This window comes from Daejeonella sp., assembly GCF_030684675.1.
In the GTDB taxonomy this organism is placed as follows: domain Bacteria; phylum Bacteroidota; class Bacteroidia; order Sphingobacteriales; family Sphingobacteriaceae; genus Daejeonella.
Map to the genome: position 1 here is coordinate 1 of NZ_JAUXXZ010000043.1, position 57,671 is coordinate 57,671.

52 protein-coding genes and 1 pseudogene (1 of these 53 running past the window's edge) are annotated in these 57,671 nt (G+C 39.9%); 20 read left to right on the forward strand and 33 right to left on the reverse strand.

Annotated elements, in window-relative coordinates; translation table 11 throughout:
• Positions 1-459: 459 nt before the first annotated feature.
• A complete protein-coding gene (locus Q8M41_RS08870) occupies positions 460-591 on the forward strand; it encodes a hypothetical protein (protein WP_305364902.1) in 132 nt (43 codons plus the stop codon).
• Between the two features lie 367 nt (positions 592-958).
• Here the strand turns inward: Q8M41_RS08870 and Q8M41_RS08875 are convergent, their stop codons facing one another.
• Entirely contained in the window at positions 959-1,492 is a 534-nt protein-coding gene (locus tag Q8M41_RS08875; RefSeq protein WP_305364903.1) for a 5'(3')-deoxyribonucleotidase, read from the reverse strand.
• Positions 1,493-1,597: 105 nt separating this feature from the next.
• On the opposite strand from Q8M41_RS08875, the pseudogene Q8M41_RS08880 reads away from it, so the two are divergent.
• Positions 1,598-2,140: pseudogene (locus Q8M41_RS08880) on the forward strand (30S ribosomal protein S16); the annotation flags it as partial.
• Positions 2,141-2,409: 269 nt separating this feature from the next.
• The gene (gene rimM / locus Q8M41_RS08885; RefSeq protein ID WP_305364904.1) at positions 2,410-2,937 is read left to right on the forward strand and encodes a ribosome maturation factor RimM; all 528 of its coding nucleotides are present in this window, start codon (positions 2,410-2,412) and stop codon (positions 2,935-2,937) included.
• A gap of 3 nt (positions 2,938-2,940) precedes the next feature.
• Here rimM and Q8M41_RS08890 read toward each other — a convergent pair whose 3' ends face one another.
• Genes Q8M41_RS08890 through Q8M41_RS08900 form a run of 3 tightly spaced genes read right to left on the reverse strand, consistent with a single transcriptional unit; the run spans position 2,941 to position 9,349 of the window.
• Positions 2,941-5,766, reverse strand: coding sequence for a carboxypeptidase-like regulatory domain-containing protein (locus Q8M41_RS08890; RefSeq protein ID WP_305364905.1), 2,826 nt, complete (start codon positions 5,764-5,766; stop codon positions 2,941-2,943).
• A gap of 6 nt (positions 5,767-5,772) precedes the next feature.
• A complete protein-coding gene (locus Q8M41_RS08895) occupies positions 5,773-6,552 on the reverse strand; it encodes a GLPGLI family protein (protein WP_305364906.1) in 780 nt (259 codons plus the stop codon).
• A 4-nt stretch (positions 6,553-6,556) separates the two neighbouring features.
• Positions 6,557-9,349, reverse strand: coding sequence for a TonB-dependent receptor (locus tag Q8M41_RS08900; RefSeq protein WP_305364907.1), 2,793 nt, complete (start codon positions 9,347-9,349; stop codon positions 6,557-6,559).
• Between the two features lie 408 nt (positions 9,350-9,757).
• Here Q8M41_RS08900 and Q8M41_RS08905 point away from each other — a divergent pair, with 408 nt between their 5' ends.
• From Q8M41_RS08905 to trmD, 6 genes are all read left to right on the forward strand, one after another.
• Positions 9,758-10,951, forward strand: coding sequence for an anhydro-N-acetylmuramic acid kinase (locus Q8M41_RS08905; protein ID WP_305364908.1), 1,194 nt, complete (start codon positions 9,758-9,760; stop codon positions 10,949-10,951).
• A gap of 39 nt (positions 10,952-10,990) precedes the next feature.
• Positions 10,991-13,999: a SusC/RagA family TonB-linked outer membrane protein gene (locus Q8M41_RS08910; protein WP_305364909.1), complete on the forward strand. Its 3,009-nt coding sequence runs from the start codon at positions 10,991-10,993 to the stop codon at positions 13,997-13,999.
• Between the two features lie 18 nt (positions 14,000-14,017).
• Positions 14,018-15,328 (forward strand): RagB/SusD family nutrient uptake outer membrane protein, encoded by a 1,311-nt coding sequence (locus Q8M41_RS08915; protein ID WP_305364910.1) that lies wholly within the window; start codon positions 14,018-14,020, stop codon positions 15,326-15,328.
• A gap of 48 nt (positions 15,329-15,376) precedes the next feature.
• The gene (locus tag Q8M41_RS08920; RefSeq protein WP_305364911.1) at positions 15,377-17,194 is read left to right on the forward strand and encodes a serine hydrolase; all 1,818 of its coding nucleotides are present in this window, start codon (positions 15,377-15,379) and stop codon (positions 17,192-17,194) included.
• Between the two features lie 295 nt (positions 17,195-17,489).
• A complete protein-coding gene (locus Q8M41_RS08925; protein ID WP_305364912.1) occupies positions 17,490-18,662 on the forward strand; it encodes a PepSY domain-containing protein in 1,173 nt (390 codons plus the stop codon).
• A 345-nt stretch (positions 18,663-19,007) separates the two neighbouring features.
• Positions 19,008-19,682: a tRNA (guanosine(37)-N1)-methyltransferase TrmD gene (gene trmD, locus Q8M41_RS08930; RefSeq protein ID WP_305364913.1), complete on the forward strand. Its 675-nt coding sequence runs from the start codon at positions 19,008-19,010 to the stop codon at positions 19,680-19,682.
• Between the two features lie 53 nt (positions 19,683-19,735).
• Here trmD and Q8M41_RS08935 read toward each other — a convergent pair whose 3' ends face one another.
• A complete protein-coding gene (locus tag Q8M41_RS08935) occupies positions 19,736-20,098 on the reverse strand; it encodes a hypothetical protein (RefSeq protein ID WP_305364914.1) in 363 nt (120 codons plus the stop codon).
• A gap of 124 nt (positions 20,099-20,222) precedes the next feature.
• On the opposite strand from Q8M41_RS08935, the gene Q8M41_RS08940 reads away from it, so the two are divergent.
• The 4 genes from Q8M41_RS08940 (at position 20,223) to Q8M41_RS08955 (ending at position 23,002) form a co-directional block, all read left to right on the forward strand.
• Entirely contained in the window at positions 20,223-20,489 is a 267-nt protein-coding gene (locus Q8M41_RS08940) for a hypothetical protein (protein ID WP_305364915.1), read from the forward strand.
• A 3-nt stretch (positions 20,490-20,492) separates the two neighbouring features.
• Positions 20,493-21,212, forward strand: a complete 720-nt coding sequence (locus Q8M41_RS08945; protein ID WP_305364916.1) for a sensor histidine kinase KdpD — start codon at positions 20,493-20,495, stop codon at positions 21,210-21,212.
• A gap of 108 nt (positions 21,213-21,320) precedes the next feature.
• Positions 21,321-21,668, forward strand: a complete 348-nt coding sequence (gene rplS / locus Q8M41_RS08950; protein WP_305364917.1) for a 50S ribosomal protein L19 — start codon at positions 21,321-21,323, stop codon at positions 21,666-21,668.
• A 173-nt stretch (positions 21,669-21,841) separates the two neighbouring features.
• A complete protein-coding gene (locus Q8M41_RS08955; RefSeq protein ID WP_305364918.1) occupies positions 21,842-23,002 on the forward strand; it encodes a mechanosensitive ion channel family protein in 1,161 nt (386 codons plus the stop codon).
• Between the two features lie 729 nt (positions 23,003-23,731).
• Here the strand turns inward: Q8M41_RS08955 and Q8M41_RS08960 are convergent.
• Genes Q8M41_RS08960 through Q8M41_RS08970 form a run of 3 tightly spaced genes read right to left on the reverse strand, consistent with a single transcriptional unit; the run spans position 23,732 to position 27,165 of the window.
• Positions 23,732-24,394 (reverse strand): phosphatidylserine decarboxylase family protein, encoded by a 663-nt coding sequence (locus tag Q8M41_RS08960; RefSeq protein WP_305365018.1) that lies wholly within the window; start codon positions 24,392-24,394, stop codon positions 23,732-23,734.
• 59 nt (positions 24,395-24,453) lie between these two features.
• Positions 24,454-25,005: a hypoxanthine phosphoribosyltransferase gene (gene hpt / locus Q8M41_RS08965; protein WP_305364919.1), complete on the reverse strand. Its 552-nt coding sequence runs from the start codon at positions 25,003-25,005 to the stop codon at positions 24,454-24,456.
• A gap of 27 nt (positions 25,006-25,032) precedes the next feature.
• The gene (locus tag Q8M41_RS08970) at positions 25,033-27,165 is read right to left on the reverse strand and encodes a transglycosylase domain-containing protein (protein ID WP_305364920.1); all 2,133 of its coding nucleotides are present in this window, start codon (positions 27,163-27,165) and stop codon (positions 25,033-25,035) included.
• Between the two features lie 163 nt (positions 27,166-27,328).
• On the opposite strand from Q8M41_RS08970, the gene Q8M41_RS08975 reads away from it, so the two are divergent.
• The 3 genes from Q8M41_RS08975 (at position 27,329) to Q8M41_RS08985 (ending at position 29,426) form a co-directional block, all read left to right on the forward strand.
• On the forward strand, positions 27,329-28,390 hold the full coding sequence (locus Q8M41_RS08975) for an Mrp/NBP35 family ATP-binding protein (RefSeq protein WP_305364921.1): 1,062 nt from the start codon (positions 27,329-27,331) through the stop codon (positions 28,388-28,390).
• Between the two features lie 41 nt (positions 28,391-28,431).
• Positions 28,432-28,710: a NifU family protein gene (locus Q8M41_RS08980; protein ID WP_305364922.1), complete on the forward strand. Its 279-nt coding sequence runs from the start codon at positions 28,432-28,434 to the stop codon at positions 28,708-28,710.
• An 80-nt stretch (positions 28,711-28,790) separates the two neighbouring features.
• On the forward strand, positions 28,791-29,426 hold the full coding sequence (locus Q8M41_RS08985; protein WP_305364923.1) for a hypothetical protein: 636 nt from the start codon (positions 28,791-28,793) through the stop codon (positions 29,424-29,426).
• A 239-nt stretch (positions 29,427-29,665) separates the two neighbouring features.
• On the opposite strand, the gene def is transcribed toward Q8M41_RS08985, so the two are convergent.
• The 9 genes from def to msrA form a co-directional block, all read right to left on the reverse strand.
• Positions 29,666-30,238, reverse strand: coding sequence for a peptide deformylase (def, locus tag Q8M41_RS08990; protein ID WP_305364924.1), 573 nt, complete (start codon positions 30,236-30,238; stop codon positions 29,666-29,668).
• Between the two features lie 87 nt (positions 30,239-30,325).
• Positions 30,326-30,643 carry an L-rhamnose mutarotase gene (rhaM, locus tag Q8M41_RS08995; protein WP_305364925.1) on the reverse strand — a complete coding sequence of 106 codons (318 nt, stop codon included), beginning with the start codon at positions 30,641-30,643 and terminating at the stop codon, positions 30,326-30,328.
• A 6-nt stretch (positions 30,644-30,649) separates the two neighbouring features.
• Entirely contained in the window at positions 30,650-31,978 is a 1,329-nt protein-coding gene (locus tag Q8M41_RS09000) for an FGGY-family carbohydrate kinase (RefSeq protein WP_305364926.1), read from the reverse strand.
• Positions 31,979-32,008: 30 nt separating this feature from the next.
• Positions 32,009-33,283 (reverse strand): TIM barrel protein, encoded by a 1,275-nt coding sequence (locus Q8M41_RS09005; RefSeq protein ID WP_305364927.1) that lies wholly within the window; start codon positions 33,281-33,283, stop codon positions 32,009-32,011.
• A gap of 19 nt (positions 33,284-33,302) precedes the next feature.
• A complete protein-coding gene (locus Q8M41_RS09010; RefSeq protein ID WP_305364928.1) occupies positions 33,303-35,417 on the reverse strand; it encodes a bifunctional aldolase/short-chain dehydrogenase in 2,115 nt (704 codons plus the stop codon).
• Positions 35,418-35,433: 16 nt separating this feature from the next.
• A complete protein-coding gene (gene rhaT / locus Q8M41_RS09015) occupies positions 35,434-36,510 on the reverse strand; it encodes an L-rhamnose/proton symporter RhaT (RefSeq protein WP_305364929.1) in 1,077 nt (358 codons plus the stop codon).
• Between the two features lie 116 nt (positions 36,511-36,626).
• A complete protein-coding gene (locus Q8M41_RS09020; RefSeq protein WP_305364930.1) occupies positions 36,627-37,658 on the reverse strand; it encodes a GntR family transcriptional regulator in 1,032 nt (343 codons plus the stop codon).
• Positions 37,659-37,742: 84 nt separating this feature from the next.
• A complete protein-coding gene (locus tag Q8M41_RS09025; RefSeq protein WP_305364931.1) occupies positions 37,743-38,972 on the reverse strand; it encodes a pitrilysin family protein in 1,230 nt (409 codons plus the stop codon).
• A 153-nt stretch (positions 38,973-39,125) separates the two neighbouring features.
• On the reverse strand, positions 39,126-39,773 hold the full coding sequence (msrA, locus tag Q8M41_RS09030; protein WP_305364932.1) for a peptide-methionine (S)-S-oxide reductase MsrA: 648 nt from the start codon (positions 39,771-39,773) through the stop codon (positions 39,126-39,128).
• Between the two features lie 330 nt (positions 39,774-40,103).
• Between msrA and Q8M41_RS09035 the strand changes: the two genes are divergently transcribed.
• From Q8M41_RS09035 to Q8M41_RS09050, 4 genes are read left to right on the forward strand one after another with little or no spacing between them, the layout of a single operon-like run.
• Complete coding sequence (locus Q8M41_RS09035) at positions 40,104-40,430, forward strand: helix-turn-helix domain-containing protein (protein WP_305364933.1); 327 nt, start codon at positions 40,104-40,106, stop codon at positions 40,428-40,430.
• Between the two features lie 2 nt (positions 40,431-40,432).
• Complete coding sequence (gene dcm, locus Q8M41_RS09040) at positions 40,433-41,485, forward strand: DNA (cytosine-5-)-methyltransferase (protein WP_305364934.1); 1,053 nt, start codon at positions 40,433-40,435, stop codon at positions 41,483-41,485.
• A gap of 4 nt (positions 41,486-41,489) precedes the next feature.
• Positions 41,490-42,938: a hypothetical protein gene (locus tag Q8M41_RS09045; RefSeq protein WP_305364935.1), complete on the forward strand. Its 1,449-nt coding sequence runs from the start codon at positions 41,490-41,492 to the stop codon at positions 42,936-42,938.
• Between the two features lie 7 nt (positions 42,939-42,945).
• On the forward strand, positions 42,946-43,710 hold the full coding sequence (locus Q8M41_RS09050) for a DNA methyltransferase (protein WP_305364936.1): 765 nt from the start codon (positions 42,946-42,948) through the stop codon (positions 43,708-43,710).
• Between the two features lie 225 nt (positions 43,711-43,935).
• Here Q8M41_RS09050 and Q8M41_RS09055 read toward each other — a convergent pair whose 3' ends face one another.
• The 16 genes from Q8M41_RS09055 to Q8M41_RS09130 form a co-directional block, all read right to left on the reverse strand.
• Positions 43,936-44,592, reverse strand: coding sequence for a glycerol acyltransferase (locus Q8M41_RS09055; protein WP_305364937.1), 657 nt, complete (start codon positions 44,590-44,592; stop codon positions 43,936-43,938).
• Complete coding sequence (locus Q8M41_RS09060) at positions 44,589-45,410, reverse strand: alpha/beta fold hydrolase (protein ID WP_305364938.1); 822 nt, start codon at positions 45,408-45,410, stop codon at positions 44,589-44,591. The genes Q8M41_RS09055 and Q8M41_RS09060 overlap by 4 nt, the downstream gene beginning before the upstream one ends.
• Before the next feature lie 4 nt (positions 45,411-45,414).
• Positions 45,415-45,798 carry a holo-ACP synthase gene (locus Q8M41_RS09065; RefSeq protein WP_305364939.1) on the reverse strand — a complete coding sequence of 128 codons (384 nt, stop codon included), beginning with the start codon at positions 45,796-45,798 and terminating at the stop codon, positions 45,415-45,417.
• 7 nt (positions 45,799-45,805) lie between these two features.
• Complete coding sequence (locus Q8M41_RS09070; protein WP_305364940.1) at positions 45,806-46,621, reverse strand: enoyl-ACP reductase; 816 nt, start codon at positions 46,619-46,621, stop codon at positions 45,806-45,808.
• A complete protein-coding gene (locus Q8M41_RS09075) occupies positions 46,611-47,966 on the reverse strand; it encodes a beta-ketoacyl synthase (RefSeq protein ID WP_305364941.1) in 1,356 nt (451 codons plus the stop codon). Before Q8M41_RS09075 ends, Q8M41_RS09070 begins: the two co-directional genes overlap by 11 nt.
• A complete protein-coding gene (locus Q8M41_RS09080; RefSeq protein ID WP_305364942.1) occupies positions 47,959-48,219 on the reverse strand; it encodes a phosphopantetheine-binding protein in 261 nt (86 codons plus the stop codon). The genes Q8M41_RS09075 and Q8M41_RS09080 overlap by 8 nt, the downstream gene beginning before the upstream one ends.
• A gap of 6 nt (positions 48,220-48,225) precedes the next feature.
• Positions 48,226-48,819 (reverse strand): hypothetical protein, encoded by a 594-nt coding sequence (locus tag Q8M41_RS09085; RefSeq protein WP_305364943.1) that lies wholly within the window; start codon positions 48,817-48,819, stop codon positions 48,226-48,228.
• Positions 48,803-49,525 carry an SDR family oxidoreductase gene (locus Q8M41_RS09090; protein ID WP_305364944.1) on the reverse strand — a complete coding sequence of 241 codons (723 nt, stop codon included), beginning with the start codon at positions 49,523-49,525 and terminating at the stop codon, positions 48,803-48,805. Before Q8M41_RS09090 ends, Q8M41_RS09085 begins: the two co-directional genes overlap by 17 nt.
• 132 nt (positions 49,526-49,657) lie before the next feature.
• Positions 49,658-51,139 (reverse strand): lipopolysaccharide assembly protein LapB, encoded by a 1,482-nt coding sequence (locus tag Q8M41_RS09095; protein ID WP_305364945.1) that lies wholly within the window; start codon positions 51,137-51,139, stop codon positions 49,658-49,660.
• A 276-nt stretch (positions 51,140-51,415) separates the two neighbouring features.
• On the reverse strand, positions 51,416-52,180 hold the full coding sequence (locus Q8M41_RS09100; RefSeq protein ID WP_305364946.1) for an oxygenase MpaB family protein: 765 nt from the start codon (positions 52,178-52,180) through the stop codon (positions 51,416-51,418).
• Positions 52,177-52,605 (reverse strand): DUF2809 domain-containing protein, encoded by a 429-nt coding sequence (locus tag Q8M41_RS09105; RefSeq protein ID WP_305364947.1) that lies wholly within the window; start codon positions 52,603-52,605, stop codon positions 52,177-52,179. The genes Q8M41_RS09100 and Q8M41_RS09105 overlap by 4 nt, the downstream gene beginning before the upstream one ends.
• Positions 52,606-53,037: 432 nt before the next feature.
• The gene (creD, locus tag Q8M41_RS09110; protein WP_305364948.1) at positions 53,038-54,447 is read right to left on the reverse strand and encodes a cell envelope integrity protein CreD; all 1,410 of its coding nucleotides are present in this window, start codon (positions 54,445-54,447) and stop codon (positions 53,038-53,040) included.
• Positions 54,448-54,499: 52 nt separating this feature from the next.
• Positions 54,500-54,802: a transcriptional regulator gene (locus tag Q8M41_RS09115; protein WP_305364949.1), complete on the reverse strand. Its 303-nt coding sequence runs from the start codon at positions 54,800-54,802 to the stop codon at positions 54,500-54,502.
• Positions 54,799-55,419, reverse strand: coding sequence for a hypothetical protein (locus Q8M41_RS09120; protein ID WP_305364950.1), 621 nt, complete (start codon positions 55,417-55,419; stop codon positions 54,799-54,801). The genes Q8M41_RS09115 and Q8M41_RS09120 overlap by 4 nt, the downstream gene beginning before the upstream one ends.
• 99 nt (positions 55,420-55,518) lie before the next feature.
• Positions 55,519-56,049 carry an ORF6N domain-containing protein gene (locus Q8M41_RS09125; protein ID WP_305364951.1) on the reverse strand — a complete coding sequence of 177 codons (531 nt, stop codon included), beginning with the start codon at positions 56,047-56,049 and terminating at the stop codon, positions 55,519-55,521.
• Positions 56,050-56,157: 108 nt separating this feature from the next.
• Positions 56,158-57,671, reverse strand: partial view of a YifB family Mg chelatase-like AAA ATPase gene (locus Q8M41_RS09130; protein ID WP_305364952.1) — the 3' portion only. It continues 25 nt past the right edge of the window; the window shows 1,514 of its 1,539 coding nt (coding positions 26-1,539); its start codon lies beyond the right edge, outside the window; its stop codon occupies positions 56,158-56,160.

A 57,671-nucleotide genomic window follows, 5' to 3' on the forward strand; every position in this document is an offset into this window, starting at 1 on the left:
GTAGCTTTTGCCATGAGAATTTGATAATAAAACAAATTAGAAGGGGGATATTGTTCTATCCATCGGGCTGAAGTCCAATCTATTTGTCCTTACCTATTGCTGAATGTTGGGCTGAAGCCCCAAAATTAACAATCTCACTGACCCCAGCTAAAGCTGGGGCCTAATTGAGCGACTGTCAAGGAGTCAAGATTGAATAATAAATTCCAGTTCCTATGATAGCCGTGTCGCTGAATAGCCTGGTGCTTTAGCTCCGGGTAAAGATCCGGTTTTCATTCCGGGCTTCAGCCCAAAACTTCAGCCACCAGAACGGAACAAATACCGGTGCTTTAGCGCCGAAAAGCCGACCATTTTCTAACCCGGATTTATAATAATTCATAAGTTTCAAAGATTGTATGGCCTGAAGTCCGAAACTGAACAAGCTAATTGAAATTATGAATCTGTTATTGGAGAATTCAGAGTATGAGATTAATAAAATTGTATACTAATCTTTTGGAAATCAGAGCCATTTATGATGAGTATCTGCAGCCGGGCTCTGCCCGTCCGAATGGCTTCAGCCGGGCGGGCGCTGTAGCTTTTGCCATGAGAATTTGATAATAAAACAAATTTGATTTCTGGCAAAAGGCTGCCGCTTCGATCCCGTTTAGATTGCCCGGATGCTGCTGCTATTCATGTTTGCGGTATTCCCGTACCTGCAGACCATCTTCTTTTACGCTGTGCCGCTGCCGTTTACAAAGTAATTCTGTCCTGAGTAAAATAAACGGGGGCGCAGCATAAGCTTTTGGCAGAATGAATATGATCTTATTCAAAAGCTTATTGCCAAAACTATTGCGAAGCACGCGACTGAAACAGCCCAAGAGCAACAGGCCCTGCTTTTCAAATCATTAAAATCCCCTAAACAAAACAATAAAAAAAGCCCGGTGTAATTTTATCAACAAGCGGTATTTAATAAACCCTCTACCTACAACAATTTCTCCGCGACTTCCTTCCAATTATTAACCCTTTCATAATCGGTTAACAACAAATTATGCGGAGAGGAGAACAACAGTTTTCGGCCATCAAAATCTTTAAAATTCTTGATGCGGTCGTCAATGAGGATGTCCACATTAACGATCTTGTGTCCGCAGAAGATAATATTTTGCCATCCGATAAAGGGAAAATGCTCTGCTAGCCACTCATATTTATCCTGCAGGGAATTAGGGAATTCCATGGCAGCCGAAACAATGAAAATATCATATTTTTCCTGAAGCTGTTTCAGTACCTCAACACTATCTGGCAGCACGGCAAGATCACGAAAAAAGCCCTTTTCATTGATGTATTCGTACAATTTCATTTTGGCATGTTCAGGAACATGATGATAAACTTCGTTTCCGGGGAGTATTTGAAGATCGAGGGGGACACCGTAATCACGGTTATAAAGACTTATAAATTTGGATAGGGGATCGGCAATAACTTCGTCCATATCCACTGCAATTCGGGGTTTTCTTTCAAACATGCTTCAAAAATAGGGATTTCCATTTTTTAAATGTTATTTTTTTAATATCTTTGCAACCCCGCAGAATAGACTCCGGGAATATGTTGAATACATAAATATTGAAAAATGGCAACTAAAATCAGATTGCAAAGATTCGGTAAAAAGGGAAAACCTTTTTATCACGTAGTGGTAGCAGACGCCCGTGCTCCAAGAGATGGTAAATTCATCGAAAGATTAGGTTCCTACAATCCAAACACAAACCCTGCTACTATCGAAATCAATTTCGATAAGGCATTGGATTGGGTAAACAAAGGAGCTCAGCCTACAGATACTTGTCGTGCTATCCTTTCCTACAAAGGAGTAATGTACAAGAAACATCTTGAAGGTGGTGTTAAAAAAGGCGCATTAACTGCAGAACAGGCAGAAACAAAGTTTGCTGAGTGGTTACAAGGTAAAGAAGGCAAGATCGAGGGTAAGAAAGAAAGTCTGACTAAATCGAAAGATGAAGTTAAGAAAGCAGCATTAGCAGCTGAGGCTAAGAAGAAGGAAGAAATGGCCGCTGCAATTACTGCAAAAAATACACCTGCACCTGAAGTAGTTGAAGAAGAAGTTTCGGAAGAAACTGCGGAAGCTCCGGAAGTGGAAGCAGCAGCAGAAGAAGCTGCAGAAGCACCGGTTGCAGAAGTAGCAGAAGAGGCACCGGTTGAAGAAGTAGTTGAAGAGGCTCCAGTTGCTGAAGAAGCACCTGCTGCAGAAGAAGTTGCTGAAACTCCTGCTCCTGAAGCAGCAGAAGAAGCTCCTGAATCTGAAGAAAAAGCATAATCAGCTTTTTAGGCTTTAAAATTTAATTTAACGTCATTGCAAATGTTTAATCGGCATGAACTCATTTATGAGCTTACCGAAGACATATTTGCAATGACGTTTTTGTTTTCACAGCAATGAAGATCGAAGATTGTTTTTATATAGGCTATATTACCAAAACCAAAGGATTGAAGGGTGAAGTGCAGATCTATTTTGAGTACGATGATCCTGCAGAACTACCTCTTGACTCAGTTTTTGCTGAGATTAATGGTAAATTAGTTCCCTTTTTCATTTCTTCCTTCAAGCTTCAAAACAATCAAACTGGAAATTTTTATTTCGATGATATTGATACGATCGAAAAGGCAGAAACTCTGATTCGAAAAAAACTATATCTGCCAAATAAATTAAAACCGGTGCGGGAAGATGATGAATTTCTTATTACCGATCTTAAGGGGTTTATTGTGCATGATGAAACCGCCGGAGAATTGGGTGAGATCATCGAAATTCATGAGTATCCCCAGCAATTCGTTGCCGTTGTTCCCTATAAATTTAAAGAGATCATGTTTCCTCTGAATGATGACCTGATTGTGGAGATCGATGAGGAGAATGGTATTCTTAAAGTAGACCTTCCTGAGGGGCTGATTGAGCTGTATTTGAACGCATAAATATCACTTCCTTACTTCTATCTTTTTTCTCCCCATTCCTATTCCCCCATTCATATCCGTTCCTTCCAGAACAATTGAATAATATCCGGGTAAATCCGCGGCGTAAAAGGAAATCGTTGCTTTACCTTCAGCATCTGTGATGATATTTGGTTCCCAGTGAATGGCTGAGCGAAGGTCGGCAATGCTTTCAATTTTTTTCAGCGGATATTTGGGCCGGTAAAACTCCGCAGGAAAACTGTAAGGAATAGGTTTGTATAAATAAACCCCGGGTGTTTTTTTCAAAAACGCTCCATTACCTGAACGGGTTGTGATTTCAAGAAATATTGGTGGCGGGGGACATCTCATACAGCCTCTCATTTTGCTTGCGATACTGGGATCATAAACCGATGCATATTTTGGTGTTTTTAGGATTTCTATTCCTGTTATATCTTCTGCAGTAAGATAATCCATATAAATCTCCTCAGTCGCTCCGATCGAGCTGATATTTACCCCGTCAATAACAAGGTTTACATAAGATTGCATCAGGACGTATCTCATCGTGTCTGTTGAGTTAAAATCTTTAACAGACAAACCCTTGCCACTTCTGAACCCAGGGAAACGTTCTTCAAGCATTTCATACAAGGTTTTCTTCTTCGCTTTCAGCATATCCTGCTCATCCAGAATGTAGTCGGCATTACCCGGGCCATTTCTGTTTCGTGAATCTTTGATGAACTTCTTTGCGGTAACCACTACCTCTTCGAGCACATTTACTCCGGCCGGAGCATCCCAGCGGTGTTGTTCATGAACGGTATTCCGGGTACTTTTAATAAAAAGCGTATCAGTGTTGATATACCATGGTATATATGGTTCGCTTGAAGCTGCGAAGACAGGGGGTATAAACTCGTCGACTTCAATACCTACATTGAAACTTTTGCCTCTTTTGTTTCTCGATTGGATCATGTAAACCGCAGTATCCGCCAGCGGGAAATCCCTGAATGTAAACCTCCCTTCTTTATTGCTGAGGGTGTCCATAAACAGAAAAGGCTTTTTTGAAAGCAGCAGGACTTCGCTGTTTGCAACAGGTTTGTTAAAAATATTTGTTACTGTACCACTGATACTGAATTCACTTTCAGCACGAAACAGCAATGGTTTTTGCTGGTTAAGTGTCTCGGGCCAGCTAAAGCCTGTCCAACCCTGGGTTAGAAGGAGATTATCCAGGTCAGCCCATGCTTTATCCTTCTGATCTGAAAGAAAATAATATCCGGGGGCTTCAATATTCCCTTTGAGGTCCGCATCAAGGAGAAAAGCACTCAATATATTATTTTCTCTTAAGCTATCATGTTTTACTTGGTTATCATCCGTCACCGAAAGTGAAAAGCTTCCCTGAACGGGCCTGCCTTGTTTATCCTGAACGAGTAATGCCAATGAAATACTGTCTCTTGATTTATAAAAAGTTTTATCGCTGATTAGTTTTATTCTGAGTTCCTCCTGATGATTAATAAAAACCGGGCGTTCGTTTAATGGATTGCGTTTGCCATTTAACAGAGAAATCCGGCAAATACCAGAAGGGAAATGGTTTTTATCAATCATGATTCGGTTCAAACCATTTTTCAGTATCACAGCAGCACCATAATATGGCATTCCGTTTGTCTGTGCTGTAATATAGGAATGGCCTTCGCTAAATTGCGGATCTGAGCTGTATAAGATCTGAACTTCAAGCGAATCACTCTCTCTGCGATTGATAACTTTTAATGTAGTGCCGAAATCTTTTATAAGAGGTAAAAGATAGTCTTTGGTAGTACCATCGGGAAGTTTGATTCTTGCCGTGTAGGATTCACCTTTTCGGGGCATCAGCCTGAACTTTCCCATTCCTTTGTATGAGGAACTAAAGGAAGTTAGTTGGTTTTGATTTTGGTCGAGGATCAGCCCTGAAATATCAGCTCCTTTTCCATCCTCAGATATCGCTTTGAATGCAATATTTGTCAAATGACCTGATACAAGATGTCCACCTTCGGGCATGAATTGAAGATCTGTATTTTCGGGACGCCTGATTGGAAGTGGAATAAGAAGTTTTGTACTAATTTCATTTTTATGCTGATTTTCAGCAATAAGGCGTATGCTCTCTGCGCCAGTCTTTTCAGGAAGTTCAAAACTCAGCTCCACTTCCCCATAAAGGGAACTTTCCTTTTCCTCTTTTAACATGGTTCTTTTTCCATTAGTTAATCTGAATTGCATGTTGCGCAAGCCCATTGCAGTACCTTTCAGATCCCGGAATTGCATAAATAAATTTATGTTGTCTTTTCCGTTCACTTTAGAAATTTTCATGTTCGAATTAACCAGCCAGCTTTGGTTTGTGGCTGAACTTATCCTGAAGTGCTGGATGAATACATGTTCTTCTCCAAAATTTCTCATCCAGTTTGTATAAGCTCTCAGGGTATAGGATCCTTCCGGAAATTCCTTACTTCCCAATGCAATATTGCCCCAGCTAATACCATTCAAAAGTGGAACCATGATGCGGCTGACTACTTTATTGCTGTCGGAAGCAATCTCAATGTACATTAAACCACTTTTTTGAGTATTTTTATGTAGTATGGCATCAAGAAGATAAGCTTTGAACCAGATCGTATCACCACTAAGATATTCGGGTTTGTTAAGTTGCAGGTAGAGTTTTTCAATGGCATGGCTTTCGTAAAAGGTTTTTACTGAATCAACCAGCTGGCTTAATTCAGTATGAGAGGGATTTTGAGCCTGACTTAGTCCGCTAAAAAAAAGCAGGCTTAGTATGATCAATAGTCCGACTTTTTTGCTCCGGCTTGAGTATTGATCTTTATATCGATTGATTCTTTGCATGAATGCTTACATCATGAAGGATTTTAAAGAGTGCTGGGCGTAAGTTCCCCAATTTTTCATAACCTTCATCAGAGTGTCCAGCAAACCTTTGTTGTCTGTGGCTTTTCCTTTTTTGGGTGCGATCAACGAGCCGGATGGCAAGGACTTATCTGTTACCAGCTTCGCAAACCAGCTCATGTTCTCATGAGGCAGGGCAACGCCAAGGATCATTCCCGGTAAGCCTGTAAAAGATTCAGGACCTCCTGATACAGGAATTTCATCGGTATAAAATGCGACTACATAGATCGAGTCCATGATGATGGCGTTCGCCCTCCGGCATGAGTAACCGGCAATATCGCGTGTTTCTGAAGTAATCTTCCAGTTGATCTTGCGGGTACTGTCTCTGACAAGGAAAGTTTCTTCAAAGACAGTCTTCTGGACTATACTGGTATTTGTTGAAAGATCTGTATAAATAATATTGTTCTGGGTTGTTGCAGGAATATCACTGAACCAGCCGCGGTCTGATTCATCGGCAGGAGCCGGGCTGAATAAGGTTTTATCTTTGCTGAATGTCAATGTACTTTTTAACACCCTGAATTGGGGTTTTGTCTTTTTGTATTGCTCAAATGCAGGTATATAGTAGGCCTCATTATCCTTATTGATATACTTTTTGATCTGGGCATGCATATTCACACTTTTTTCAAACTCAATGATTCCTTCTGTCGCAAAGCGGGCATGCTGGGCAAAAATGGGGTTAAATAATAAAATGAGCTGTAAAAGGGTGAAAAACAAGATTGTACGTTTCATAAGCTTATTTTTTTGGCTGTGCTCCACCCATATGATTCAGGTCGTATGAAAGAGAAAGCATAAAATATCTTTTAATGGTTGTAAAGCTATTCTGGCTAATCATATTACTTGTTGCCATCCTGTTAAAACCGGTATTTTGATTCAAAAGATCATTGGCTGTAAGCGATAGTTTGAGGCTCTCTTCTTTCATGAAGCTTCTGGTTAGCGTTGTATTCCAGATCAGGCGGTTAAAGTCTTCAGCAAAGGTCTGAGTCTTTTCCTGATACTTGTAATTTGCATGGGATTGAATTTTAAACTTATTAGGCAGATAAAGCGATAATTCGAACCAGGAATTTGCCCCCCAGCCGTTATTGTTGATCTGCTTTTGCAAGGAAGATTCATTGGTTATATATTCAGGACCAAAAGACCAGTAAAGCTCAATTTTCTTCTGTTTATATCTTGAAACTGATATTCGGGTGCTGTAGCTGTTTGATCGTGTTTCATTTAGCACACTATTAATCATGTTGAAATAGGTATTGAAATAGGTATTGAAATTAAGTCCAATTCTAAGCTCTGTCCCCGGGATTTTCTGACCATAATCACCATAAAAGGAGAAATTAGCCGGATTTTTATCTGTCAGGTTAATTGATTGGAAGGTGCTCTTTCCGGCAGCATCAGTAAGGGTATTGTTGACAATGGCATTATGTGTGGTAGAGTAATATCCTCTGAAATAGATTGATTTATCAGTGAGGACTTTGTAAGAATAATACGATAGGTTCAAACTGCTTCTGAAAGAGGGCTTCAGTTCAGGGTTGCCTAAAATGATATTTAATGGGTCATTATTGACTTTGATTGGTTGAATCTGGTTTAAATTTGGCTGGGTTGTGTTTCCATCATACCTGATCTCAAAAGACTTCTGTTTTGAAAAATTATGCCTGAAAGATGCCTGAGGCAACCAGTTAAGAAAATCTCTTTTATAAATTTTACCGGTATATCTGTCGGTTTGTTTAAAATCAACCGCATTTAAACGTGTTCCGAAATTGATCACGTTCTTATCTTTCCTGTAGTTGAAAATTGCACCCGTCTGATTAGAGGTCTGATCGAGCTCGAAGTCATTACTGAATTCATTATCTAAAACATCATATTTTCCGGTTACTGATTTATTAAAGGATTCCCGTTCTGCGATACTGTTACCCAGATTTAAACCATAATTGAGAATGACTGAAAAGGTCTTGGAGAGAGGCTCAGTATAAGCCAGATTCGAATTAAAGCCTGAGTTTCTGGTCTTGTTGGTCTTATACTGGTCAATAAAGCGGATGCTGTCAATTAATCCAAGTGTATTATAGAAACTGTTTTCAGAATTCAGAAAGCCATTTGCATTATCTTCATCAAATTTTTGGCCAAGAGTCAGGGAGATAGTCCGTCCCTTCTTCTTTAGTTTTTTGGTCCATAAAGCACTTGCATTAAAAATCCTCTGATCCCCATTATTGCTAAGACTTCGTTTGCTACCATTAAGTGAAACACCATTGCCTCTTAAACTCGAAGTAAAATAATTGCTATTGCTTTCACTGTTTTTCAATGTGCCGTCTACTATAATTTTCAGATCTGAGGTGGTGTCCAGCTTAACCAGGAATGTTCCATCGAGTTTTTGCCTGAACATAAAATTATCAATGGTCTGATCAGTATTGGTGTTGATAATGCCTGTAGGTAAGTTGTTCTGATTTAATGAGTTTTTATCTCCAGTTACGCCTATTGAACCTGCTTTATAGTTCATGTTTATAGAATATTTATCCTCTTTCCATTTGGCGTCATAGTGCATACCTCCGTTTCGTGTAAGCGGAATTCCTTCTCCATTATATTGTCCATTAAATGATTCAAGCCCCGAATCATCCCCACTGGTAAACATAATTCCGCCATCAGTTACCTGAACATTCGATGAAGCGCTGTATTTAGAATTATCCTCCCAGCCTAAACCAGTTTTAGCCGTATTCGAGAGGGTGCCATAGGCAGAAAACTTCTTCTTGCTTTTAAAGTAGTTGAACATCCCCTGACCCTGGTAAAATTCATCATTGCCTGCTCCGGCATCTATTTTTCCAAAATAACCTTGCTTTTTATCTTCCTTTAATTTGATATTGATTGTTTTAGTGCGTTCTCCATCATCAATACCGGTAAAAGTAGCCTGATCACTTTTTTTGTCGTAGAGCTGCACTTTATCCACCATATCACCCCGTATATTCTTGGTAACCAGGGTTGGGTCATCCCCAAAGAATTCCTCACCATCTACCAGAACTTTGTTTACCGCCTGTCCATGAGCGGTTATTTTCCCGTCTTTATCTACCTGTATGCCGGGCAGTTGTTTGAGCAGATCTTCAACTTTTGAATTAGCTTCTATATTAAAGGCAGCGGCATTAAATTCAGTTGTATCGCCTTTTATTGTCATTTGCGCTGCTGTGCCTTTTACGATTACCTCTTCCAGCAGCCTTGCTTTCAGTATCATTTTTAATTTCCCAAAATCTTTTAAGGGCTTGTCTGAACTCAGCGAAAAGGTTTCCACATAATCGGCAAAATCAGGATAGGTCAGCAGCAAAATGAAGTTTCCTTCCCTCAGATTATTCATTGAAAAACCCCCGTTTGCATCGGCCCTGGTAAATCTGACCAGGGTAGAATCTTTAGAATTTAACACTATGATGCTTGCATTTTGAAGGCCAGTACCTGATGCGGTATCCAGGGCGCTACCTTTTATTGAATAATTATTTTGAGCAAACAAGGTGATTGAACTAAGGAGTAGTATGAGTGAGGCAAGAACCACTAGCTTCATATTGGATCTGGATTAATTTTAAAAGTTTACAATTAAGGACCCATGAAAGCCTTCGGGAGCACTTATTTGCTTCTTATCCCATAATATTAGTACCGCAAGTTAATTGCTTGATAAGCAAATAACTATACCCGAAAATGGATATTTTTTATTATAAATGTTCAGGGTAAAATGTTAAATGATGTTAATATTATACCAACAGCGTTATTAAATAGATAAACGGGGTTTTGGCCAAAGTAAATTTTTTTCTCATTCGTTTCGCAGAACAAATTCCTAATACAGTATTTTTTAAAAAATGCAGATATAGTTATTTTTTGTTTATTAAATTTAAGTGAGTTACTTTTGAACTCATATTGACAGGGTTTGTATTGTCATTTTCTATTTTAGATAGGTAAAAGACAGTTTTTTGACATGAACGATAATATTGAGGCACTATATAAGATCGCCAATAAACCTGTAAGGAATATTATTGGATTAATGTCGGGGACCTCCTTTGATGGATTGGATATCGCTTGGTGTGAATTCCACGGAAGCGGCCTGAATACCCTTGTAAGGGTTAGGAAATTTACTACTAAAGAATATACGCCCGACTTCAAAGAAGACCTCAAAGCTGTATTCGCTAAGAAAATAGCAAACCTCGAACAGATAACCCTACTAAATGATTTTATTGGCAGCTATTATGCTGAACTGGTTCTGGAATGCTTAAAGGATTGGGGTATTTCCGCTTCAGAGATCGACCTTATTGCCAGCCACGGACAAACCATTTATCATGCTCCCAGGCATCAGCATGGGATCGCCAGATATTCAAATGCTACCCTTCAGATCGGAGACGGCGATCACCTTGCTGTGAAAACCGGAATAATTACAATTAGTGATTTCAGGCAGAAGCATGTGGCAGTTGGTGCTGAAGGTGCTCCATTGGCAGTGTATGGTGATTATCTTTTATTCTCCAGCCCTGATGAAAACAGGATTATGTTAAACATTGGTGGCATAGCAAATTTTACTTTTCTACCCTCAGGACATTCAACCGGCTTTTTTTCTTCTGATGTTGGTCCGGGGAATACCCTGATGGATCAGTTTATTCAGTTGAAATACACCGGTAAATATTACGATAAAAACGCGGAAATAGCTTCTGCAGGAAAGGTAAATGAAAGCCTGTTGAAAGCCCTTCTTGATCATCCCTTTTATAAAGCGGGATACCCTAAAACCACTGGACCGGAGCTTTTTAGTTTAAGCTACCTGAACAAGGCACTTTTGAAATGCGGCCTGGAAAACAGTTCAAACGAAGATATTATGGCCACACTGGCGGCTTTTTCTGCCAGGGGGATCATTCTGGCAATTTCTGAATGTGTTTCAGGAAATGGCTCCTTTGAGATCTATTTAAGTGGAGGTGGGATGTATAATCCTCTTCTCGTTAAGTACGTGGAAGAATATTTTGGCCGAAAGCTGAAACTGACCTCAGATTTGGGTATTGATCCTGACGCAAAAGAAGCGGTGCTGTTCGCCGTCCTGGCTAATGAAGCTGTGGCCGGAGGAAAAACCTCCTATGGTGATCATCCTGGAGTGCCATCCATATCGATGGGCAAGATCAGTTTCCCTGAATAATGAAAGAGAATTTTACTAACCAATTAAATAATAATCAATATGAAAAAAGTGTTACAAACGTTTGTAGACCGCCGGTATCTTTTTGCTGTGCTGGCAATGATGTGTTATGGCCAGATAGCCGTGGCACAAAATTCGAGGTATACCCTCAAGGGTGTAATCACCGATGCCCGAAATAAGGAACCCCTTCCGGGAGCTGTAGTAAAATTAACAGGAACTAATCAGGGAACGTCAACCGATATTAACGGGGCCTACAACCTGGTCCTGGATGTGAACGAAGGCAGTTACCCTATTCTTATCAGTTATACGGGTTATAAATCCATTACAAGAACCGTCCTATTAAATCAGAGCAGCACCACATTAAATGTTGAGCTTTCTGAAGACGCGCTTAGCCTGGATGAAGTAGTTGTTACAGGTACTTCGGTTGCAACGAGCAAAAAGCAATTGGGAAATGCCATTTCGACAGTATCTGCAAAGGAACTTGAAGGTGGAGCTGCTACCTCGATCGACCAGGCTTTAGCCGGAAAAGTATCGGGTGCTCAGATCTCCCAGAATTCAGGTAACCCTGCGGGCGGTATCAGTGTGCGCCTCCGTGGTAACAGTACGATATCCGGATCGAGTGATCCGCTGTATATTGTGGATGGTGTTATTGTGAATAATAGTTCATCAGAGCTTCTTGACCTTGGAGGGTACACTCAAAACCGGCTTGTAGATATTAATCCTGCAGATATCGATCGTATTGAGATCATCAAGGGAGCAGCAGGAGCTGCAATTTACGGATCCCGGGCAAGTAATGGGGTTGTACAGATCTTTACCAAAAAAGGCAAATCCGGAAAACCTGTGGTTAGTTTCTCTACTCAGTTTCGTGTTAATGAGTTGAGGAAAAAACTTGAAACGAATGAATATCCATTCCGTTTTACAAACACAACCGCTTCAGATTTAAGCCAGGTGCCTGTAACCCGTTATGACCTTCAGGATCTTGTTTTCAAGACAGCCTATGGTTCTGAGAGCAATATATCTGTTTCGGGCGGTACCGATAAAACGCAATACTATGTTAGTGGCGGTTTTTTAGGTAATCAGGGAATTATTAAGAATACTGATTTCAAAAGGGCTACAACCCGCTTAAGACTGGATCAGAGGTTTAATGATAAGATCAAGTTGAGCATGGGTGCCAGTTATTCCTTCAGTGGAAGCGCCGAAATACCGAATGGGGGTATCAGCTCAGCTTACGGTGCTTTAACCGGATTTATTTTCGGTAATAACTTCATAAACCCGTACCCTAATGCGGCAAGCGGTGTTTACCCTTCTCTTGCCCCAACCGGTTTGTTAAGGACCAATCCGCTGGAAGCAGTTAACCGTTTTGATTTCAATCAGCAAACAAGTCGTTTTATTGGTGATATTCAATTAAATATTGAACCAATCAGCAACCTGTCAATCAATTATACATTAGGATTTGATAATTCTACCCAGCTTGCAACAGCGTATATTCCAATAGGTAACACCACACCTACGAATAATTCCGGTTTCGCCAGAAAGGGTGACAGGCTAAACCTGCTGCTTAATAATGATGTAAATGTGGCTTATCGTGCTAAACTTGGATCTCAAATTGAATCAACTACATCAGTTGGAGCAACAGCACAGACAGAGCGTGTTAACTTAAACACAATCACGGGCACCCAGCTTAGTCCTGTTAGTCAGGCGGCATCCAGCGGTGCATCAATCACAACGAGTGATATAAAATCCACAATCAATATTTTAGGATTTTATGCTCAGCAAACTTTTGGGTTCAGAAGTAAGATCTACTTAACAGGAGCGATCAGGAATGACGTTTCTTCTTCATTTGGTGAAGCTAACAGATGGCAACTTTATCCTAAAGTAAGTGGTACCTATATTTTATCTGAAGAAGGCTTCTGGAAAAATTCTTCCTTAGCTTCCGCGATCCCAAGCTTAAAATTAAGGGCTTCCTATGGCCAGTCTGGTAACTTAACGGCTATTGGCGCTTACGATCGTTTCAGTAATTACGGATCAGTATCTTTGGGTGGCCTTCCCGGTGTTGTTTCACCAACCCAATATGGAAACCCCGACATTAAGCCGGAACGTCAGACTGAGAAAGAGATCGGCCTGGATGCAAGTTTCCTTAAAAACCGCTTAGGACTTGAAATTTCCTTTTATGATAAAGCAGTAGAAGACTTGCTTCTGCCTGTAACTTTAAGGCCGTCTTCAGGTTATTCAACCCAGTTTCAGAACATCGGAAACATGACAAATAAAGGATTTGAGATTTTGCTGAGGGGTGTTCCTGTTCAAAGCAGCAATTTCAAATGGAACTCAACGCTCATATTCTCCAAGGTAAAGAACAGAGTTACTGATATTCCGGGTGGTGTAGTAACCTTTCCGGGTGGATTTGGACAGGTTGCCGCTGTAAACGGGTATGCATTAGGTGCATTTTATGCTACTGCTTTTGCCCGTGACGCTTCAGGGAATCTCATTCTTACTGCCACAGGTTTCCCGCAGACAGAAAAAGTAGGCCGTACTACTGCCGGACAACCTACCGGATCAAATAAGCCGCAGGTTATCGGAGATCCAAATCCGGAATGGACCGGATCATTCACGAATGAGTTCTCGATTGGCAAGAACTTTTCATTAAGGATGCAATGGGATGCTTCCTATGGTAATGATGTGTTCAACTTCACAAGACGTGTGGGTGACAGGGATATTTATGGGGGCCTTAAGGGCTATGAAAAAGAGCTGAGAGGAGAAGTTCCAAAAGGAACATCCGCAGCTGTATTTAGTATTATGGAAAACTGGATTGAAGACGGATCTTATCTTAAATTCCGTGAGCTGGCAGCTACCTATAATCTAAAATTGAAATTTCTTAATAACAATCCTTTACGTGTAACTGTTTCAGGCAGAAACCTGGCATCGATTGATAAATATAAAGGCTGGGATCCGGAAACCAACGCAGCCGGGCAGAGTACTGCAGTGCGTGGCTTCGACTTTGTTGAGGTGCCAATCCCCAGAACTATTGCTTTGGGTTTAAATTACACTTTTTAATTATTCAAAATTAGCATTATGAAAACAAATATCATATATAAATGTCTCCTGCCTGTCTTTCTGTTGCTCGTTTCATCCTGTGAACTGGATCAGACAAACCCCAACTCAGCGACTGATGAACAGGTATTGAATACCAGAGAAGGGATCATTGCTTTAAGTATCGGGTTAAGGCAAAATTACTCCACAAATGGCTTAAGCAGCGTTATGCTTGCGCCCACAGTTACAGCCCGTGAAATGAAAGGCATTGCTACTTTCACAAATACACTGGAGCTGGAAGCAGGCGGTACTACTTTACCAACGGCAAATGGTATCATATTAGGTTACTGGTCTGCCATGCAGCGCCAGATGAGTATGTGTGAAAGTATTATCAGTAAGGCCCCCAATGTTGGTGGAATTGAACCTGGTTTGCTTAGCGGTATCATGGCTCAGGCTTACCTGTTCAAAGCAATGGCTTTAACGTCTCTTGCTACAACTTTTGAACACGCTAATCTCAATAGCAGTACAACAGAACCTGTTCAGTTTGTTCCGAGAGCTCAGGTATTTGCGGAAGCTTTAAGACTTCTTGACCTTGGTGTGGCAGGCATTAATACTACTGCGCCGTCTGCATCATTCACAAGTTTAGTCAGCGGTACAGATTTCGACCTGAGAAATACGCTTTATGCTTATCAGGCCCGTATAAATCTGATGGCGGGGAATAATGCAAAAGCGCTTGCAAGCGCTAATCTTGTAGACCTGAGCAAGAAATCAAGCTATACCTACACGACTTTGAGCCCTAATCCATTGTACACAATTTATAATGTGACCAAATCTTATCGTCCAAGAGAGAACTTCGGACTTCCGGCTGGTTTATTTGAAGCTGCTGACAAACGTTTGGCCTTTTATTTTACAACACCAAGAGATGTTATTAATACAGATCCGGTGGTAACCCTGACAGGTTTTGCTGCAGCACAAACCACTTCGATCCCTGTTTATCTTACAGATGAGATCAAACTGATCAAAGCGGAGGCAACTTTAAGAACCGATGGCCCACTTGCTACGGCATTAGCCTTGATTAACGAGGTAAGGACTCAGGTTTCTGGTGACCCATTTGGGGTAAATGCAGGCCTTCCTGCTTATTCGGGAGCAGTAACAAAGGATGCACTTCTGCTGGAAGTTTACAAACAACGTTGCGCGGAACTTTATCTGAGCGGTTTGAAATGGGATGATACCAGGCGCTTCGTACGCCCGGTGCCGCCTGCTGATAATTCAGAGCGGAACAGAATCTTTTATCCCTACCCTGATCAGGAAAGGATCAATAACAAGAATACGCCAGCCGATCCGGCAATATAATTTGAAGGAAATAGGGGAGCAATTGTTCCCCTATTTTAATTTTAAACGATGAGAAAAATAGTAGGCCTGCTTTTCATATTTATTCAGTGCGCTGCTTTTTCGCAGAATATTAAGGAACTAAACCGCTTTGCTGAGAACAGGGAGGCGGAACAGCATGCTGTTGTTCTGCGGAATAGCTCAGGAATAATTCCATTGAAGAGTCTGGAAGGTCTTAAAATCGCATTCCTGCATTTTGGCAATCAACATGCGGCAGTTTCTGACAGTATTGCCAATAAGTACTGGACCGTTGAGGGGATTTATGCGGATAGTATCCACACAGACGAAGGTTTTAACCGCTTACATGACCGGTTAAAACTTCATAATCTCATAATTTTTGACCTTTCGGCAGAAACTAACTTTAGTAAGGAGCTTCTGTCATTTATTACAGATGTGGAGAGCCAGACAAAAAGTATCATCATTTTGAGCGGAAACGGGAAGAACCTGGATCGCCTGGCTAAGTTCAGATCAGCCATTATATGGAACAGGCTTGAAAGTGCCACTGCGGCTTCACTATCAGCCCAGTTGTTGTTCGGAGGAGTGTCTGCAAAAAAGAAGCTTGATAAGGGCTATGGTCATCATTTTAAGAAAGACTTTGGGTACACCACGCACAAGATCCGCCTGGGATATTCAGTACCTGAAGCAGTTTCATTGAACAGCAATTTTGCAAGGGGGATTGATTCGATTGTATATGCCGGTATCTTGGCCCATTCAGCCCCCGCAGTAGTCATACTGGTAGCGAAAGACGGGAAAGTGATCTTTAATAAAGCCTATGGCTCGCATACTTACAATGGAACTTCTTCAACCAAAGCAGATGATATTTTTGATATGGCATCGGTTACCAAGGTGAGTGCCACAACACCCGCTATTATGCGTCTGTACGATAAAAAGATGATCAGCCTGGAAGATCCGATCAGCAGATATGTTGCTTTGACACGTACGATTCCGGATAAGAGCGATATCAAAATTAAGGAAGCTCTTCTTCACGAAGCAGGATACACACCCTATATTAAGTTCTTCGAGTTATTAAAGCCGGGTGAGATGAGCAGGGATTCATCATTCGCCCATCCTATCAAAGTAGCCGATAATTATTTCCTGAGAGCCAATTATTTCAATGAAGTAATGTGGCCGGTTACCTTAAGATCATCGGGCGCAACGAGGGGTAAATTTGTTTACAGTGATGTGAGCATGTATATGCTGAAAGAAGTTGCTGAGCAGGTCACTCATACCAGGCTCAACGATTATGTATCGAAGGAGTTCTACACTCCACTGGGTATGCGATCAACAGGCTATCTTCCGAGGAACCGTTTCGACAGGTCGAGGATTGTGCCAACCACAGAAAATGATAACTGGTTCAGGAATATGCTGGTACAGGGATATGTCAATGATCCCGGTGCGGCTATGGCAGGCGGAGTGGAAGGCCATGCCGGATTATTTTCAAACGCCAATGACCTTGCCATCTACTTTCAGATGCTGCTGAATAAAGGAACGTATGGGGGAAAGAAATACTTTGAGACCAATACGGTCGATCTGTTTACCTCCCGGCAGTCAAAGGTCAGCGAGCGGGGATATGGCTTTGCGCGGGTAACAGAAAAGGAGCTGAATGCCAATAAAGGCTATCCTTCTGAGAAGGCATTTGGGCACAGCGGTTATACGGGGACTTATGTATGGGTCGATCCGGTTTATAAGCTGGTGTATATCTGCCTAACAAACCGGGTATATCCGGATGACGGAAAGACTTACGGGGTTTCGAAAGTGAATATCAGGGCGCAGGTGCTGGACAGGGTGTATCAGGAGATTCTGAAGAGCGGAATGCAGGCAGCTAAGTAAATTTTCGGTCTAGTCTTTACTTCGCCCCGAATTCAATGTCAACTCGTTTTTTATTGTATTTTATTGTTTTTTCTTTATCCTTCAGACTGCAAATAGGCCCAATCTTCCAGCCAGGTGGCATATTCATTAACAAGCTCTTAAAAATATTTGTTAATAAATCTGATCAAGAGGATTTCTTACAGTTCCTGACTAATTCATAAAGGGTTTTGCAGCATTATATAATTCTATTTGGTCTTCTGCATTGACTTAATTAGAATTGTTCTAAATAAATTTTGAAATCCACTTTCTTATCTACGTGTTTAACACAGAAATCAGAGAGTTATCCAGTCCCGAACTTTATAAGGTCAGCCATGCTGCAGATGCCGAAAGGCTATCAGCAGAAGAACTGATCGCGGCTGTAGGTCGTGAAACCGGTGTTAAGGTAATTAGTATTAAGATTCCGGCTGATCCTGAAAGAAGTTATGTGCTGACTGTCAGAAAAGAGGAAGAATCTAAGGCGGGAGAGAAAAAGGGTGAAAAGGGAGATGAAGCAGTTAAGGGCTCAGTCCCCGAAAGAGCTAAGGGAAAAGCCGGAGCTGGAGCTGCTGAAAAACCAGGACCTCCTTCCCGGGGAGTTCAGTATATGGTAGACCCCCATTCAGGAAAGATACTGGGGAGTAGCGCTGATAAAAACGCTGTTTCTGAATTTATGCAAGTAATGTTCAGTTTATATCGCTGGTTATTACTTGACAGGATAGAAGAACCGCTTTTAGGAGAATTGCCGAACCGGAAGTTGGGCAGCTATATCAGTGGAACCGCAACACTATTATTTACCCTGGGAGTTATAACAGGTTTCATAATCTGGTTTCCTCAAAAAATCAGAAACTGGAAACAGGGTCTGAAAATAAAATGGAATGCAAACTGGAAACGGGTGAATCATGATATTCATAACAGCCTTGGTTTTTACAGCTGCATATTTTTGTTCCTGATGGGTATCTCAGGCCCTCAATGGTCTTTTGAATGGTATAGAACCGGCCTGAGGAAGTCGCTGGGAACCTACCAGTCTGAAGATGCTCCGAAACCTGAAAGCCCGAAATCAAATATTACAGCCAAGAATGGAGCAAAATCTGTGTTGCTTACAGATTATATCAAATCAGCTAATAATGTTCTTGATTATCAGGGTGATCTGACTATCAGCATTCCAGCCGACCCGGCAGATGCTGTGCTGGTAAATAAAACAAAAACAGGATTTTTTGCTCCTGTAGCAGCAGATAAGGTCTATCTTGACCAATATTCTTCAGCACTGATTAAATCAGAGATATTTTCAGAAAAACCATTTAATGAGCGGGTTTCAAGTTCCATAAAGGCCTTACATGTGGGTGATGTTTATGGGAAGTTCTCGAAGATTATTTATTTTCTGGCATGTTTAATTGCTACAAGTCTGCCGGTAACGGGCACGCTGATCTGGATAAATAAGATGAAGAAATGAACTTAGAGCCAAAGATTTTTGATCAAAAGCTCTATGTAATTCATTTCGGAGAAAGCTCACCAACTGGGCAGACAGGCTTGCCGGAATGACATCCGGAATCAAAATACCATTTAATTACTATTGTCCGGGTAGTCCGTACAGCGTTTTGTCATTGCGAAGGTAGTGAAGCAATCTCCTTACTAATACTCTAAATTTGGTAGGATTGCTTCGTCGTGCCTCCTCGCAATGACAGCTGTCGTGCCATTGCAGCAATGACACAGGCTCAATTTGATACGGTTTAATATTTGTATCCAACCCCATCCAGTCCACATCTCATATCTCAGATCTCCTTCCTATCTTTGCATCATGCGTTTCGATATCATTACCGTATTGCCCAACCTGCTTGAAAGTCCTTTTGCCCATTCTATTTTACAGAGGGCTCAAAAAAAGGGACTTGCCGAGATTCATGTACATAATCTTCGTGATTATTCAAACAACAAGCAAAAGTCGGTTGACGATTACCAGTATGGTGGTGGCAGCGGAATGGTGATGAGTATTGAGCCCTTTGCAAACTGCATTGAGAAGCTGAGATCAGAACGTGATTATGATGAGATCATTTTTATGACACCTGATGGTGAGACGCTCAATCAAAGTATGGCCAATGAACTTTCAGATAAAAAAAATGTGATTATTCTGGCAGGTCATTATAAGGGCATCGACCAGAGGATCAGGGATATTTTTGTGACCAGGGAAATCTCGATCGGAGATTATGTTCTTTCGGGAGGTGAATTGCCTGCTGCGGTTTTAGTGGACAGCATTGTAAGGTTATTGCCAGGTGTATTGAACGACGAAACATCGGCTTTATCCGATTCTTTTCAGGGAGAGTTGCTTGACGCACCGGTCTATACCCGTCCGTCCGACTGGCAGGGGTATAAGGTGCCCGATATTCTGTTAAGCGGACATGAGGCAGCTATAAATGAGTGGAGGCATGAGCAGGCTCTGGAGCGCACTAAAAAGCGCCGGCCTGATTTGCTGGATTGAATTTAGTATTATACATTTTCCGGGGAGAGAAAATTTCAGAAACGTCACTGGTCTCAGATCTGTTTAGCCTTGCCCAGCAATTCAATAATCTTCTCCTTGTCTTTCAGCTGACTTTTAAGAGTGTTTATCAACTCTTTACAGGAGTTCAGCTCATTTTTCATACTTATATAGTGAGCATCTTCCTCCCCAAGCGTATTCTTTGGGATCCATCCTTCATTATCTGAACTTTCTTCAAAAAATTCGGAAACGGGAATATCTAATATATTAGCCATCCGTTTCAAATCTGTGTATTTTATTGAGCCCCTGGTAAGGCCTAGTTTCAATCCGTCGAATGTTTTTCCCATTTCCATTGCCAGCCAGCTTAACGAACGATTGCGCTCCTTAAGCATTTTATTGACAATTTCTTTTAAATACATAATAATATCAGGAATAAAACACTACTTTTATTTGTAATAATTACTAAAAAATTTCGTAAATTAGTTTACAATATTTTAGTAAAAATATACAAAATATTGGATTCTAATACAGAATTAGTGGCTTATGTTTAAATACCGAATCAATGAAATATTGGCCAATATGCCAATGAAAGACTATCGGAAAACGTTGAAAGTTATACCAGAGGCCATTGGTGTTTCAGCCAATACTTTTTCCAATTATCGTAATATCAAATGCAATGAAGATAAAGACATACCTCATCAAAAAGTTGTGCTGCTTGAAAAAATATTTGGGTTAAGTTCAGGCGAACTTGATAATTTCCATCTTGCTTATAAACCAATAAGACAATTACTTGATGAATATCAGATTTGAATAATGAGTGAAATATCAGAACCGGAAAATTATAATCGCCTGCATCTCCGCTTGCTAGAGATGATTGCACATGATGTCAAAACGCCCATGGATAGTTTGGCCATGCTACTTTCTGTCTTAAAGGGTAAAAGACTTGATGATGAAGAATACACGGTTTTTTTTGATTCGGTACAGACACATATACAATCTTCGCGAAATTTAATGCAGGATTTACTGAGTTGGGCTAAAATACGGCTGAATGGACTGGATGACCAGTATGATTTCGTTCTGATGAAAAGGATAAACTCAGACATAATCCAGTCAGTGGAATATTTTACCAGTGAAAAAGACATATCAATATTGGATCAAACGGAAGAGGATCTTAAATCATTAATACACGTGAATTTATACCGGTTTATTGTGCGAAACCTGTTGATCAATGGCATAAAGTACAGCCACAAAAGGCAAAATATACACATTAAAGCGTATCATAATAATGGTAATCTGGAGGTAGCGGTTACTGACAAGGGGATAGGGGTTTCCAGTGATAAGCTGGAAGAAATCTTCCGGTTCACCGGCAAGACGGATCCGGGTACTATGAATGAAAAGGGAACAGGCATTGGCCTGATGCTCTGCTATGAAATCCTGAAACAGTACGGAGGGAAGCTTTGGGCAAGAAGTGCTCTTGGGGCAGGGACGACGTTTTATTTTTCCGTCCCTGATTCAAATGGCAATAGCTTTTGATCCAATTCTTAAAACAAAATTTCTAATCGACTTGTGATATTCAATTTATTTTCCTAATATTGCACTCCGATTTTTACGGGCTAAAAATCGAATTAAGAGCTTAAAATCATGGATTTAGTAAAATTTGTTGAAGAGCAGGTAGCAGTTAAAAAGCAAGTTCCTGCATTCAAAGCTGGTGATACAGTTAGTGTTCACTATAAAATTCGCGAAGGAAATAAAGAACGTATCCAGATCTATCAGGGTGTTGTTATCCAGCGTAATAGTGTGGGTGTGAATGAGACTTTTACCGTGCGTAAAATGTCAAACGGAGTGGGTGTAGAGCGTATCTTCCCTGTTAATTCCCCTAACATTGATAAAATTGACGTAAACAGTCATGGAAAAGTTCGCAGAGCGAAATTGTTCTACCTACGTGAACTTACCGGTAAGGCTGCTCGTATCAAGTCTAAAAGAGTGTAATTTTTTTATAGGTTTATTGCCTCCCGGATTATCTCCGGGAGGCTTTTTTGTTTGTAAGCCTTTTTAAATGCTATAAAAAAGGAGAATATTAATTATATCCCGCTTTATTCTATTATTTTTAAATGGAACGAGATATCAATTTGCTCATTCTCTCATTTGTTAATTTATACACTATGAATACCGAGTTTCTTGAACAAATATTTTTTGGAAACAGCCTCAGAAACTATCTGTATTTTTCTGCTATCCTGCTTTTGGGATTATTATTTAAACGGGTTTTCTCAAGATTATTGAACAGAATGATGTTCATGTTATTCAAGAGGATTGAGCCTGATACAGAGCCTAAGGTATTTATTGAAATGCTCTTAAAGCCTGTCGAGTTTCTCATTATTCTTGTTTTTATATATCTGTCTGTCAATCAGTTAGATTATCCATTAAATCAGGTAATATTCAGGCGGACAAATCTCATTAATAATGTCCCTACTCTTTATGAGTTAAAAGTGGTACAGGTGGTTGATAAGCTGTTTTTACTACTTTTTATTATTTCAGCCTTCTGGATCCTGTTAAGAATTATTGATTTTGTTGCTCACGTATTTAAGTATAAGGCCTCATTAACCTTATCCAAATCGGATGATCAGATGGTTCCTTTTGTTAAGGAACTTTCGAAGATTGTAACCGTCATCTTTGCTTTTTTTGTGGTACTGGGTTCTGTATTCAACCTCAATGTAGCAACAATCATAGCCGGTCTCGGTATTGGAGGTATTGCAGTAGCTCTGGCTGCTCAGGATAGCCTTCAGAATCTTCTTGGATCATTTACCATCTTTGCCGACAAGCCTTTTCTGGTTGGCGATCTGGTTAGGATCGATAAGTTTGAGGGCACAGTTGAGAAAGTTGGATTCAGAAGTACGGTGATTCGTACTCTGGACAAGACTCTGGTCATTATTCCCAATAAGAAAATGGTCGACAGTCCATTGGAAAACTTAAGTCTTCGGAATCTCCGGCGAATGAAATTCAATATCGGACTCAGATACGATACCTCTGCTGAAGTAATGAGAAAGATTTCGGAAGAGGTGCAAAAAGTTGTAAATGATCATCCGGCAACCAGTGATGATACCTTGGTCACTTTTGATTCGTTTGGCGATTCCTCTTTGAATATACAGGTACTTTATTTCATTGAAATCGTTGATTACAATGAATATATGCGTATTCGTCAGGATCTAAACTATAAGATCATGGCAATTGTAGGAGAGAATGGAGCTGATTTTGCATTCCCATCACAGACCGTTTTCCACGAATATGTCGGTGAAAAACCTACTGGTGGAGTGGATATAGTTTAATTTAACCTGAGTTCGATAGAAGGTAGGTAAAATCAATGCGCTTATTATTTCTTTGAGAATGCTCTGGAGCCCAGATAATTTGATTTTGGAAAGCAATGCCTGTGTAATATAGGATATTTCAGCCCTTTCCTACGGTTAGTTCCGGCATAAAATTACGTTATATCCTTAAAATTACCAATTAGCCGGAAGCTACCTCCTCCGGCAAGGTTTATTTTACCTGGAGCTGTATTTCATAGGAAAATGTAGCCCGGCAAAAGGACCATATTCCATTTTTAATAAACCTGGGTGGTAGCTGTAGCATTTTGCAGCTTGATTTTCATGATATCTTTTAAATCTTCTGCAAAAAAAGGCAGAACACTTGACAGGCAAGACCGAAGAAGAACGGAACTTGCTTTTTAAAACAAGAGAAAATTATTCATTACCCAGCAAGATTTTATATCGAACCCGGGTTATTTTATAAAATTAAGGGAAAAAAAAACCGGTCTGAATAAGACCGGTTATCTATTTTTATTGAAATTAATTCTTTTTTGCAGGTGCTTTGGTATCTTTTTCTTCTGTTTTAGATTTGCAACAGCTCATTTTACAATCCTTACCACACATTTTACTTTCTTTTTTATCTGCCGGTTTTGTGTTTTGTTTTGGCTGGTCCTGAGCGCTTAGAGATAATGTTCCTGCAAGGAATGCGATCGCTAAAAATCCTGATAAATTTTCATGTTTATATTGGTTAATTTATTTCTTTAAATGAGCCAGAACAGTGATTCCACCTTTTACAACTTCTCCTAATCCCACTTTTATTTCTGTTCCCAAAGGTAAGAAAACGTCAACCCTTGAGCCAAATTTTATAAAGCCGAATTCCTCTCCCTGTTCTGCCGATTGTCCTTCTTTAGAATAGCAAACAATTCTTCTTGCCAGTGCTCCAGCTATTTGACGAAACAAAACGGATACTCCCTGATTGTTTTCAATAACTACCGTTGTACGTTCATTCTCTGTAGATGATTTAGGATGCCATGCTACCAGAAATTTACCAGGATGGTATTTGAAGTATTTTACGATTCCCGAAATTGGATTTCTGTTAACATGAACATTTATTGGCGACATAAATACAGATACCTGGATTCTTCTGTCTTTTAAATATTCGGATTCTTCCGTTTCCTCAATAACCACCACCTTGCCATCTGCTGGGCAAATTACATGACTATCATTCTTTAAAACCTCAATATATGGGTTTCTGAAGAACTGAATAATAATAATAAACAAGGCAAAAGAAAGGATGTAAATGATCCAGCGGAACCATACGGTTTCGGGAAGAAGAAAATTAACAATAGCATTTAAGACGAATATAAATAGAATACAAAGTGCTATTGATGTATAGCCTTCTTTGTGTATGGTCATTTTTTTATAGCTCATTTCGCAGCGAAATTACGATTTTAGATTTAACGAAGATCAGGCACTTATTTAATTTCTGTGCTTGATACTGCTCTGTAAATATCATTGAGGTTTCTTCCCAATCCATTGTAGTCAAGCCCGAATCCAACCACAAAGTCATCGGGTATTTCAAAACCTACATAACTAATCTCATCAAATTTTGTTTTTAATGATTTAGGCTTCATCAGCAGGGTGCAGACATTGATGGAAGCCGGTTTCTCTTTGTAGATCATATCCAGCAGATAACGAAGGGTTTTTCCGCTATCAACAATATCTTCAACCAGTATCACATCTCTGTCTTTTACTGACATTTGCAAGCCCATCTCTTCTTTAACTTTTCCTTTGCTTTTATCACCTTTATAAGATGATACTTTCACGAAAGTAACCTCAGAAGCAATGTTGATCTCTTTCATCAGATCAGCGAGGAAGATGAAGCTCCCATTTAATACGCCAATAAATACCGGTATCCGGTTTTCAAAATCCACATTTAACTGGATACCCAATAAACGGATTCGCTTTTCGATCTGATCCAATTCCAGCATCAGTTCAAAATTCTTCTCATCAATTTCTATCCTCATGGTATAAATTTAGATATAAGGGTTTTATTATTGATTTTTATTTTTTGAATCCCGCTCATTTTTTCGATGCTCCCTTCTTTCTTTCCGGCTTGGAGTATTTATTACACTTGTGTCTTTGGGTGATATTTTTAACTTATTAAGTTCTCTTACATGGACAGTATCCAGGCGTTTCCTGCCAAAGATCTCCTGCAGAAATGTTTCCTTATCCTCTATTTCATCATCAATCAACAGACTATCAACAATAAGCGAGTCTGCGAGTGGTATTCCCGCTCTCAGACTTTCCTTTAATCTGACATTCCAGAATCCATAGCCGGTACTATCCGCCGCTGTCATGCCCCGCCTGGCCATTATTCCCCCGATAAAGTTGAAATAAGATGAAAGGCCCGATCTTAAGCTACCATCTCCTTCAAACCTGTAAAGTCCTGATTTTGGCCTTGGAACAATACTTGCCAGAAAAATACCCTCACCAATGCTGAGTTCTGAAGGGTGCTTATTAAAATAGTACCTGGATGCTTCCCCAATCCCATAGACATTTCTTCCCCATTCAATCAGGTTGAGATAGGTTTCAAACATCCGCTGCTTAGTTGAAAGCTTGCCGCTTTCCATAATCCAGACAATAAGGATTTCTTCAATCTTTCTGGCCAGGGTTTTTTGCCGGTTCAGGTAGACATTCTTTGCAAGCTGCATTGAAATCGTACTTCCCCCTCTTTTGAAAGCCTTTGCTTTAAAATTGGTTATAATGGAACTTCGGATGGAGGCCTCAACAAAACCATTATGACTAAAAAATGAGGGATCTTCTGCTGTGAGTAAGGCATTCTTTAAATTGGGACTGATCTGATCGATCGGCACAAAATTGGGGTTCTCAGGACCTATAATTATATCACGCATTGGTTTCCCATACTCATAGGGGGTATAGACGAAAGTACTGTTGATCTTTTGAAGATTTGTTTTACCCCATTTGATAACCTTGAATCCCTCATTTCTTAATCTCGAATTAAAAATTACACTGTCCGGATTTTGAGAATCAAGATGAAAATCGAGGTCGTATTGCAGTTTTCCGCTGACCTGAATTCCTTCCAGTGATTCGAAGAGACCTTTAGGAAAGGAATTCATTAACTCCTGTGCATCAAGCTCTTCTGTATGAAGTTTCAGCTCATAAATTTTTGATGGGCTGAGTGTATATTTTATGAAGGGATGTATCTGAATATTTTTGAGATGGATAGTAGAAGTACTGTCAATTGCAACAAAGTTCTTCCCAAACACCATGTCTGCATCAAGAGAGGCATCCGGAACAATAATATCATTCCCTGCAATCCTTGAATGGTTGACCAGGAGGTTTTTAACCCTCCAGGAACCGTTAACTTCCAGTTGACTTCCGCTTCGGTTTACTCCTCTCATCTCGGTCATTGCCGTATCGAAGTTCAGTTTGAGACCGAATTTCTTCTCAAGATAAGGTAGTTCTACTTTTTTATTATCAGCGAAAAGCCTCAAATCCAGCTGTTTGTCTCCCGGGTCTACGGTTCCTTCCACATGCCAGACTGACTCATTTCCATTGACTAATATGGTTGAATTCACATCTCCGCCATCAATAGTTGCACTGCGGGTGAATAAACTGACCGAACCAGAATCATCCCTGAATTTGATCTCAAAATCCCTGATATCCATATCATCAGGTATTTTGTATAATAATTGGTTGATGAGGCTATTGGCTAGTCGGGCCAGATCCAGTTCCGTTTTTTCTTCTGATTCATCCGTTTTTTTCTTCCGGAAAAGGAAATCATAATTACTTAGCGAATCTTTTTTTACCAGATTGACTATCCCCCGATCGAGCTTGATTTCCGAAAGCTTAATATCTCCAAAAATTAAAGGAAATAGCTTTACACCTAACCGGAAGTTTAGAATCCGGGCAAGGCTATCCCGGCCGCGGGGAACTACCGTAATATTCTTAAAACTGACGCTGCTTAAGCCGACGAAACCTGCACTTTCTATTTTAAGTTCGAGATCGTACTCTTTATCGGCCTTGCTTATCGCCTTTTTGATTGCAGTGCTAAGTAATGCCTCTCGTTTTGTGTATGCAATGGCGCCTCCTATCAATATCAGTCCCAGAAGGCTGATTGATACAATACGGATAATTTTATACTGTTTTTTGGATATCTGCATGGGCTGAATTCTCCACTAAATTGAAAGATAAGCTATTTAAGTTTGAATCACAGGCCTGACAGGTCAGTTCAAGTAAAATCCTCAAACCTATAGCAATAAGCCTTCCGCTTTTAGTAGATTTGCGATAAACTTAGTAAAAATATTTTCTCCTTTACATTCAAAAATGATCACACAGGAACAGGTATATAATGCATTGCGTCATGTTGAGGATCCGGATCTTAAAAAAGATCTGGTTAGTCTGAATATGATCGAAGATTTAAAGATCGACGGAAATAAGCTTAGCTTCTCTGTAGTTCTGACCACGCCGGCCTGCCCAATGAAAGCCATGCTTGAAAATGCCTGTAAGAATGCAATCCGGCATTTTGTGAGTAAAGATGTTGAATTGGCTATTAATATGACTTCCAGGGTAACCAGCCGGCCAGACAGAACCCTGGCCGGTATTAAAAATATCATTGTCGTTGCTTCGGGTAAGGGGGGTGTAGGAAAATCAACAGTAGCAGTCAATCTGGCCCTTGGTCTTGCAAAAAAAGGTGCTAGTGTAGGACTTATTGATGCAGATATTTATGGGCCCTCTGTTCCGATCATGTTTGGTGTAGAAGACGCCCGTCCGAAGGCATCTCAAAATGCAGCAGGGCAAACAAGAATTGAACCTATTGAAAAATATGGCATCAAATTATTGTCAATAGGATTCTTTACTGATCCTAACCAGCCTGTGCCCTGGCGCGGACCGATGGTATCAACGGCTGTAAAGCAGTTGTTTAATGATGCCGACTGGGGTGAGCTGGATTATCTGGTTGTTGATCTTCCACCGGGTACCGGTGATATTCATATTACCGTTTCTCAGGGATTCCCGATTACGGGAGCGGTTATTGTTACTACTCCCCAGAATGTGGCACTTGCTGATGCACGCAAGGGCGTTGGAATGTTCCTGATGGATTCTATTAAGATTCCTTTGATCGGTGTGGTTGAAAACATGTCCTATTTCACGCCTGCTGAACTACCGGAGAACAAGTACTATATATTTGGAAAGAATGGTGGAAAGGCACTTGCGGAGCAGTTTGATGCACCATTTTTGGGAGAAATACCTTTGGTAAAGAGTATCAGTGACGCAGGCGATGTTGGAAAACCGGTCATTCTGGAAGAAGATAATATTCTGGGTCCGGTATTTATGCAGATCGCAGAACGGGTAGCTCAGCAAGTAGCTATTCTGAATGCTGCGAAATAGCATTTTTTATTTTTTTTGTATCTTTATATAAATACTAGATCATGGATTTGTTGAAAAGAGTTGAAATTGCATTGGACACTATCCGACCTTATTTGGAAACAGATGGCGGGAACGTATCAATTGAGGAAATAACTTCTGAAAATATTGTGCGATTACGTCTTTTAGGTTCATGTGGCTCTTGCCCGATGAGTATTATGACACTTAAGGCAGGTATTGAGCAGGCAATTAAACGGGCTGTTCCTGAAATTGCAGGTGTTGAAGCAGTGAACCTGACAGACATTGATGATCCTGCTGCTGTTTTACCAGAAAGACTACAATGATAACAGGTTCCTTTCTGTAAAGATTATATGATTTAACATAATTTAACACCACTGAGGTACGATTTTATTAACTTTGAACGATGCGTTACTGCTTATTCCTCATTTGCTTACTCTGCAGTCTCTCCGGCTTTTCTCAGGTTAGGGAGAGGAAAATTGTACAGTTTTCCGGGATAATTGTAAACCGTGATAGTAATACTGTGGTACCATATGTAACCATTACCAATGTTACCGGAAAGGATCAGTACTATTCGGCAAACTATAAAGGATATTTTTCTTTTGTTGCTCACGAAGGTGATACACTTGCGTTTACCGCTGTTGGTTACAGACGTGAAGCTCTGATTATACCAAATGGTCTGGCGGATAGTAAGTATACCGTACTGATGAAAATGCAACAGGAATCAATTAATCTTCCTGGTGTAAGGGTTTATCCCTGGGCAAGTACAGATGAATTCAAAAAGGAATTCATGACCATGAAGTTTGCCGATGATGATCTCGAAATAGCTAAAAAGAATCTTTCCAAAGAGAGTTTGGCTTCTATGATGGCTACACTTCCCCGTGATGGAGCAGAAATGCAGAGTTTCAATTTTCAGAATAACCATAACCGACTCGTCAATAAAAATATCAACCAGCGCTTAGCCAATCCATTGCTTAACCCATTTGCCTGGGGTGCTCTTATTCAGCAGATCATGCAGGGGGATAGGAGTAGGGAGCAGTAAGTTGTAAGTAATAAGTTATAGGTTGTAAGTTCTAATTGTGCTGGAGATGAGGATTTTGCCTTTTGTCATTGCGAGGAGGTACGACGAAGCAATCTAATGACTGTAGTACTAATAAATAGTGAGGAGATTGCTTCGTTGCACTCGCAATGACAATGAGGGAGTTACATTCAGGAAATGAGGTTTTGAATGAAAAAACGCCTTTAGTCTCAATACTCAATACTCTGTACTCAATACTAAAACTATCTTCTCCCCTTCTTTAGCGCAGGAAACTTCATTTTATATTCCACCTTTACAATTCCCTTTGATATTGAATTGAGTTTGTTGTTAAGCATGGCTTTGCGAAGTGGGCTTAATTTATCGACAAAGAGTTTGCCTTCAATGTGATCGTATTCATGCTGGATGATACGGGCAGCCAATCCTTTGTATGTTTCCTCGTAATGTTTCCAGTTTTCATCATAATAGGAAATGGTCAGGCTTTCATGTCTGTCAATATCTTCACGGATATCCGGGATACTAAGGCAACCTTCATTAAATGACCATTTATTACCACTTTCTTCGATGATTTTAGCATTGATAAAAGTTTTCTTAAAATCTTTTAAAGCCGGTTCATCTTCAGCAAAAGAGGTGGCATCAACCACAAAAAGACGAATTGACAAGCCAATCTGCGGGGCTGCAAGTCCTACCCCATGAGCGCCGTACATGGTCTCGAACATATTCTCAATAAGATTATTCAATTCAGGATAATCTTTTGTGATTTCTGTTCCTTTCTTACGTAAAACGGAATCTCCGTAGGCGATGATGGGCAATTTCATGTTGCAAAAGTAGCCTTCTTTCCCCTATATAGCAAATTTCTGTGCTTAGGGCAGGTTTAACAAGGGTTTTATGATTGAAAGGATTTCTTAATCCAGGTGGAACACCATCTCCAAAGGAGTACTTACCGGTGACTTATCCTCATTTGTATCCATGATATCGGCCATATAGGCCCACCATCTCTTAACGATTTCATTTTTTTTGAGATCCTGTGAGTTATTATTACCGGATAGGGTTTGAACGGCAAACAGTATATTGGTTTCTTCATCCAGGAAGATGGAGTAATTGCTGATTCCTGAATTTGTTAAAAGAGCGCTGAGTTCAGGCCAGATCAGGTCATGACGGCGTTTATACTCCTCTTTAAAACCTGGTTTTAGTTTCATTTTAAAGGAAACAATATTGTTCATGGTGATTTATTTTGCTGAATAAAATTTCAATTCGATCAGGTCAGCGGGAACGGTCTTATTTCCAAAACTATGATGAATTGCCAATGCGGCACCCATTGCGGTCGACTGTGCCATTGAAGCTGCAAAGACTTCCATCCCGGGAAAAACAATGGACAAAAGATTCATGTAGATCGAGTTTTTACTGAATCCCCCATCCACAAAAATTCGTTTGACGTCCGAACCTTTTATGACCAGTGCACTTGATATTTTTTGCTGTTTGATGATATATATCATCAGCCGATGATAAGCTTCTGTATCAGATGCATAGGATGCGAGATCATTTCCTGAGTAAACCTCTTCCTGATCTAAATAGCTCAGGAAAGCAGAGTCAAAGTTCATTTGTTCATATCTTAATCTGGACTCTGAAAAATAGTGTGAAATTCTGTTCAGTTCCTGTTCATGCTCATTTCCAGCAAAAAGACGGGAAGCCTTGACAGGTTTACCCTGATAATGCAGGTAACAAAGACAATCTGATTCAAGTTCAAAAGTATTTAAAGGGCTCGCATTAAAAGGGTTTAAACTGATGCACCAGGTACCGGTTGAGATCAGCAGGAAAGGTTCTTTAAAATTGACCAGATATGGAATTAGTGCCGCTGAGCTGTCGTGCAATCCGATACCCATATCAAAACTATGCCCTTCAAAATTTGTTCTTATTACCGAATCTGAAGGTAAAATTGGTGCGAGCTTATCAATCAAGCCCTCATTCTCAAGCCAGTGATGGTAATTGTTTTTGCGGAAATCCCAGAGATTGGTATGGCAACCGATACTGGTAATGTCTGAACAGCGCTTTCCGCTAATCAGGAAACTCAGATACTGAGGTAAATGCAAGGCGTACCAGATCCTATTCAGCAAGTCCGGACGCTCCTGTTTGATGCGATACAGCTGCATTCCCGAATTCAGGCTTCCAAGTACCGGTGATGCGGTTTCTTTTGCGAATTCAGTCTTACCTCCATAAGAAGAATAAAATTGCTCCAGTAAAGTTTCGGGGTAAGGCTTCAGGTAATTGTATAATGGGCTAAGTGGTTTTCCGGATTCATCAATATAGACGAAACTAGCTCCATAAGCAGTGAAATTGAGTCCTTTGAGCTCAAATTCCGATTTAGAAAGAACCGTACGGAGTGATTCGAACACAAAATTGTTCAGTTTCTCCAGATCATCACAGGGAAATCCATCTTCATCTTTGCTTTCAGCAAATTGATCAGTATGTTCAAAAACGATCCTAAGCTGCTCATCAAAGAGGAGCAGTTTTTTGTTCGTTTTCCCGATATCAAATACGGCTATTACCGGTAGCTGCATGTGCTCATTTTTTTCCTGATTCAATTTAGATTATAGGCCTGTCGCAGCAGTCTCCAGCCCTCTTTCCCTGATCAGTTCTGCACGAACATTCAATTGACGGAATAATCCGATCGGGTTTAATGCTCCTCCAGACCGCAGGCGTGCTTCAGCAACCAATGGCCTCACATCAGTACGGAAACTATCCTGTAAAATTTCCTGGGCACGGGCCACATCGTTTTTCAGCTGTGCTTCTTTAAGGGCTGTACTATCTACGAGCAATGCCTGAGTATAGGCGATCATGATCGCTTCAACGGATTGCAAAAGATCTTCAAGCGGATCTTTGACATTATGCGAAGCATCAATCATCCATCCAAGATCTGTGGCATGATTCATTTTACGATCATCCATACCCTCGATTAGTTCATTGAAGATCAGAAATAGCTGATAAGGCTTGATACTGCCGGCAGTGAGGTCATCATCCCCATATTTGGAATCGTTAAAATGAAAACCGCCCAGTTTTCCTTCCATTAAGAGCAGGGAAACGATCTGTTCAATGTTTGCATTTGGTAAGTGATGACCCAAATCGACAAGTGTATAAGCTTTTGGCCCTAATTTACTGGCATATAAAAGCGATTGCCCCCAGTCGCCAACAGTAGTGGAATAGAAATTAGGCTCATAAGCCTTGTATTCGACAAACATTTTCCAGTCTGATGGCAGTGCAGCATAAATTTCTTTTAGACTCTCCAGCGTATTTTGAAACGCAGTTCTGAAATTTAGCTGTCCCGGGAAACAGGAACCATCAGCCAGCCATACGGTTAATGATTTTGAGCCCAGTTCGATACCATGTTTAATCACCTCAATATTATGATCAATAGCCTGCTTACGCACAGCCGGATCTACATGCTGCAGAGAACCATATTTATAACTTTTATCTTGCCCCTTTTGATCCTGAAAAGTATTGGAATTCATCGCATCAAAGCGCAATTCATGTTCCTTTGCGAGATCCCGGATTGCCTGATAATCTTTAGGAATATCCCATGGAATATGCAGTGAAATAGCATTTCCCGATCGGTTCAGTTTATGCATCAAACCTACATCTTCAATCTTTTCTTCCAGATTTCTGGGTTCGCCACCTCCGGCAAATCTTCCGAAACGGGTACCTCCATTTCCCAAAGCCCAGCTTGGAATGGCGATCTGAAAATCAATTAATTTTGATATAATTGATTCACTATCAATAATTTGTGTTTTTAAAAATTCAAATTTTGATGTGTGAATTTCTGCTGATTGTTGATTGTGTTGGGCAATTATACGGTCGTCAAGCTTCATGATTTCTAATTATTAATGCTTATCTCACAAAAGCCATTGCGACACCACCATCCACATTCAGGACATTTCCTGTTGATTTGCTTAGCAAACCTCCCACAAAAGCGTAGCAGGCATTAGCAATATCTTCGGGTAAAATGGTTTCATTCAACAGGGTACGTTTTGCATAAAATGAAGGGAGTTCAGCAACTGTGATTCCGTATGCTTTAGCCCTTCCTTCAGCCCATGCTCCCTCCCAGATCTTGCTGTCGGCAATCACCGCATCGGGATTAACCACATTAACCCGAATCTTATCCGGACCAAGTTCTGCAGCATTCAAACGACTCAGGTGTAATTGAGCTGCTTTTGCAGAGCCATAGCCGGCATTATTAGGACCGGAGACCAAAGCATTTTTACTCACGATATTGAGGATATCACCGCCCATATCCTGCTTTCTCATTGTATTTACTGCTTCCTGAGTGATCTTAAACTGACCTTTCACCAGCACATCATAAAGCAGATCCCAGTCCTTGTCGGTATGTTCTTCAATTGGTTTAGAAATGGATAGACCGGCACAATTTACGACGATATCTATTCCGCCGAAATTCAGAGCAGCCTGTGCAAAAGCATTTTTTATATCGCTATCTTCAGTAACATTGAGTTGTGTGGTAGCATAGCTGTCGCGGCCAAATTCTTTCAGGAACTGAGCTCCCGCACTTTCCAGACGATTCTGATCCAGGTCGTTCAATATGACCACTGCCCCTTCTTCTACAAATTTTCTTGAGATTGCTTTCCCAATCCCTCCTGCACTGCCTGTTACCAATGCAATTTTGCCACTCAATGATTTTGGCTTTGGCATCCGTTGAAGTTTTGCTTCTTCAAGTAGCCAGTATTCGATATTAAATGCTTCCTGTCTGGGAAGTGAGGTGTATTCAGAGATCGCCTCTGCTCCGCGCATTACGTTGATCGCATTGGTATAAAATTCTGCAGCTACACGGGCGGTTTGTTTGTCCTTCGAGAAAGAGAATAGTCCGACTCCCGGGTATAGAATAATTACCGGATTCGAATCCCGGATGGCCGGCGAATTTGGATGTTTACAGGTATTGTAGTATTCCGCATAGATTTTTCGGTAGGCTTCAAAAAGCGGCTGAAGCCCCTTAATGAGTTCTTTAGGATTACTAAGGTCTGCATCAGGCTTAAGATCGAGTATCAGGGGACTTATCTTCGTTCTTAAAAAGTGATCAGGGCAGCTGGTTCCCATTGGGGCAAGGCGATCCAGATCATTGGAATTGATAAACTCTAAAACCCTTGGATCATCTGTAAAGTGTCCAATCATGGAGCGTTCTGATGAACAAAGTCCGCGTAAAACAGGAGCAATTTTCGCTGCCTGTTCCTTTCTTTGCTGCCCTGCAAGACCATCAATTTTCTTCCCGCCAAATACACTTTCATTTTTTCTCACGCTTTCCTCAATAAACGCAGCACATTTTTCAACTACCTCAAGGGTGTTTACATAAGATTCGTATGCAGTATCTCCCCAGGTGAACAAGCCATGAGAACCTAACATAATTCCCTTAATTCCAGGGTTATTATCCAGGCAGGCTTTAAGTTCTAAACCAAGTTCAAATCCGGGCTTTCTCCAGTCAACCCAGCCAATTTTATTGTCAAAAAGTTCTGCGGTGATCTTCTTTCCATCTTTGGCAGCCGCAATAGCGATAGCCGCATCCGGATGCAGGTGATCAATATGTTTGAAAGGAAGAAAGCCATGCAGGGGTGTATCGATGGATGGAGCCTTTGAATTCAAATCATAAATGCAATGGTTAAACAATTCGACCATCTCATCTTCATGTTCTAGTCCACGGTAGATATTCTTCAGATTACGCAGACGATCATTATAAAGTGCAGCAAGACCGCTTTTCTTTAAAGTTCCGATATCCCCACCAGATCCCTTGATCCACATGATCTCAGTCTCTATTCCTGTCAGCGGATCTTTAGCCATCACTTTGCAGGATGTATTTCCTCCGCCATAATTGGTTAACCGCAGGTCTGCACCCAAAATATTGGATCTGTAAATGAGTAATCCTACTTCATCTCCAGCAAGTTTAGCAGCTTCAGCATCATCCCAGAGGTAACTGACGTGTTTAAAATTTGATTGTGCCATGTTCTATAATTTTTGTTTATATGGAATTGCCATATCCCACCAGTAATACTGAAAGAATTATGGTTAAAATCCCCATAATAAAGGTTGAAAATGTTTTTTTGCTAACTGCGGTCCATTCTTTTAGCAATAGCCCCCACATATTTGCAATCAGAATGATGAAGGCCATGTGCAGGATCCAGGAACTTGCTCCGTTCCCCAGTTTGCTTTCGCCCATACCGTAGAAAAAGAATTGTAAAAACCAGGTGGTACCGGCAATTGCCGAAAAAATATAATTTTTAAGCAGCGGGGTCTTTTTATTAGCATAGTCCCCAAATGTTTTATTTCGGGTATTCAGGATCATACACCAGATGAGGTTAGTTGCTAAACCACCCCATAAAAGTACCACATAGGTAACATTATTCTGAAAGAGGAACTCTGTAGTTTCGGTTGGATTGGCGCTCTTCCATAGGGCATTGGCGGCATCAGCCATTGGTTTTCCGGCTTCAATCCCGAAATTGAAGCAGGCACTTAAAACTCCCGAAATGATCGCTACAATCAAACCCTTTACCAAATTAAATTCCTGAATACTTTCCTTTTTGGTCTCTTCACTTAACTCACGTTCTTTCAGCATTCCGGCACGACCGCAGAGGAAAATTCCAAAAAGGCAGACTAATACACCAAGAAGTACGATTTGTCCACCTTCATCATTAAGCATTTGGGTAAAACTGACTTTTCCGGCTTGCGGATATAAATCGTAAAATACCGGTGGAAGTAATGAACCCAGTGCAGAACAGAATCCCAGAACAACAGAGTTTCCGAGGGACATACCAAGGTAGCGAACGCCAAGTCCGTAGGTTAGACCACCAATTCCCCATAACAAACCCATGATGAAAGTCACCTTTAAAATGGACTTATCAGTATTGCTGATAATCTCAGCAAATGCCGGGATAGTAAGGTAAGCTGCCAGTGGAGGTACAATAAGCCATGAAAAAAGGCCGCCGATTATCCAGTAACTTTCCCAGGACCAGCCTTTGACTTTCTTAAATGGAAGGTAAAAACTGCCGGATGCGGCTCCGCCAATTAAATGAAAAATGACACCTAAAATTGCTTGCATGAATCGGGTTTAAAGGATAAAATTATTGAACATTTAGTACCCAGCTGTCATGCACTGTCATGCAAACCGAATAGCGATATTAAGATAAGACAATTATTCTATAAGGCTAAAATATTCTAAAGCGAGGGTCTGAGGGTGAGGTGAAACGGAACCTCGGCATGAGCATGAGAATTGTTCAGAATTAATTGGGCTGCAAGTTCGCCCATTTTTGAAAAATCGGTTGAAATAGTAGTAATTCCGTTTAGAATGACCTTTTTAAGGGGGGTTTCATTATAGGATATTACCCCGACCTGCTTTCCAACCTTAAGCTTTAATGAGATGATCCGTTCAATTAGCGTAACCAGATCTGCTTCCATCAGATTAATGAACACTTCGCCTTCCTGAATTGGTTCGGTGCTGATATCGTTCACAATTTTATGGGAAAAAGCATATTGCTGACAGAAGCGATTGAAGCCTTTGATTATCTCATTTGGGAAATAGCTTTTATCCGGGAAAATGATCTTTAGTGTATGGTATTTGCTTAGCTGATCCCGGGCTTGTTCCAGAGCCTGGTAAATATCCTTTTCGAAATTTTCATAAACTGCTGCATATTCACCCTCAACACCGGGTAACAATTTATCCAGGAGGACCAGTTTATCTTTAGGGATTTCATTGATCAAACGGTATGATTCTTCCCCCCCTTCGATAAAATGCGGAATGATTACGTAATGCGAATAATCTTCCTTTTTATTGTCAAGCAGCTTTTTGAACAGGGCAAAGTCATTGTTATAGATATAGAAGTCGATGGCAACATGCTCTCCAATTGCAGCTACAAATGCATCGTAAACAATTTTCTTGTGAGAACTTAACTTATTGAATAATAGAAAGATACGAAGCCTTTGCCTGAAATCAACATTGCTGATATAATATCCTTTTCCCGGAACAGAATTAACTATACCCAGACTTTTGAGGTGCTTATACCCTTTTTCTGCAGTATCTCTTGAAATTTCGAGAATGCAGCTTAATTCATTTATTGAAGGGAGGAGATCATCTTTTTTAATTTTACCAGCGATGATTGCATCTTTAATCGAATTTGTTAACTGAAGATATTTCGGTGTCGCAGAATACCCATCAATGTGAATGTGATTAAATAATCTGGTCCGTTTCATTGCTTAAAAATTGATTTCTCTCCGTTTATGGAATTTTTCGGAGGAAAATTAGCAATTTTTATTGGAGGGCTGATTGAATAGAAATTATTCTTTCGGATTGAAGATCATAGAGCTCATTTCTTTCGGATCGAACATCTCATTGGCAATTTCAAGCACCTGGGAATCGGTGACAGTGTTTATTTTCGCAAATATTTCTTCCAGTGAATCTACCCTGCCATAATCCAGCAGACTTTTGCTCATCGAAATTAGCAGTCCCATTCTGTTTTCTTCACCGAGTGCGATCTGTCCGATAAATTTATCTTTTGCTTGTCTCAATTGTACAGGACCCAGTTTTTGCTCTCTGAGCTTTCTCAGTTCTTTTTCTACGAGCTTAAGGGCCTTTCCTGTTTTTTCGGTATCAGTACCAAAATAGATTGAAAAGATCCCGGTGTCACTCATCGGGGTGTAGTTTGATTCGATGGTGTATGCTATGCCATATTTTTCGCGGATTTCGAGGTTCAACCTTGAACTCATACCGGTGCCCCCCAGCAGGTTATTGAGCAGGAGAAATGCTGTCTTATGCTTGTGCTGCATGGAATAGGACCGGTTACCAATTACGCAATGCGTCTGGTTAATGGGTTTACTGAAAACCAGGTTTTTTGCCGAATATGCATTTGTTTTTTCGCGCTTTCTTTCAGGCAGATTGGCTGGGATTCCAGCGAAAAATTTTTCACTTAGGCGGATGATTGTTTTAAAATCATAATCCCCGTAGATTCCGATGACGATTTCATCTGTGCGATAGTTTGCCTTGTGGAAATCGACAATATCCTTTTTTGTAAAACTTTGTACGGTTAATGGGGTCCCCAGAATATTACGGCCCAGCGGATGTCCTTCAAATAGCAGATCTTCAAAATCATCATTAATAGCCTCATCAGGCTGATCCTGGTAAGAAGATATTTCATCCAGAATGACCTCCTTTTCCTTCTTCATTTCCTCTTCGGGAAATATGGAATGAAATACGATATCCTCAAAAAGGTCGAGCGATCGTTCCAGGTGAGGTTTCAGAAAAGAAGCATGGATACAGGTATATTCTTTGGTGGTATAAGCATTCAGATCGCCTCCAACTAATTCGAGGCGGTTAAGGATCTGATTGGTATTTCTTTTTTCAGTCTGTTTAAAAAGCAGATGTTCGATGAAATGTGCGAGGCCATCTTTGGAAGGATCTTCATCGCGAGAACCTGCATTGATAATAATACAGGCATGTGAAATATTGGAAGGGCTTGGCTTATGCAGAACGCGTATTCCATTTTGCAACTGGTGTACCTGGTAATCCATTCAGCAAAGGTAGAGAATCGATTTGTCAATCCTACGATTTGTCAATTTGTCAATTGAATTAGCAAATGGGTTTGTCGATGAAGAACAAATTTTCTTAGCTTTTAGCTTTCTGCTTTCGCCTTTCAGCCCCAAGAGAATTTCTTCTTAAACTACTTATTTCAGCTTTCCCTTATACGTCTTCTTAAACAATTCAAACCGTGGAATAGAAACCGCCCGCACATATCCCTGATTCGGATTGTGTTCGATATAATCCTGATGGTAGCCCTCTGCGCGGTAGAATTCGGTAAGTGGTTTTAGCTCAGTTACAATTGATTTTTTGAATCTGCCTGAGTTGGTGGCATCTTTTACAGCCTGCTGTGCGGCAGCCTTTTCTTTGGTACCGGTATAAAACAAAATTGAACGGTAGGATGAACCTCTGTCGGGTCCCTGCTGATTTGGAGTGGTTGGGTCGTGTGAAGCAAAGAATACCTTGCAAAGTTCTGCAAACGAAATTACATTAGGGTTATAATACACCAGAACAGTTTCTGCATGGCCTGTGGTTTCAGTATTGACCAGATCGTAGGTTGGGTTAGGTACATTCCCTCCCGCATAACCGGAAATAGCTGAATCTACTCCCACCACAGCCTCAAAAATATGCTCAGAACACCAGAAGCAGCCTTCTGCAAACGCAGCGATGGCTTTACCCTGGGGCTCTGTGAGTTTCACTTTTCTGACATCTGTCTTTTTCTGGGAGATTGCATCACAGGAAAATAAAACCAATATGAGCGACAGTGCAGGTATGATGTTCAGATAGCGTTTCATTTTTTTCCTTTTGGTAAAGATACGTAACAATAGCTCTTATAGATTTGCAGTTCTGGAACAAAATGAATGTTGGCACTCACCCTAAAAGACCGACACAACCGACTACAAATTAACTGAAAAAAACGAAATGCGAACCCTTCGCAAATTAAAAGAACTGCAAGCCGACACACAAGCCAACACTTTTGCAGCATATTTAATTTTACCCAACCGTATCCACAGCCCAGCCACCACCCAAACAAAGACTTGTTGACAATTTTTTGCTAATATTTTGGTTACACTCTGACAAATCATTATTTTTGACAAATTTGTCAAGGCAAAAATTTCAAGATAATGAAAGAAACATTTGGAGAATACATTCACAATTTGCGAGTTGAGAACGGTTTAACTCTTACAAAACTTGCGGCTTCCCTTGATTTAGACCAATCAACACTTTCTAAAATTGAAAATCAAAAACGTAATGTTCCAGAAGAAATACTTCCAAAACTTGCTAAGATTTTCAAATTGGACATCAAGAAGCTTGAAAATGAATTTTACTCCGAAAAAATCGCTGAAATGATTTATCGAGTTCCCAACTCAGCCGAACTTTTGACACTAGCTGAAGAAAAAGCAAAATATTTTAGAACTAAAAAGGTTGAACAAGGAAAAATAAAGTTTTAACTATGGTAGGAGCATCATTGTTTTCAAGTGCCGGTATAGCAGAAACTTACTTAGAAGAAGTAGGAATAGATATTGTGGCAGCTAATGAACTAGTTCTAGAGAGAGCAAATTTACACCAAGCATTGTATCCAAAATCTAAAATGATTGCAGGAAATATTTTAGATGAAAATATTTTTAAAACACTTGTCAGAAGCACACCAGAGAAGTTGGATTTTTTGATTGCTTCACCGCCTTGCCAAGGAATGAGTGTTGCAGGAAAAAACAGAAATACAGAGCAGATGCTCAATGACGAGAGAAATTACCTTGTTTTTAAAATAATTGATTTCATTAAACTAAAATCCCCCGATTTTATTTTAATTGAAAATGTACCTACGTTTTTCAAACTTCTTTTGCCATACAATGGTGAGTATTTAAAGGTCGTAGAAATTTTAAATCATTTGTTTGGTGAAGAATATAACATTGAATCCAATGTTTATGATGCTGCTCACTTTGGAGTTGCCCAAAGAAGAACAAGAGCTATAATAAAACTATATAGAAAAGGGAAAAAGTGGGGACAGCCTTTAAAATCTGACCAAGTCGTAACAGTGGAAGATAAAATAGGTTTTTTGCCAAGCATAGAAGCAGGGCAAAAATCAAAAATCAAATGGCATTATGCTAGAAAGCATGCAGACAACCACATTGAATGGATGAAACACACTCCAACAGGTCAAACAGCTTTTGATAATCCAAAATTTTTCCCTGTAAAGCCGAATGGAGAAAGAATTAAAAGCTATAACACCACATACAGAAGAATTAAATGGCACGAACCTGCACCAACAATTACAATGAGAAATGATGCAATCAGTTCACAATTAAATGTTCACCCAGGCAGAAAGCTCAAAAATGGTATCTATTCTGATGCAAGGGTTTTGACACCTTTAGAATTAATGATTTTATCATCATTACCTCAAGAATGGAACATTCCAGAAAATACGCCTGAATTATTAATTAGAAAATGTATTGGAGAATGTATTCCTCCTTTACTTATCAAAAATATTGTTGCTCAAATAAGTTAATAAAATGACTTTAAGAATTGATAATAAGAAATGGATTTTATACCGCCACACAAGGGACTTTGAAAAACTTTGTGTTGTTGCAGATTTTTTGAAGTCTTACACAAAAACAGGAATTTCAAAAGATGAAAAAACACAACTTAATGTGAAGTTGCGGGAATTGGGATTATACAATGAAAGAAATCCTGAATTACCACTTGATGCGATCAATCATAAAATCAATCAACTTTCATATTATATGTTTGGCTATCAAGCCAAAATTGATGGACAAGACAGGTTTTTGTTCAGTCCACTTGGTAACTTGTTTTTGAAGCACGTAGAAGACAAAACAAAAACAGCAAAAATATTTCTTGCAATGCTTTGGGCTGTTCAATATCAACACCCTCATAGCGGAACTGACGATGATTTTCAGCTTTATCCATTTCGTTTAATTTACAAACTTCTTTCAGAACCTAAACTTTCCAAAAAACTCTATGCTTTTGAAGTTGCTTATTCTGTTGTTTTTTTGAAAGAAGTAAACAAAGCGACTTATAAAGAATTGGTTAATGAATTATTGGAATTGCGAAAACTTTCAGATACAGAACTTGAAAACAAATTTCTAGAAGACCCCCACGCTTTTGTAAACTCAGCCTACGAATGGGATTACTATGTTTCGAGTTTATTTGAAAGTGCAGGGGTGTTGAATAAAATAGAAGGTAGAGTAATTACCAAGCTACAGCACGGAAACACAAATACATTCAGAAAAATAACTCGTAACGAAGTTTCAATTCCCGAAAATCTACAAATATTAGTTGAGCAATTGGAAAACGAATATTCTTTTTTCGATAAACCATTAATGCTTAATGACCCTGAACGTATGAAAATTGACGTTATCAAGGAAATTTACAGTTTTTATCCAAAAACTCTTTTAGTTGAAATCGGTGAAGCTGTTGACGATATAAAATATGAATTGCTAAATCTTCCAAAACTCATTGAACAATACGCAAATAATACTGATGGTGCAGAAGCATATCTTTTTGAAGATGCATTAACAGACGGCTTCAATATGTTTCACAATGTAGAAGCACAAAAAATTGGTGGTGCAGGGAATACCGATATTGAATGTCTGTATATTACAAAAAAGAAAAAATTCTCAGTTGATGCAAAATCAACAAAAAACAAACTTTCCGGTATAAATGCAGGAAGATTAGAAGGACACAGAGAAAAAATAGGCGGTGCTTATACAATAGTAGTTACACCAAGATATGTTCCTGCTGTCCTTCAAGATATTCGCACAAGTCCCATTGTAATTATTCGTGCAAACACTTTTTCAGAATATCTATACAACTGCATTGATAACAATGTAAGAGAAATAGACTATGCCGATTTTGACAACATTATTTTGAATAATCTAGGGAAAGACATCAGTAAAAACATATCAGACTTAACTATTTCAAGGTTCGCATCTAAAAACTAAACTTGCTATGATTACAATTACAAAAGAAAACAATATGGAATTAATGGCACGGTATCCAGACAATTATTTTGACCTTGCAATAGTTGACCCTCCTTACGGTATTTTAAATAAAACCAAACGTGGCGGAGACCACAAATTCAATATGGATGAATACAGTCAGTGGGATGTAAAACCCAATAACGAGTATTTTAATGAGTTATTTCGTGTTTCACAAAATCAAATTATTTGGGGCGGAAACTACTTCGGACAACTTTGGCCAAGAAGCGAATACAATAAAGGATTTATTATTTGGGATAAAAATCAACCAGAATCACTTAACAACTTTTCAATGGCTGAAATGGCTTGGTCATCATTGGATAGACCTTCCAAAATATTTAGATACAGTGTCAGAAAAAACAGAAATAAAATCCACCCTACACAAAAGCCAGTTGAACTATATGAATGGCTTCTCAAAATGTATGCTAATCAAGATGATAGAATATTAGACACCCACTTAGGAAGTGGAACTATTGCAATTGCTTGTTACAAAGCAGGATTGGGTTTAACGGCTTGTGAAATTAGTGAAACATACTATCTAAACGCCTTAGAAAAGATTAAAGAATTAGTTCCAGAGAGTGCAATTCATTCGAATGATAGTGATGCCTTTTCATTGACTTTCCCCGAACAGAAAACTTCAAAAAATGGGATGCAAATACTATACAAAGAGCACGTTGAGCAACTAAGGTTATTTAAAGAAAGTAGAGCAAAATTCAAAACCACAAGCCAACGCTAAAGCCAAGTTTTGCAAAAGACCCACCAAATTACCGCACCAAGTCAGACTAAAATGGATAGACAACAATACGACAGAAAAGAGGGTGAAGTGCTAACATAGGTTTGGCTAAAGTGGCGGTTTAGTGCTCCGAAGACATATTTGTGGTCAATAAAATTTCGTTCTCCGTATTCAATTGTGGTGAAAATCGCCACCTTCGCCAAGCCCGAAAACGTTAAACACATGCTTTTAATCTTCTTCCTGAGTAAATCGTATGTTCTGCTGCAGTGATTTTTTATGATGCAGGTTTATCTCTTGTTTAAACCGATCAAAATCAAAATCCTTTGCGGTACCGCAATCGAGCATATTAAAATACATGGATGGCTTTATGCTTTCAAAATAATCGCCAATGTTGCTGCTCCATAAGAGTTGACAATTGCCTTTTATCTGTGGTACTATTTCTGAGATGCCGTCTTGAAACTGTATAGTTCTGATATGGCAGCTTTCGAGGTTCCCCTGTGGGAAATACAACAATAAATTCCCTGGCTCATTCAATATTTCAGCAGCATAGGCCAAACTTTCTCTCACAGAAAATTTACCGGGCTCGATAGAAAAGGAACCAAGGTGTCTTAGCCACCATTTCATTTCCATTTGCTTTTTTAAGGACATAATGTAGAGTCGTTTCATTTTGCCCTGTTTAATTAGTACCTGATAGGCCAGATAGAAACCTAAAAAGCCATCGCCGAAACTGAAGTGATTGATTGATAAAATATAAGAATGGCCTGATTTAATTTCAACAGGCTTGATGATCAGTTTGTTAAAGTAAAATATCCTGAAAAATTTCGAAAGGCAATACCCGCCGACTTTTAACCAGAATAGCGACAAGGGCTTTGATTTAATGATCATGATAGCAAATCTCCTAAAACTTTGGCAAAACCTTTATTGATCATTTCATGCCCTTCATCCAAATTCAATATTTCGGCTTTTTTTATCTGTGGCAAAAAAGCTTTGCCAATACTTAGGGGATATGATTTATCACGCCTCCCAAAAATAAAAATACTCCGGATAGAGTGATTATTTAATGCATAAATGAGTTTTGCTTTATCAGTTGTTAAAAACCGTAAATAAGTTAAGCTGGCATACAGATTAAACCGCAACTCATGCGTTTCAATTTCTTTTAAAAGAATTCCATGGCCTTCTGAATCTATAAAACGAGCTCTTTTGCACATATTTAACAGCTTAACCATCGCATCTTTACTCAAAGATACTTTCTCAATAATCTTATTCCCGAATTTACTCTTGCTAAAAAACCGGATAATGTTTCCCGGCTTAATGGATGATGGCGCTGCCACGATATATTCATTAATCATTTCGGGAAGCTCTTCAGCGATTGTCGTTGCATAATGGGTACCCATAGAATAACCAATTACCGAAAAACGATTGATGTTATGTGCATTACAAAAGTCGAGAATAAGGCAGGCCAATTCTCTTTTTGTTAATCCCGTTTTTACAGTTTCCAGACTTTGATCTTTCAGTTTGGTGGCTTTATGAAAAAACAGGTCGAAGCCCCAAAAAGTATATTTATTTCCTAGTTCCGGTTCTAATTCCCGAAACTGTTTACCATGCATACCAAATCCATGAAAACACAGCATGTGCTCTTCACCTGTTCCATATTTATAATAATGGAGATCAACAAAATCGGATTTATAAAAATGTGAGGTCAATGGATTAAACTATTGCATTAATTAATGCCAAAGCCCAGGCATACTCTGCATCATGTGATATGGTAAGGCTCAGCTCGAATTTTTTAAGATTTTCCGGTAATACCACCGTCGGCATTCCTGCTTTTTTGGCCCTACTAATTTCGATTTTCTTCCATCCCAGAGGTGATGAATCCAATTGTTTAATGGCTTTATAAACAGCCTCCTTAGCCGCCCAGGTTGATGCATAACGCTGCAAAGAATCAGAAAAACTCTCGCAGTAAGCTATTTCGGCTGGAGTATAGACCTTGTTTTTGAAGAGATTACTGAGAGAAAGTTTAAAATTTTCTATATGTACCAAATCATTTCCGACAGCAAATGTGCGCTGTGCAGTTATTTGATTTACAGACATTTCCAACTCATTCTTCATCTATAACAGGTACTGCCATAATGTTAAATCCACCATCGACAAAATGAATATTGCCACTTACTTTTTTTGAAAGATCAGAGAAATAGTAAAGGGCGGCATCGCCTACATCACCGGCATCAATATTTCCTAATGGGGCAAGGTATTTTCCTAATTTACGCATTTTGCGCACACCATTGATCCCACCTGAAGAAGTAGTCATAACCAGACCGGCAGAAATGGCATTTACCCTTACCTGCTTATTGCGAAAGTAGCTTGCCAGGTAGAGCATTATATTTTCAAGAGCTGCCTTATTGATAGCCATTCCTCCATATTGTGGAATAACTCTGTTGGCCGCATTATAGGTAAGGGTTAAAATGGATGCATTTTTCTGTAACAAACGTTCAGCTACCCGTGCGATTCTTAACAGAGAATACGCGCTAATATTAAAAGAATCCATCAGGTCTTCGAAAGGGATATCTATGTAAGCAGGGATAGGTTCTTTACTGCCAAGAAAGTTCGAACACAATACTTTGGTGTTAGCAAAGGCAACACCATGTAAAATGTAATCGATCGGGCCATGAGTATTGTATACCGAATTCAGAAAGTTGCTGATCTGAGCTTCATCCCTTACATCAACCTGCATTGCAAGTTTGGTATCAAGGCCTAATTTTTCAAGCAGGTAAAGCACCTCATCACGCGTATCTTCAACATAGCTTAAGGCAATTTTGCAGCCCGATTGATGCAGTTTTACAGCAATATTATAAGCAATGGATTCTTCATTCCTGACCCCAAAAATGGCTGCAACCTTACCTGTATTATTTATCATATTTTGACAATTTTAAGGCGCTGTTGGTACCCCCAAACCCGTAATTAAGGCAAACAATGCTATCAATGGGTTTTGAAAAACTTTCTTGCGGAAGTAAGTGCCTGTAAGCTGCTAAAGGCTTCATCGGGCCTGTCCATTCCGGATCTTTCTGAAACGTTTCCAATTCAGGGTTGAGGTTTGGAGAATTTAAGCAGGGCAATACCTTCTGCTCTTTAAGCATCAGTAAGGCAGTTATGAATTCCACCGAACCGGCACCTCCCAGCATGTGTCCAAATTGGGATTTTGGAGCAGATATATGATAGCCTTCTTCACCCAATGCATCAACCACACTTAACAATTCAATAGCATCACCTGATGGGGTAGATGTGCCATGCACTTTTACTACATCGGGTTTTTCATCAGAACCGGCAAGTACTCCTTTCCATAACCTTTGCTGTCCGGCAAATGATGGATAGAACATATCTCCGTCGCCGTCTGAATTGTTAAAATATTCGTCAATCACCCCTAAGATATCAGCACCACGGGATACCGCCTGCTCATATTCTTCAAGGGCTACTATACCTGCACCAAATGAGCATACAAACCCGTTTCTGGCCATATCAAATGGGCGCGAGCTTTCTTCAGGACTAAAACCCCGGCTTAAGACCATCATTCCATCAAAACCAATAAAGGTTTCAAGCGATGTGCTTTCTACCCCGCCGGTGATTGCACGGTCTTGAATCCCGTATTTGATTAGTCGATAAGCGTAGCCAATATTACCGAGACCGGTTGCGCAGGCAGAACTAATGGTTTCGCAGACACCTTTGTTTTTTATCAGAACCGAGACATTGGCTGCTTCGCGGTAGGTCATGGTTCGGTCGACAGTATGACCACCTGAATGCCGTGTTTTTCTGCCACTGACGTAAAAATTATGCCAACCGGTTCTTAGAATCAAATTAGCCGAACCGCCAGAGCCGATCACCACACCAGTTCGCTCTGACTGGACCAGATCCTTTGACCAGCCAGCCATTTTTATGGCATCCTGTGTTGCAATCATTGTCCAGATGCTGCCTACGTCTGAAGTAGCCAGGTTCGCATCCGGGATCCGGTTCAATTTATCCACATAGGTTTCCGGATAGATACCTTCAAAAGGATCCCAAATTACCTCCAGATCCATCTCTGGCTCGGTGATAAAACCAGCTACGGTAGACCTGACCTGCTTCTCATAAGCCATGGTATCATCGAATGTGCGGATCAGGCTCTTGTTAGCAAATAACTTACTGCTAAATTCAGAAAGGTTCTTGCAGGTGGGGAAAGCTCCCCCCATACCCACTACTGCCACCTTTCTGCCAGGTATATTAACCACGTGCTTTTACTTTTAAAATCAGATCAACAACATCCTTGACAGTTGAGCCTAAATCATCAATATCATCGTCTTCAAATTCAATATCAAACTTTTGCTCGACTTTTGCGACGATAGCGATCATTTGAGATGATGGTACATTCATATCAGCTAAAAAATCTGTTTCTTCTGTTACACCTACTAATTTTTCGGGCTCTATCATTCTCACAGTTTTAAGTACCTCTATCAAACCGTCAATAATTTCTTGTCTTTCCATTAAAATTTACTTTTTGTTTATTGCTCTAAAATATTCTATGTCAATTTCCCGTCCTGTTATATCATAGTAATCAGAAATAAGTTTAAAATCGGGTGAAAGATCGTATTTGAGTAAACACTCTTCGTTAAAATCTTTAAAATACTCGTCAAGGTCTAATCCCTGGGGGCATCTGTAAATCCTCCCATCGCAAACCATTTGCTTAAATTTATAAAATGTTATTTTCCCCAGAATAACATAAGTATCGCCCTTTTCAAGTGCGGCCATAAAGTTCACATTACCAACGCTGATAAAGCTTGGGACAGATTTTTCTTTCAAATCCTCGGGGGCACAATTATGGTTCTGACAAATCAAAAACATAGATAAAGAAGCAGCGGTAGCCTGAACAAAGGACTCTATCTGGTCAACTCCTCTGAAAATGTCAAAATGGTCTTCTACATCATAATCAGTAGGGGTATAGCTTGCTACAACACCTATTTTAGGCGAGTGCCAGTGATATTTATCTACAAGCAGCTTTTTAGGACCGTAGGCAACAAGTATTTCTTTCGGATGTATTGAACACAGGCTTTCTACAAGTACGCCTTTATCATAATATCCCACCATTTATATTTATGTTAGTTCCGTTAATGTATGATGCCTTATCTGACATCAGAAAAGCAACCACTTCTGCAACCTCATTCACATTACCGAAACGGTTTGCAGGAATGGCTTTTAAATATTCTTCTCTGAATTTTTCAGGTACTGAATCTGTCATCTCTGTTTCAATAAAACCCGGGGCTATGCTTAATATCCTGATGGAGTGTTCTTCGCTTAAAGCCGAAACTTCGCGGGCCAGTGATTTTGACAGTGCTGCCAAACCTGCTTTGGTTGCCGAATAAACTGCCTGAAAAGCATTTCCGGTTTCACCAACGCATGAACTTACATTGATAATTACCCCGCGTTTATTTAAAAGGAATTGTTTTATCACAGCTTTACAGATCATAATTGGGGCTTTCAGATTTACCTGGAGCAGCTTATCTATTTCATTTTCTGGCTGATAAATCAGGGATTTATCAAATGTAATGCCCGCATTATTGATTACCCCATACAGGGTATCTCCATGCTCTTTTTTTAGACGTTTACAAAATTCAGTGAGTTCGCCTGGATCGCTGAGATCAGCACAAAGCAGATGATGTTTAGGATCAAAATTGGTAAAACTCTCCTTACGCGTGGCGTGTAAGATCAATGTATACTCTTTCGATAAGGCGTTTGATATTGCCAGGCCCAAACCCCTGCTTGCTCCGGTTATCAATATCTTTTGTTCCGGCATTTTAAGCTAAAGTTTTAATAATAATCTCTTCTTTATGAATGGAAATAGATCCTGATACCTGTAAAAGTATAAAATCAAATATAATTTTTAAATTAAAGATACACTGCCGGATATAAAAATTAAATTATACTCTTATTCACTAAGCCTTCTTAAGCCTTCCTTTGCATGAGTGTCAATACCAATTTGATATTCATGATTTTTCATCCCTAGGGCCATATTATAATACTCAGCTGCTTTTTTATTGTCTTTTATGTATTCGTAAATATTACCCGATTTTAATGCTGAATATGCTGCAAAATAATAGCTTTGATTTTTTCCCAAATTAATTGTACGTTGATAATATAGCAAGGCATCATCAAAATCGTTCATCATATCATAGGTTCGCCCAAAACGGTAGTAGAGTTCTAGTTTATCCCTCTGGCTTTTTAAATCATTAACCTGAATTGATTTTAATTGAGCCAGTGCATTATTATAACTGCCGCCATCAAAATAGAGTCTTGCTTTCAATAAAATTAGATTAGGCTTAACGTCATTTGCTTCTTTCAAGGCCTGCTTATCCTTTTCATTAATTACCGAACCTTTGGTTCTCACCAATGTTAAATAATAATTGTATTGCGAAATATTATTTCTTATCAGATAATAAAATGCAAGTCTTAGATACGTATCCTTTATATAATTCGTACTCAGGGTCTCATTTGCAAATTTGCTGAGGTATAGGTTCGCATCCGAATCCATGCTGCAAAGTTTAGCATTGCCCATCAGATAGTTCATAAGTGGCAGGTCGGCGTACTGGCTGCCCTTTGGTGCGGCTTCAATAAATTTAATTGCGGCTTCGGCATGCCCGGTTCTAAAGGCAGTGTACCCTTGTAAATAAGCTTTAAGGAGGCTTTTATCATTCATGCTATTCAAGAGTGGTGTCACGTAGCTGTAACTGTTCCTGCCCTGAATCACATCTACATGGGTAAAACAGAGCAAAAACACAACTTCATCATTGTAATAGCTAAACTTACTATTCGCAATCTGCAGTCTGAATCTTTCCAATTGCTTATTCCCTTTTGTAATATTTCCCTCAATACCCAAAACACTGGCTATTCCTTTCATATTGGTTGGGATGGCTCCAAAGATCACTTCTATCAACCCCAGACTTTTTTGATTGGGCAAAAAGTCCTTAAACTTTTCATTATTCTCAGTTAACAGGTCTTTCGCCTTTTTAAAATCATAGGTGGAAGACATGTATTCCCCGAATTTAGCTTTAATCATTCCAGATTGAAGGTAAATCTCAGCCTGGGCAAACAGATAATAGGGTGAATTTTTATCATTTTTTTTGATTGCATCTATCCTGCCTGATTTCCTGTTCTTAAACTTTTCAAATTCAATTTTGTTTTCCGAAGTAAGCAGGAATAAATAATCAATGTAGTTTTCAAGCAAGACCGGAATGCCATTTTGAGGATTATTAATTTTCTCTTCCCGGATGTATTTCCGTGCATCATTAAACCGCAAATCAAATATGGCCTGATATGCTGCTGTTGAATTGGAATTGAATACAAAGTTTGCTTTTGCAGCTTGATGGATACCAAAGAAAAAAAGTAGGGTTATAAAATATTTATAATGCATTCCGGGATGATTCGCTTTAAGAATATAAGTATTGATTAATCTTGATTTTGGCTTTTGAAGACCCTGCAAATTTAGATTTATTTTCCCAATTGGGTTTATTGTTAAATGATAGGTATTCTCTAGCCTGATGTTAGGAGATTATCTCTTATGTTTTTACTAATTGGTATTCAGAATTTTTATTGCAAATCTCGGTCCATAAAATTTCAAACGCAATTGCCTTAGCTCCAGTAGGGTCACTCAGGCTGGTGCGAGCTTGTGGCTCATACTCAATCAGGATTAGCCGGAATAGGTATCCATAGCCAAAATCTCTTTTTTATAAGCTGAGGGCAGGATCACATTTTTTAACAGTGATTTTAATCGAATTATCTGGCTGAGCTTGTACAAATTAAGCATGGGAGTAGAAAGAGGGTTCTTCCCAAGGCCAAGCAGTTCATTTACTTTATCGGGAACAAGCAGTGTTTGAGCCTGTTTTAAGATCAGGTAACTGAACCGTCCCAGGTGCTTTTTATATTGTTTGTATAGATCTTTGGTGAAAGTCCTATTATGCAGGTTTTCTTTGATGGATGAATTTCGCATTTGCAGCCATTGCTGATAGTTGAGGGGCAGATCTTTAACACCCATATGCGATCCCATCCTGTAAAAAACATTAAAAACTTCATCTTTTTCACTGGCACTTAATTTCTGCTCCAATAACTCAAAAGACCGTATTGAATAATCAATCAGCATGAACAAGACATCCCGATAGGCCCAATCCGGGATGTTTTTGCCACGGGACTGTTCTACACCCTTGTGGATAGCTGAAATTTTGTCAATGGCCTGCATAGCTTCATCGTATTCAGAAAAAACGATCTGTCGGGCATAGGCGACGGTGGAGAATAACCTTTTAAGCGGATCGGAAGGAAGCCGACCGGTGAAATAAAGCCAGTCGACCGCTTTATTCAAAGCAAACTCTGCAGAGGCACCTGCAAAGATCAGGAGGATGGTATCACCATTCCCCCAAATCCTGCGGACTATCGAATCTTTGCTCACAAAATACTTCATACTCTTTGATCTTTAAAAGTCCATTTCACTTGTTTCATCCTTTCAAACCAGAGAATCGCCAGACTACCCGCTGAATAGGCCACGATGTCTATCCATTCAAATGATGTACCTATCAGCGTACGCGCTAGTTCAGAATTTCCAAGTCCGATGATCTCAACGAAATTGAGATATTGTAAAATCTCTATCAGGTAAGAAAACAGCAGGACTGCTACGACAGTTAGTTTCACATCCAGGTTGGCAAAAGTCCTGAGGAAACAATACATTAAAATAACAACCAAAAAATCTCCAAAATAGGGTCTGATAAAGTTATCGCGGACGAACAGAGCAATTAGCACTTCAATCAAAAACAGGCCTGATGTCAATCCAAAATATCCTTTGTGAAACCTGTACATCATTAACTTAACGTGAGTTCGATATAAAATCATGCTGGGGTAAATTTAGATTGACTGATTTTATCTTGTTTTAGAAAGCAGGGTCTGTTTCCCTTCGTTCCTGCTAGTCCCGTGTTCTGCCCTAGTTTTTTGCAACAGATTTAATAGACATCATGAAATTCAGTATTGCAAAAAAGCTAGAGCTGCCACCCGGGTTTATTTCAAATGGCAAATGGTCCTTTTGCCGGGCTGCCCGTCCCGATGAAAAACAGCTCCGGGTAAAATAAACCTTGCCGGCGGAGGTATCTTCCGGCTATTCGTAATTTGAAATAGAACGCGATTTCTTGCCGGAAATACTCCGGAGGAAAGGGCTGAACTAACCTATAACACACAGGTATTGCTTTCCAAAATCAAATTATTTGGCTCCAAAGCCTTATCTGGATAATTATAACCCTATATTTTAACCTTCCTTATATCGAACTCAGGTTAAATTATGGTATTTAATTCTTCCTCTTTGTTACTCTCCCAGCTAATTTTTTGCGACAAATACATTAATGCGGCAATAATGACAAATAAAGCAACACTACCAACGAGTAAGGCCATATCCTGAAGCTGAAGAATTACAAAAATAAAACCATAGAACATACTCAATATGCCGGCAAAGAGAAGGGCTGCCTTACTATTTTTAAGCAATGACCAGATGAATGTTCCGATCAGGCCTATTGTGGCTACCGAGGCTAGGATATAAGCCATATTGAAACCCATCTGTTCGCTAAGGGCCAGCAATAAGGTATAATAAATGGTCATCGCGGCTCCGATCAGCACATATTGGAGGAAGTGAACATTTCTTTTGTTCAACAACTCTGTAAAGAACAGGGATAAAAAGGATAGTAAAATAACCAGTATGGCATATTTTGCGGCACGGGTGGTCTTTTGATACTGATCTACAGGTAAGAGGAAATCAACCCCAAAAGTGGCCCGGGTTTCAGGGTTATTCTTTCCTTTTACGAGCGTATCCGTCTTATTTAAAATAGTATTCTCTTCGATCCATTGCTGAGGATATGGCCTGTTATAATATGGCATCTTCCAGGTTGCCGAAAAGGCCTTGCCCGAAACCGAGCGTTCATCAGGCAGATACCTCCCGGTAAAACTTGGATTATTCCATTCTCCTTCAATTTTTACCGTGGTGTTCTTACCCAAGTGCAGAAAGCTGAGCTTCTCGCTTCCCCGCAGGTCGAGATCAAAACTAAAGTTAAGTGCAGTGTTCTTCCCTGTACTCAGGTTGGGAAGGATGACCAGGTTATTGCTGAATAATTTGAGCGAAGCAAGGTCGGGTTCAACTTCATAAGTCTCATTCCCAAGCCTGATGAGCGGATTGTTTTTAAGTCCCTTTAAATCACTCAGTCCGATAGCTACTTTTGCTTTATCCCATTGGATCATTGCAGGGTCAATGTTTGATTTTCTCAGTTCCAGGGCACTGAACTTTCCATTAACCTTAATCTTGCTGTTATAGACCACTGCATCAAAGATGCCCCTGTGAAGCATTTCAGGATTCGCTTTTGATGAGATATTCAGGGTTTCGGGAAGGATATAAATATTGGTCAGAATTTCCCGTGAACTGCTTTTGTTGGTATTGGGATCTTCTGCGATGACCGTAGTTTTATAGGGCAGCACCAAAACCGGTCCCTGTACAAGCTGGCTACCTGACCACTTGTCGGAAATTTCCCTGATGACTTCCTCCTGTCTGTTCTGTCGTTCAGCGATCAGATCCTGTATCAGTGATGAAGGGATCAATAGTAGAATAGTTAGAAAGCCGATCAGGCCTAATTTGATTAATACTGATCCCCCGAACCAGTTGTTAAATCCCTTGTTTTCTGTTGTTAGTTCTATCTTCATTTTTAATTATTTAAAAGTACTTTTAAATTCAAAGTAAGTGAATAAAAAAATATTACATTTTCTGTTGTTTGATTAAATTTTCAAGGGCTTCCAGATGTTTAGTAAAGGCTTTGCGGCCTTTTTCAGAAACTGAATATTGTGTATTTGGTTTCTTTCCGATAAAGGTTTTATTCACAATGATATATTCTTCTTTTTCAAGTGCCTTTATGTGTGATGCAAGATTCCCGTCAGTAACATCTAATAAGTCTTTGAGTGATTTGAAATCATAATGCTCATTGGCAAGCAATACGCTCATGATCTGCAGGCGTATCCGGTTTTCAAAAGCTTTATCAAATTGTTCCAGGGATGTTTTCACCGGTTATATTTAAAATGCATGACAGTACCATAAATAATGTGCAGCAGGCCAAATCCAATTACCCAGAACAAAAGTCCGGATGCGGGAATTAAAGCTGCCAGTAAACCAAGAATAATCTGACAAAAGCCCAGCCATTTCACATCCGAGAACGTGTACTGGCTTGCTGATATTAATGACAATCCATAAAATATCAGGCAGGCAGATGCAATCAGGTCATATTCCAGCCGTAAAAATAGAATAATTATAAAGAGTCCGCCGGTAAATAATGGAATGACCATGCTGCTGATCAAACGCCTGCTTACCGGATTCCAGTAGTTTTCACCTTTTTTCTTTGCCTGCCTGATAGAAAGCAAGAGACCACTTAATATTGAGAGCAATAATATTAATCCTGCAATCAAAATCAGCTGATGATACACCATTGAATCATCTGTATATGAGTCACTTATCACTAAACTGCCATACCTTTCATTTACGATTCGGTATCCGATAAATGCACCAATCAGGGCATATATACCTGCCATAACTCCCGATAATCCGCTGAGGGAAAGGAATTTGGATGAGCGCTCCATCAGGGACCTGATAGAAGTCAGCTCAGAATGAATATCTTTTTCTTCCATTTAAAAGTACTTTTATTTTCAAAGTAAATAATAATATTTGGTAAATGCAACAGCATAAATTATTTTTCTTTGGGCTAATGCTGAGCGCGAAACCGGGATTTATAATTTCTGCTTAAATCCAATTGGTATACGAGGACTCTCCTCTTTTTGAATAAATTGATTGAGGTAAGAAAACAGTAATTCAATTTTTTGATCTTGCTTGCCCAGTTTATTTTCAATTTGTTCGATAAGAATGACAACATCCTTATATATATTCAACATTTCCCTTAGACGGACAAAAATTTCTATTATGCGAATGCTCATTTGAATAGCTCTTTCATTTTTTAACACATTTGATAACATTAATATCCCATGTTCGGTAAATGCATAAGGTAAGGTTCCACCTAGTGCTTGCTTCGAAGGTATCGCATTTTGCGATACCATATTTTCAACCTCCTGCTCGGATAATTGAAACATGAAATTTGCTGGGAATCGTGTTTTATTGCGTTTTACTTGTTCTCTTAATCGGATTGCTTTAACGCCATAAAGTTCTGCCAGATCTTTGTCAATCATTACCTTTTGTTCACGAATCATATAGATTTTGCTGATCAATATTTCATCATGAATCGTTTGCGTGTTTGATGCGTTCATCTTTGGCTAAATTTGATTAAGCTATCAATTCAATGCTTCTAAAAATTAAATAAATATTGATTATTATAGTAAAAATTTGCTCAAAGTCTCACTGTGTGCAGTCCCCAATCACCCCGCCCATCCCTCCCGGTCCAAACTCCTGTAGTGTATCGCTTCAGCCAGATGCTCTAATTGGATCTCTTCAGTTCCAGCCAGATCAGCAATCGTTCTTGAAACTTTCAGTATGCGGTCGTAAGCTCTGGCAGACAGACCAAGTTTTTCCATTGCCTGTTTCAATAATACCTGTCCGCTTTCATTGATCCTGCAAATATTCCTGACCATATTCGGGCTCATTTGAGCATTACAGAACACATCTGCTTTTTCTTCAAACCGTTTGAGCTGAATATTTCTGGCCTCAGTAACTCGTTCGCGGATTGCTTCGCTTTTTTCACTAAGCCGCTCAGAGGAGAGCTCATTAAAATTTACCGGGGTAACCTCCACATGCAGGTCGATGCGGTCAAGCAGCGGACCAGAGATCTTGCTTAAATATTTCTGAACTACTCCCGGTGCACAAATGCAATCCTTTTCAGGATGATTGTAGAAACCACAGGGGCAGGGATTCATCGAAGCCACAAGCATAAAACTTGCCGGGTAATTAACGCTTAACTTAGCTCTTGAGATGGTTACCCTCCGTTCTTCCAGGGGTTGTCTCATTACTTCCAGTACAGTCCTTTTGAACTCGGGTAACTCATCCAGAAAAAGTACGCCGTTATGGGCGAGTGAAATTTCTCCGGGTTGTGGGTTGGTACCCCCTCCAACCAGGGCTACATCACTGATCGTATGATGGGGGGAACGAAAGGGCCTGACAGTCATCAGGGAATCAGATGCGGAGAGCTTTCCGGCAACCGAATGGATCTTGGTGGTATCAAGCGCCTCGTACAGATCAAGAGGAGGCAGGATGGTGGGCAGACGTTTGGCGAGCATGGTCTTGCCGGCTCCCGGCGGACCGATCAGAATCACATTATGTCCCCCTGATGCAGCAATTTCCAGTGCCCGTTTGATGTTTTCCTGTCCCCTGACATCCGAGAAATCGCTATCATAATTGTTGATATTATATTTAAACTCTTCCCGGGTATTAACTATGGTTCTTTTCAGCTCAAGGCTGTTATCAAAAAATCCGATCACTTCCGACAGCTGGCTCACTCCATAAACCTCAAAATCGTCTACAATGGCAGCTTCCCGGGCATTTTCTTTTGGCAATAGCAGGCCTTTAAATCCATCCCGTTTACCCTGAATAGCAATCGGAAGAGCTCCCTTAATTGCCTGGATGCCTCCATCAAGAGAAAGCTCACCAAGAATAAGGTATTTGTCAAGTTTTGTGCTAAAAATCTGTCCGGAGGCATCCAGAATACCAATGGCAATAGGCAGATCATAGGCAGAACCTTCTTTCCGGATATCAGCAGGTGCCAGATTGACGATGATTCGTTGCCTGGGCATGTGAAAGACCGAATTATTCAGTGCGCTTTCTATCCGCAGCATACTCTCTTTCACCGCATTATCGGGAAGACCGACAACGAAATAATTGAGTCCGCCGCTAATATTAACCTCAATAGTTATTGTGATCGCTTCAATTCCAAAAACGG

What these genes read in the sequence shown, in the direction of transcription:
- creD (WP_305364948.1), bottom strand. Translation starts at nt 54,447, where the DNA reads ATGAAGATAGAACTAACAACAGAAAACAAGGGATTTAACAACTGGTTC.
- Q8M41_RS09105 (WP_305364947.1), bottom strand. Translation starts at nt 52,605, where the DNA reads ATGATTTTATATCGAACTCACGTTAAGTTAATGATGTACAGGTTTCAC.
- Q8M41_RS08945 (WP_305364916.1), top strand. Translation starts at nt 20,493, where the DNA reads ATGAGTGAAATATCAGAACCGGAAAATTATAATCGCCTGCATCTCCGC.
- Q8M41_RS09120 (WP_305364950.1), bottom strand. Translation starts at nt 55,419, where the DNA reads ATGGAAGAAAAAGATATTCATTCTGAGCTGACTTCTATCAGGTCCCTG.
- rimM (WP_305364904.1), top strand. Translation starts at nt 2,410, where the DNA reads ATGAAGATCGAAGATTGTTTTTATATAGGCTATATTACCAAAACCAAA.
- Q8M41_RS09025 (WP_305364931.1), bottom strand. Translation starts at nt 38,972, where the DNA reads ATGGATTACCAGGTACACCAGTTGCAAAATGGAATACGCGTTCTGCAT.
- Q8M41_RS09045 (WP_305364935.1), top strand. Translation starts at nt 41,490, where the DNA reads ATGACTTTAAGAATTGATAATAAGAAATGGATTTTATACCGCCACACA.
- Q8M41_RS09005 (WP_305364927.1), bottom strand. Translation starts at nt 33,283, where the DNA reads ATGAAGCTTGACGACCGTATAATTGCCCAACACAATCAACAATCAGCA.
- Q8M41_RS08910 (WP_305364909.1), top strand. Translation starts at nt 10,991, where the DNA reads ATGAAAAAAGTGTTACAAACGTTTGTAGACCGCCGGTATCTTTTTGCT.
- Q8M41_RS08915 (WP_305364910.1), top strand. Translation starts at nt 14,018, where the DNA reads ATGAAAACAAATATCATATATAAATGTCTCCTGCCTGTCTTTCTGTTG.
- Q8M41_RS08975 (WP_305364921.1), top strand. Translation starts at nt 27,329, where the DNA reads ATGATCACACAGGAACAGGTATATAATGCATTGCGTCATGTTGAGGAT.
- dcm (WP_305364934.1), top strand. Translation starts at nt 40,433, where the DNA reads ATGGTAGGAGCATCATTGTTTTCAAGTGCCGGTATAGCAGAAACTTAC.
- Q8M41_RS09090 (WP_305364944.1), bottom strand. Translation starts at nt 49,525, where the DNA reads ATGCCGGAACAAAAGATATTGATAACCGGAGCAAGCAGGGGTTTGGGC.
- Q8M41_RS09085 (WP_305364943.1), bottom strand. Translation starts at nt 48,819, where the DNA reads ATGGTGGGATATTATGATAAAGGCGTACTTGTAGAAAGCCTGTGTTCA.
- Q8M41_RS08870 (WP_305364902.1), top strand. Translation starts at nt 460, where the DNA reads ATGAGATTAATAAAATTGTATACTAATCTTTTGGAAATCAGAGCCATT.
- rhaT (WP_305364929.1), bottom strand. Translation starts at nt 36,510, where the DNA reads ATGCAAGCAATTTTAGGTGTCATTTTTCATTTAATTGGCGGAGCCGCA.
- Q8M41_RS08935 (WP_305364914.1), bottom strand. Translation starts at nt 20,098, where the DNA reads ATGTATTTAAAAGAAATTGTCAATAAAATGCTTAAGGAGCGCAATCGT.
- Q8M41_RS08900 (WP_305364907.1), bottom strand. Translation starts at nt 9,349, where the DNA reads ATGAAGCTAGTGGTTCTTGCCTCACTCATACTACTCCTTAGTTCAATC.
- trmD (WP_305364913.1), top strand. Translation starts at nt 19,008, where the DNA reads ATGCGTTTCGATATCATTACCGTATTGCCCAACCTGCTTGAAAGTCCT.
- Q8M41_RS08875 (WP_305364903.1), bottom strand. Translation starts at nt 1,492, where the DNA reads ATGTTTGAAAGAAAACCCCGAATTGCAGTGGATATGGACGAAGTTATT.
- hpt (WP_305364919.1), bottom strand. Translation starts at nt 25,005, where the DNA reads ATGAGGATAGAAATTGATGAGAAGAATTTTGAACTGATGCTGGAATTG.
- Q8M41_RS08980 (WP_305364922.1), top strand. Translation starts at nt 28,432, where the DNA reads ATGGATTTGTTGAAAAGAGTTGAAATTGCATTGGACACTATCCGACCT.
- Q8M41_RS08955 (WP_305364918.1), top strand. Translation starts at nt 21,842, where the DNA reads ATGAATACCGAGTTTCTTGAACAAATATTTTTTGGAAACAGCCTCAGA.
- rplS (WP_305364917.1), top strand. Translation starts at nt 21,321, where the DNA reads ATGGATTTAGTAAAATTTGTTGAAGAGCAGGTAGCAGTTAAAAAGCAA.
- Q8M41_RS08960 (WP_305365018.1), bottom strand. Translation starts at nt 24,394, where the DNA reads ATGACCATACACAAAGAAGGCTATACATCAATAGCACTTTGTATTCTA.
- Q8M41_RS09000 (WP_305364926.1), bottom strand. Translation starts at nt 31,978, where the DNA reads ATGCAGCTACCGGTAATAGCCGTATTTGATATCGGGAAAACGAACAAA.
- Q8M41_RS09095 (WP_305364945.1), bottom strand. Translation starts at nt 51,139, where the DNA reads ATGCATTATAAATATTTTATAACCCTACTTTTTTTCTTTGGTATCCAT.
- Q8M41_RS09100 (WP_305364946.1), bottom strand. Translation starts at nt 52,180, where the DNA reads ATGAAGTATTTTGTGAGCAAAGATTCGATAGTCCGCAGGATTTGGGGG.
- Q8M41_RS09020 (WP_305364930.1), bottom strand. Translation starts at nt 37,658, where the DNA reads ATGAAACGGACCAGATTATTTAATCACATTCACATTGATGGGTATTCT.
- def (WP_305364924.1), bottom strand. Translation starts at nt 30,238, where the DNA reads ATGAAATTGCCCATCATCGCCTACGGAGATTCCGTTTTACGTAAGAAA.
- Q8M41_RS09035 (WP_305364933.1), top strand. Translation starts at nt 40,104, where the DNA reads ATGAAAGAAACATTTGGAGAATACATTCACAATTTGCGAGTTGAGAAC.
- Q8M41_RS09050 (WP_305364936.1), top strand. Translation starts at nt 42,946, where the DNA reads ATGATTACAATTACAAAAGAAAACAATATGGAATTAATGGCACGGTAT.
- Q8M41_RS09070 (WP_305364940.1), bottom strand. Translation starts at nt 46,621, where the DNA reads ATGATAAATAATACAGGTAAGGTTGCAGCCATTTTTGGGGTCAGGAAT.
- Q8M41_RS09080 (WP_305364942.1), bottom strand. Translation starts at nt 48,219, where the DNA reads ATGGAAAGACAAGAAATTATTGACGGTTTGATAGAGGTACTTAAAACT.
- Q8M41_RS08920 (WP_305364911.1), top strand. Translation starts at nt 15,377, where the DNA reads ATGAGAAAAATAGTAGGCCTGCTTTTCATATTTATTCAGTGCGCTGCT.
- Q8M41_RS09055 (WP_305364937.1), bottom strand. Translation starts at nt 44,592, where the DNA reads ATGATCATTAAATCAAAGCCCTTGTCGCTATTCTGGTTAAAAGTCGGC.
- Q8M41_RS09125 (WP_305364951.1), bottom strand. Translation starts at nt 56,049, where the DNA reads ATGAACGCATCAAACACGCAAACGATTCATGATGAAATATTGATCAGC.
- Q8M41_RS08905 (WP_305364908.1), top strand. Translation starts at nt 9,758, where the DNA reads ATGAACGATAATATTGAGGCACTATATAAGATCGCCAATAAACCTGTA.
- Q8M41_RS08970 (WP_305364920.1), bottom strand. Translation starts at nt 27,165, where the DNA reads ATGCAGATATCCAAAAAACAGTATAAAATTATCCGTATTGTATCAATC.
- rhaM (WP_305364925.1), bottom strand. Translation starts at nt 30,643, where the DNA reads ATGAACAATATTGTTTCCTTTAAAATGAAACTAAAACCAGGTTTTAAA.
- Q8M41_RS08985 (WP_305364923.1), top strand. Translation starts at nt 28,791, where the DNA reads ATGCGTTACTGCTTATTCCTCATTTGCTTACTCTGCAGTCTCTCCGGC.
- Q8M41_RS08890 (WP_305364905.1), bottom strand. Translation starts at nt 5,766, where the DNA reads ATGCAAAGAATCAATCGATATAAAGATCAATACTCAAGCCGGAGCAAA.
- Q8M41_RS09010 (WP_305364928.1), bottom strand. Translation starts at nt 35,417, where the DNA reads ATGGCACAATCAAATTTTAAACACGTCAGTTACCTCTGGGATGATGCT.
- Q8M41_RS08895 (WP_305364906.1), bottom strand. Translation starts at nt 6,552, where the DNA reads ATGAAACGTACAATCTTGTTTTTCACCCTTTTACAGCTCATTTTATTA.
- Q8M41_RS09065 (WP_305364939.1), bottom strand. Translation starts at nt 45,798, where the DNA reads ATGTCTGTAAATCAAATAACTGCACAGCGCACATTTGCTGTCGGAAAT.
- Q8M41_RS08940 (WP_305364915.1), top strand. Translation starts at nt 20,223, where the DNA reads ATGTTTAAATACCGAATCAATGAAATATTGGCCAATATGCCAATGAAA.
- msrA (WP_305364932.1), bottom strand. Translation starts at nt 39,773, where the DNA reads ATGAAACGCTATCTGAACATCATACCTGCACTGTCGCTCATATTGGTT.